Raw genomic sequence first — 56,123 nt, forward strand, 5'->3', positions numbered from 1 at the left:
CTCCACGGGCACGTCCTCGAGGTCGGCGAAGTATGCGTCGCGCGGCAGCGAGGCCTGCTTCATCCGCAGCTCGTCGGGGTCGGGGACGTCGACCCCTGGTGCGTCGGTCAGGTCGGCGGCGTGCCGGGAGAGGTCGCGCAGCGCGTCCAGGAGGCGCGCGACGGAGGACGCGTCATCGGCGTAGGTCAGCTGGGCGCTGATCCTGCGGTGGTCGAAGAGGTGCATGTCGATGTGGTGCCGGGTGCGCAGCCAGTCGGCGGCGCGGTAACCGGTGGTCCCCAGCGCGGAGAGGTCGATCACGATGGGCAGGGGGTCGAGATCGGCCGCCCGACCGGGACCGCAGTAGTCCTGGGCTCCGTCGACGTGCAGACCGTCGATGTCACTGATCGCCGCACGAGTGTCGGCGGCCAGGCGCAGGGCGTCGTCGAGGAGCTGCTTGCCCTGCTGGACCATCTGGCGGCGCCAGCCGTCGAGCCCCGCGTAGAGCAGGACGGAGGGGCTGGTGGTGCCCAGCAGGTCGGCCCGGGAGGCGAGGACGGCGGGGTCGATGAGGTCGCCCTGGAGGTGGAAGACCGAGCCCTGTTCCAGGCCGCTGCCCATCTTGTGGACGCTGGTGACGCAGATGTCCGCGCCCGCGTCCATCGCCCAGGTCGGCAGTTCGTCGTGGAAGGGCAGGTGGGCGCCCCAGGCCTCGTCGACGATGAGGGGCTTGCCGCGCCGGTGGCACACCTCGGCGATGCCGTTCAGGTCGGCGGTCGAGCCGTAGGGCGTGGGGCTGGTGACCAGGGCGCCGTCGGCGTCGGGGTGGGCCTCGAAGGCTTCCTCGAACGACTCGGCCGTCGGCGGGTGGGCGAGGTGCCGCTCCGGGTCCCAGGCGGGGCTCACCCAGACGGGCTCGACGCCCGACAGGATCAGGCCCGCGATGACGGACTTGTGGGCGTCACGGCCGACCAGGAGACGGCGGTGCGGAGCAGTCACCGTCAGCATGGCCGCCTTGACCGACAGGGAGCTGCCGCACGTGGAGAAGTAGGTGTGCTCGGCGTGCACGGCGTCGGCCATCAACCGTTGGGCGCGTTCCAGGATCTGCTGGCGGGTCAGTCGGTCGTCGAGCCCGCCACTGGCGAGCACGTCGCCGAGGAACACCGCTTCTCCGAGCACCTTGGTGACCCGTGGGTCCGCGCCGCGGGCCTGCTTGTGGCCGGGCGGCGTGAAGGCGAGCTCGTCGGCTTCGTGGTACCGCTCCAGGGCCTCCAGTACGGGGGCCTCGTCGTGGTTCAAGCTTTCGTTCGCAGCCATGCCAGGTGCAGTTCCCGTTTCGGCGGGCACCAACCCGCGTCTGCGCGGGTGGCGCGGGGCGGAGTGGGCCGGAGTGCGGCCCCGGGGCGTTGTTTCACGTGAAACACCGGCGGGGCGGGAGACCGGACGGCCCCCGCCCCACGGCGTCCTACCGCGTACGGGACCGCGGCGTCAGCTCCGCTTGTCCCCGTCCGTGCTGTCGGCCTCCGCCTCGGCCTGCTTGGCCTGCACCTCCGGGTCCAGGGCCGCCTGACCGCTGCCGTCGACGGAGGTCAGCGGCGTGCTGTCAGGGACCTCGGTGGCCGCGGGCGGCTCGACCAGCCAGTCCGGGTTGGCCTGCTTGTCCCACCACTTCCAGGCGGCCACCGCGCCGCCCGCGAGGATGCCGACCACGGCGAGCCTCTTGGCGAGACGGCCCGCCTTGGCGCGGCGCTGGTGCTTGCGGGCCAGGCGCTGGATCTCCTTCGCCGAGACCTGCCCGCGCAGCGCGGCGAGTGCCGCCGTGCCACGGGACGCGGCCTCTTCGCGCACGGGCTGTGCGACGGCGACCGCCTGCTCGATGCGGGGCCTGGAGTAGTCGGCGGCCTGACGGGCAGCCTTGCGGGTGCGGACGGCGGCTTCGTGCGCTGCGTGGTCGACCTTCGGCGGCACATGCGTGCGGGCCTGCTCGACACGGGGTGCGACGTGGGCGCTGTACTGGACACGGGCTTGCTCGGCGGCCACACGGGCTTGCTCAGCGGCCTGCTGGGCGGCGAGCGACACCTTGGGTGCGAGCCGTACGCGCGCTTCGTGGGCGTAGTGGGTGGCCCGGTCCTTGGCCGTGTCGGCGTAAGGCGCCACCGCGTCCGCGGCGTGACGCACGCTGTCCTTGGCAGAGCCGGTGGCGGCGCGCACGCTGTCGATGCGGGTCACGGGATCCTCCTCCTCGGTGGCGTATAGGTATGTCACCTTTCCACCCTTTCAGCGATCATGCCTTCCGGATCGTTCCAAGGCATGCGAGGGCGGGCATCCGGGTCACGGGAGCTGACGCCGGCCAATCTCTGAAGCGGTTCCCATCCGGCTCCGATCCAGTCTCTGCACAGGGAAAGGATCTCTGTTCAGGTGATCAGTCGGCCCGTTCCGTTCAATTCGATCCAATTGGTGCAAGAAGAGCTCCCGGCCGACAATGCCATGGATCGCTTCGGCGCGCGCCCAGTCGGTGGCTACTCGTCCCAATCCGGTCCGTGCGAGGATCGGGGTGTCACAGAAGACAACGGAAGGCAGATCGTGGCTGAGCAGCTTTACGCCACCCTGAAGACCAACCAGGGCGACATCGAGGTCCGGCTTCTGCCGAATCACGCGCCCAAGACGGTCAAGAACTTTGTTGAGCTCGCTCAGGGCGAGCGCGAGTGGGTTCACCCGCAGACCGGCAAGAAGACGAAGGACCGTCTGTACGACGGCACGGTCTTCCACCGCGTGATCAGCGGCTTCATGATCCAGGGCGGTGACCCGCTGGGCAACGGCACGGGCGGCCCGGGCTACGAGTTCGAGGACGAGTTCCACCCCGACCTCGCCTTCGACAAGCCCTACCTGCTGGCGATGGCCAACGCCGGTCCGGGCACCAACGGCTCGCAGTTCTTCGTGACTGTCGCGCCGACGGCGTGGCTGACCCGCAAGCACACCATCTTCGGCGAGGTCGCCAACGACGCTGGCAAGAAGGTCGTGGACGCCATCGCGGCCACCCAGACCAACCCGCGCACCGACCGCCCGGTCAACGACGTGGTCATCGAGTCCGTGGTCATCGAGACCCGCGACGCCTGACCCACGACGCCTGACCCGCGCGTACGCGTATACGCGAGGGAACCAAACCGCCCCGCCCATCCGTAAGGAAGGGCGGGGCGGCGCGTTGCCACGTGTGCCGTCACAGTGCCTTCGTACGGAGATTGAGGGGACCCCATGGACCAGGCGCCAGGCAGCCCGCAGGAGCCACAGGGCGCGTCGGGCCTCCCCGGCTGCTACCGGCATCCGGACCGTGAGACCGGTATCACCTGCACGCGCTGCGAGCGCCCCATCTGCCCCGAGTGCATGATCAGTGCCTCGGTCGGCTTCCAGTGCCCCGAATGCGTCCGCACCGGCTCCGGCACCGGTCACGCGCCCACGGCCACCCAGCCGCGTACGGTCGCGGGCGGCGCCGTCACCGCCGACCCGCGCCTGGTCACCAAGATCCTGGTCGGGCTGAATCTCGCCCTGTTCCTGGTGCAGTTCGTGGTCGGGGATCGCTTCACCGACCGGTTCGATCTGCTGGGACGGGCCTTCGTGCCGGAGTTCGGCACGGTCGAGGGTGTCGCCGAAGGGCAGTGGTACCGCCTGGTGACGGCGATGTTCCTGCACAGCAGCGTCATGCACATCGCCTTCAACATGCTCAGCCTGTGGTGGATCGGGGGCCCGCTCGAAGCCGCCCTCGGCCGCGTTCGCTACCTCGCGCTCTACGTGGTCTCGGGCCTCGCGGGCAGCGCGCTGACGTATCTCCTGGAAGAGCCGTTCCGCCCCTCGGTGGGGGCCTCCGGAGCGATCTTCGGCCTGTTCGGCGCGACCGCCATCCTGATGCGGCGCCTGAACTACGACATGCGGCCGGTCCTCGCCCTCCTTGCGATCAACATGGTGATCACCTTCTGGTGGCCCAACATCGCCTGGCAGGCCCACGTCGGCGGGCTCGTCGGCGGCGTCATCGTCGGGTACGCGATGGTCCACGCGCCCCGCGAGCGGCGGAACCTCATCCAGTACGGCAGCTGTGCGCTGGTGCTCGTCGCGACGGTGGTCATGGTCCTCGTTCGGACCGCGGAGCTCACCTGACGTACCGGGTTGTCCACAGCGTGTGCCGGATCTTGTGCATGCTGTGGGGAACAACCGTGCCCCTTGTCGCTGACCTGGGTTTTCCCAGGAAGGACAAGGGGCGGGCGAGGAGAGAGACCCGGTGGGTCAGTCACACCGGCGTCAACCGGCTGAGGGTTATCCACAGATCTTCAGCCTTTTTCCACTCATGTGGATAGCGCTGTGGATAACTCAGGGCAGGGCTTGCTTCTGGCGAGCTGCTTCCGCCGTCCGGCGGGCTGCTTCCACCGACCGGCGGGCCGCTTCCACCGACCGGCGAGCTACTTCCACTGAGTGGAGACGCCGAATCCGGCCGCGATGAAGCCGAAGCCGACCACGATGTTCCAGTTGCCCAGCGGGTCGATCGGCAGCTTGCCGTCCGTGACGTAGAAGACGACGATCCAGGCGAGCCCGATGAGGAACATCGCCAGCATCACCGGAGCCACCCAGCTGCGATTCGTCAGCTTGATGTTCGTCGCCTTCTTGGCGGGCGGCGGAGTGTAGTCGTCTGCCTTCTTGCGGATACGTGACTTCGGCACGAGGGTCTCTCCTGTCGATGCGCTGCGTGGCCGCGCAGGTAACTGTGGTCTGGCGCCTGGCGGGGCACTACTAAGGAGCTGAAGCCTCCCCCGGGCGTCCGTTAGCGTAGTGCTTCCAAGGCGCTGAAGGAGATAAGGGTACGTTGAGCAATTCTGCCGACCCTCACAAAGGTGCCGGTCGTCGCCCCCGATGGCGTCCGGTTCGGGTGCTTACGGGTGCTGTTTTCGCACTCGCCGGGCTGATCTTCTTCACCAGTTTCAACACGGCCAAGGGCACCAACATCCGTACCGACGCGTCCCTGCTGAAACTCTCCGACCTCATTCAGGAGCGCAGCCACAAGAACGGCAAGCTCGACGAGTCCAACGGCGCCCTCCGCGACGACGTCGAATCGCTCGCCGAGCGCGACGGTGGCGGCACCAAGGCGGACGGCGCCCGGCTCAAGGCGCTCGAGAAGAACGCCGGCACCAAGAAGCTCAGCGGCAAGGCGATCACCGTCACCCTCGCCGACGCCCCGCCCGACGCCACCGCCAAGCTCCCCGGCTACCCCGAGCCCCAGCCCAACGACCTGGTCATCCACCAGCAGGACCTCCAGGCCGTGGTCAACGCGCTCTGGCAGGGCGGCGCCGAGGGCATCAAGGTCATGGACCAGCGCCTGATCTCCACGAGCGCCGTGCGCTGCGTCGGCAACACCCTGATCCTCCAGGGCCGCGTCTACTCCCCGCCGTACAAGGTGACGGCTGTCGGCGACCCCGACAAGCTCAGGACCGCCCTCTCGGCGTCCCCCGAGATCCAGAACTACATGCTGTACGTCAACGCGTACGGACTCGGCTGGAAAGTGGACGACGACGGGGCGGTGACTCTTCCCGGCTATTCGGGCACAGTGGATCTCCACCACGCGAAGCCGGTGGAATGACCGCGGGATGACCGCGGGACAACTGCGGATCGACTGTGGAGTAGCCGCCTCTGGGGGGTCCTGTGTCCGTGCGTGTGCTGGTCAGGACGTTCAGCGAACTGTGCATCACCGTCGGCACGTTGATCGTGCTCTTCGTCGCGTACGTCCTGTTCTGGACCGGCGTGAAGGCCGACAACGCGATGGACAGCCAGATCGACGAGCTGCAGGACCGATGGGCCCAGGGCGCGGTCTCGGCGGGGACGGACTCGGCGGGAACGGACGAGAAGCCGACCGAGACATCGCCGCAGCCGCCCGGCCCCTACAAGAACGGCAAAGCCTTCGCCGTCATGTACATCCCGCGCTTCGGTTTCACGTGGAACAAGCCCGTGCTCCACGGCACCGGCACCGACGTCCTCAAGAAGGGCCTCGGCCACTACGCCTCCACCGCCCGGCTCGGCCAGAAGGGCAACTTCGCCGTCGCGGGCCACCGCCGCACCTACGGCGACCCCTTCAAGGACTTCCCGAAACTGCGCCCCGGTGACGCCGTCGTCCTGACCGACGGCGCGACGTGGTTCACGTACCGCATCGACAAGAAGCCCTACAAGACGCTCCCCGGCGACATCGACGTGATCGACCCCGTGCCGCGCAAGTCCGGCTACGACGGCCCGGGCCGTTACCTCACGCTTACGACCTGTGAACCAGAGTGGGGCCACAGCCACCGGCTGATCGCCTGGGCGCATCTGGACGCGACCCAGCCCGTGGAGGCAGGGAAACCGGAGGCACTGCGCCGTTAGTCTGGTGCGGTACGACGCGGGAGGCCGGGTCGTACGCGACGGAAGGGACGGCATGTACGGCTGGATCTGGCGGCATCTGCCGGGAAACGCATGGGTGAGAGCACTGATTTCCCTGGTGCTCGTCCTCGCGGTGGTCTATGTCCTGTTCCAGTACGTCTTCCCGTGGGCGGAGCCGCTGCTGCCCTTCAACGACGTCACCGTGGACGGCCAGTGAGCACCGCCGGCGGCGCCCGCAGCCGCAGCCGCATCCTCGTGGTCGACAACTACGACAGCTTCGTCTTCAACCTCGTCCAGTACCTCTACCAGCTGGGTGCCGAGTGCGAGGTGCTGCGCAACGACGAGGTCGAGCTGCGGCACGCGCAGGACGGTTTCGACGGCGTGCTGCTGTCGCCGGGCCCCGGCACCCCGGAACAGGCGGGCGTCTGCGTCGAGATGGTGCGGCACTGCGCCGCCACAGGCGTGCCCGTCTTCGGGGTCTGCCTCGGCATGCAGTCCATGGCGGTGGCGTACGGCGGCGTGGTGGACCGCGCCCCGGAGCTCCTGCACGGCAAGACCTCGTCCGTCCGTCACGAGGGCAAGGGAGTCTTCGCGGGCCTGCCGTCCCCGTTCACGGCGACCCGCTACCACTCGCTGGCCGCCGAGCCCGCCACCGTACCGGCGGAGCTCGAGGTCACCGCGCGTACGGAGGACGGCATCATCATGGGGCTGCGCCACCGTGAACACGCCGTCGAAGGCGTGCAGTTCCATCCCGAGTCGGTCCTCACCGAGCACGGCCACCTCATGCTCGCCAACTGGCTGGCGGAGTGCGGCGACACCGGCGCCGTCGCCCGATCGAGCGGGCTCGCCCCGGTGGTGGGCAGGGCCACGGCGTGACGGCGCCGGGCCCCGAGCGCGGCTCCTCCGGAGGCTCGTATCAGCCCCCGGGGGAGCACCCGTCTCCGTGGTTCCGCAGCGCGCCGCCGGAGCCCACGCCGCCCCCGTACGAGCCGGTCCGGGACGACGAGACGATCGGGCTGCGGACCGCCGACACGCGGCGAATAGCGGAACCACCGGGCCCCGGCCTCCCCACAGAGGGCAGGGCCGCGCGCCGCAAGGCCGCCAAGAAGGGGGCCACGCGCCCCGTGGAGCCCCGCCCGGGCGTACCCCTCACGCGGGTCGAGGCCCGGCGCGCGGAGCGTGCCCGCAGGCCGTCGCCGGGAGCGGTGATCAGCCGGGGGCTCGGCGAGGTCTTCATCACCGTCGGCGTCCTGATGCTCCTGTTCGTCACGTACCAGCTGTGGTGGACGAACATCCGTGCCCAACAGCAGGCGGACGGCGCCAAGCACGACCTCCAGGAGAGCTGGGCCAAGGGCGAGGGCAAGCCCGGGACCTTCGAGCCGGGGCAGGGCTTCGCGCTGCTGCACATTCCGCGTCTCGACGTCGTCGTGCCGGTCGCCGAGGGCATCGACAAGCAGAAGGTCCTCGACCGCGGCATGGTCGGGCACTACAACGAGGGCGCGACCAAGACCGCGATGCCGGACGCCAAGACGGGCAACTTCGCGGTGGCGGGCCACCGCAACACGCACGGTGAGCCGTTCCGCTACATCAACCGGCTGGAGCCGGGCGACCCCATCGTCGTGGAGACGCAGGACAAGTACTTCGTCTACAAGATGGCGAGCATCCTGCCGCAGACCATGCCCAGCAACACGAGCGTGATCGGGCCCGTTCCGCCGGGTTCGGGCTTCACCAAACCCGGTCGGTACATCACACTGACCACCTGTACCCCGGAATTCACGAGTAAGTATCGAATGATCGTCTGGGGCAAGATGGTCGAGGAACGACCGCGCGACAAGGGAAAACCGAGCGCGCTCGTGAACTAGAACGGTGAGAACGGGGCAGATCCAGTGGCAGCCACGACCGACGACGAGAAGCAGGCCGAGGCGCCGGCCTCCTCTCCCGCTCCCGCACCCCGGCGGCGCGGCCGCGGCCCGATCGCCACGGCGGTCAGCATCTTCGGCGAACTCCTCATCACCGCGGGCCTCGTACTCGGCCTGTTCGTCGCCTACTCGCTCTGGTGGACGAACGTCATAGCGGACCGCGAGGCGCACCGGCAGGGCGATCAGGTACGCGACCACTGGGCGGAGGGCCGCGGCCCTGGCGGCCTCGACACCAAGGACGGCATCGGCTTCCTCCACGTACCCGCGATGGGCGACGGCGAGATCCTCGTCAAGGCGGGCACCAGCAGCGAGCTCCTCAACGACGGCATCGCGGGCTACTACAAGAAGCCGGTCAAGTCGGCCCTCCCCCAGGACAAGAAGGGCAACTTCTCGCTGGCCGCGCACCGCGACGGCCACGGCGCGAAGTTCCACAAGATCGACAAGATCAAGAAGGGCGACGCGATCGTCTTCGAGTCCCGGGACAAGTGGTACGTCTACAAGGTGTACGCGACGCTGCCCGAGACCTCGAAGTACAACGTGAAGGTCCTCGACCCGATCCCGAAGGAGTCGGGCGCGAAGAAGGCGGGCCGCTACATCACGCTGACGACCTGCACGCCGGTGTACACGTCGCGCCACCGGTACGTCGTGTGGGGCGAGTTGGAGCGGGTCGAGAAGGTCGACAGCAAGCGGACGCCGCCGGCGGAGCTGAAGTAGTCCCGCCCCGCGCACACAAAAGAGCCCCGGTACCGCTGAACGGTACCGGGGCTCCTGCGTGTTGCTGCTCAGCCGGGGTCAGTCCCTGAAGGGGTCGCCCCAGTCGTCCCGGTGGCCGCGGTGATCGCGGTTGTCCCGGTCCGACATGCCGCCGATGATGTCGCCGAATCCACCGTCCCCGCCGCCGTTGTCGCCGTTTCCGTTGCCTCCGCCGCCGCCCGCGGTGGTCAGGTTGACCGCGGTGCCCGGCTCCGCCTTCTCACCGGCGTTCGGCGTGGAGAGGACCACGAGGGCGTCGTCGTCCTGCGGCCCCGAGATGGAGCCGACCGTCAGCCCCGCGTCCTCGATGGCCTTGCGGGCGTCCTTCAGCTTCTGGCCGGTCAGAGGCGGCACGGTGGCCTCCTCGGCCTCCTTGGCGACCTGGACGTTGACCGTGGAGCCGGGCTCGGCCTGCGTGCCGGCGGCGGGCGTGGTCTTGATGACCTTGCCCGCGTCGACGTCCTCGCTGGCGACGTCCTGGCGGGCGGCCGTGAAGCCGTTCGCCTTGATCTGCTTCTCGGCGGCCGCGTAGTCGAGGCCGGTCACGTCGGGGACGCTGACCAGCTTCTTCTCCTGGGCGACGGTGAGCGTGATGGTCTCGCTCTTCTCCGCCTTGCTGTCGCCCTTCGGGTCCTGGCCGATGACCGTGCCGGCGGACCGCTCGGACTCCTGCAGTTCCTTCTTGATGTTCGTGAAGCCCTTGCCCTCGAGCTGGCTCTTGGCTTCTTCGAAGCTCAGGCCCTGGACGTCCGGAACGGCGATCTTCGGCGTGCCCGTCGAGACGGTCACCGTGATGGTGTCGCCCTTCTTGACGTCGGCGTTCACCCCCGGGTCCTGCGAGCAGACCTCACCCTTCGGGTACTTCGCGCACGCCTTGCGGTCGCCGACCTCCAACTCGAGGCCGACGTTCTTCGCGGACCGCTTCGCCTCGGCCTCGGTCTCGCCGATGAGCTTCGGGGCCTTGATGGTCCCGTCGCCCCCGCCGTCCCCGCCGAACGTGTACTTGCCGATGAGGATCGCGCCGACCAGGACCAGGATGCCGGCGATGACGAGCAGCCACGTCGACGTGTTGCTCTTCTTCTGGCGGCGGCCGCGGCCCTCGTCGTAGCCGTAGCCCCCGTCGTCCGGGTTGACCGGCGGCATCATCGACGTCTGGCCGCCGCCGTTCTGCGGGCGGAGCATCGCGGTCTGCTGGTCGGCCCCATAGCCGTCGGCCCCGCCGTAGCCGACCGCGCCCATGGCGGCGGTGGCCGCGACGGGCTGGCCGTCGAGGCAGGCCTCGATGTCGGCGCGCATCTCGTCGGCCGACTGGTAGCGGTAGTCCGGGTCCTTCGTGAGCGCCTTGAGGACGATCGCGTCCATCTCGGGCGTGATCTCGTTGTCGAAGACGCTCGGGGCCTGCGGCTCTTCCCGCACGTGCTGATAGGCCACGGCGACCGGGGAGTCGCCCACGAAGGGCGGCCGGACCGTGAGCAGCTCGTAGAGGAGACAGCCGGTGGAGTAGAGGTCCGAGCGGGCGTCGACCTGCTCGCCCTTGGCCTGCTCCGGCGAGAGATACTGCGCCGTGCCGATGACCGCGGCGGTCTGCGTCATCGTCATGCCGGACTCGCCCATGGCGCGGGCGATGCCGAAGTCCATGACCTTGACCTGGCCGTTGCGCGTCAGCATGACGTTCGCCGGCTTGATGTCGCGGTGCACGATGCCGTTGCGGTGCGAGTACTCCAGGGCCTGGAGGATGCCGATCGTCATCTCCATGGCACGCTCGGGCAGCAGCTTGCGGCCGGAGTGCAGGAGCTCGCGCAGGGTGGAACCGTCGACGTACTCCATCACGATGTACGGGATGGAGACCCCGTCGACGTAGTCCTCGCCGGTGTCGTAGACCGCGACGATCGCCGGGTGGTTGAGCGAGGCGGCAGACTGGGCCTCACGGCGGAACCGGGCCTGGAACGACGGGTCGCGGGCGAGGTCGACTCGCAGCGTCTTCACCGCCACGGTGCGACCGAGGCGGGTGTCGTGCGCGAGGTAGACCTCCGCCATCCCACCACGGCCGAGCACCTGGCCCAGCTCGTACCGGCCGCCGAGGCGACGCGGCTCTTCCATAGCTATTCCAGCCCTCTCCGTCGGTCCCGACCGCACCGTTGTGTGGTCCGGCGGTGTGCTGTCCGGGCATACGGTACCCGGCTCCACTTGCGTGACCCGGCCGCGACCGTCACCCGATACCGGACCGGTACCGCAACGTGCACCGATGTGGAGGGGCCGTGACGGGGGTCACTTCTTGCTTTCGATGACTGCCTTCATCACGTCCTTGGCGATGGGCGCCGCGAGGCCACCACCGGAGATGTCTCCGCGGTCGGCGTCGCTGTCCTCGACCACCACGGCGACGGCGACCGGCGAACCGGAGTCCGTCTTCGCGTACGAGATGAACCAGGCGTACGGGTTCTCGCTGTTCGCGACGCCGTGCTGCGCCGTACCCGTCTTGCCTCCGACGGTGACGCCGGGGATCTGCGCCTTGGTTCCGGTGCCCGTCTTGACGACCGTCTCCATCATTTCCTGGAGCTTCTGGGCGTTCTCCTTCGAGAGGGGCTCGCTCATCTCCTTGGGCGAGTGCTTCTCGATGACGTCGAGGTTGCGCGCCTGCAGCTCGCTGACCATGTACGGCTCCATGAGCGTGCCGTCGTTGGCGATCGCCGCGGTGACCATGGCCATCTGCAGGGGCGTCGTGGCGGTCTCGAACTGGCCGATGGAGGACAGCGCGGTCTGCGGCTTGTCCATCTCCTCGGGGAAGTTGGAGGCGTTCGACCGGACGGGGACGAACTGCTGGGAGTTGAAGCCGAACTTCTTGGCCGTCTCCAGCATCTTGTCCTTGCCGAGATCGGAACCGATCTTGCCGAAGACGGTGTTGCAGGAGATGCGCAGCGCCTCACGCAGCGAGACGTTCTTGCAGGGGATGTTGTTCTCGTTCTTCAGCGGGGTCGTGGTGTTCGGCATGGTCCACGGCAGCGGCGAGTCCGTCTTCTCGTCGATGCTGTTGTACAGGCCGTGCTCCAGGGCTGCCGCCGCCGTGACCACCTTGAAGGTGGAGCCGGGCGGGTAGGTCTCGCGCAGCGCGCGGTTGACCAGCGGCTTGTCCTTGTCCTTGTCGAGGTCGATGAACTTCTGGGCCTCTTCGTTGGTGTTGCCCGCGAAGTCACCCGGGTCGTACGACGGCGTGGAGGCGAGGGCCAGGATCGCGCCCGTCGACGGGTCGATCGCGGCGACGGCGCCCTTGCCGCGGCCCTTCAGGCCGTCGTACGCGGCCTTCTGCGCGGCGGAGTTGAGGGTCGTGACGACATTGCCGCCCTCCTTCTTCTCGCCGGTCAGCATGTCGAGCGTGCGGCGGAAGAAGAGCCGGTCGTCGTTGCCGGTGAGGATGCCGTCGTCGATGCTCTCCAGCTGGCTGGCGCCGATGCGCTGCGAGGAGTAACCGGTGACGGGCGCCCACATGGGCCCGTCCTTCCAGGTGCGCTTGTACTTCAGGTCACTGTCGGGAGTGGCCTTGGAGCCGGTGATGGGCTTGCCGTCGACGATGATGTCGCCGCGCGGCTGGGAGTAGCGCTCGATGGTGACGCGGCGGTTCTTCTCATGCTTGGCCAGCGAATCGGCCTGGACGTACTGGAGCCAGTTGTCCCGGGCGAGCAGGGCGAGGATGAGCAGCCCGCAGAAGATCGCGATCCGGCGCAGGGGCTTGTTCACGGTCGGACCACCTGGGTCATCTCGGCGTCGGGGTTCGGGGCGGGGGACGGGGCCGGGCGGCGCGCGGTGTCGCTGATCCGGATGAGGATGCCGATCAGGGCCCAGTTGGCGATCACGGACGAACCGCCGTTCGCGAGGAACGGCATGGTCATACCGGTCAGCGGGATGAGACCCATGACACCGCCGGAGACGACGAAGACCTGGATGGCGAAGGCTCCGGAGAGGCCGATCGCGAGGAGCTTGCCGAACGGGTCGCGGGCGGCGAGCGCCGTGCGGACGCCGCGCTCCACGATCAGGCCGTAGATCAGCAGGATGGCCATGACGCCGGCCAGACCGAGCTCCTCGCCGAAGGTGGCGAGGATGAAGTCGGAGTTGGCGGCGAAGCCGATGAGGTCGGAGTTGCCCTGGCCGAGGCCGGTGCCGAGGACCCCACCGGAGCCGAACGCCATCAGGGACTGGGCGATCTGATCGGTCTGCGCCAGGGTCTCGGGGGCGAACGGGTTCAGCCAGGCGTCCACACGCTGCTGCACGTGCGGCTCGAAGGTGGCCACACCGACCGCGCCGACCGCGGACATCAGCAGACCGAACACGATCCAGCTGGTGCGCTCCGTGGCGACGTAGAGCATCACGACGAACATGCCGAAGAACAGCAGCGACGTACCGAGGTCGGTCTCGAAGACCAGGATCAGGATGGACATCGCCCAGACGACGACGATCGGGCCAAGGTCGCGTCCGCGCGGCAGGTACAGGCCCATGAAGCGGCGGCTGGCCAGGGCGAGCGCGTCGCGCTTCACCATGAGATAGCCGGCGAAGAAGATGGCGATGACGATCTTCGCGAACTCACCGGGCTGAATGGAGAAGCCGGCGACGCTGATCCAGATCTTGGCGCCGAACACGTTCCGGCCGAGGCCGGGGACGAGCGGCAGGAGCAGCAGGAAGAGCGCGGCGACCATGGAGATGTACGTGTACCGCTGCAGGACGCGGTGGTCCTTGAGCAGCATCAGCACGGCCACGAAGAGCGCGATGCCGATGGCCGAGTACATCAGCTGCCTCGGCGCCGACGGGCTGAACGAACCCGTGGCGAGCTTGCCGAGGCGCTGCAGCTTCTCGGACTGGTCCAGGCGCCAGATGACGACCAGGCCGAGGCCGTTGAGCAGCGTGCCGAGCGGCAGCAGCAGCGGGTCGGCGTAGGCCGCGAAACGGCGGACCACGATGTGGCCCACCGCGGCGAGGAGCCCGAGCCCGAGGCCGTAGCCGAGCATGCCGGACGGCAGCTTGCCGTCGAGCGCCAGGCCTACGTTGATGTAGGCGAACAGCGGGATGACGACCGCGAACGCGAGCAGCGCGAGCTCGGTGTTGCGCCTGCTCGGCGCTCCGATCGCGCCGATCGTCGACGTGTGTGTAGTACTGCTCATGGCGTGCAGAGGCCCCCAACGGCTGCTTACTGCTTACCGCACAGCGGGACCAGCTTCTGCTCATCCTCGGAGAGGCTGGGGCCGGGTGTGGGAGTCGGTGCGGTCTTGGACTTGTTCTTTTCGGTGGTGCTGTTCTGGTCGTTCCGGTCGGTCTCGGTGGGCTGGCCGGGCGTGGTCGGGTCCGGGGTCGGCGCCTTGCGCAGCCCGGTCGTGCCACCGGCTTCACCTTCGCCGGTCTTGGCGTTGTTCTCGCGCTCGACCTCGCGGCGCTCGGCGTCCTTCTTGCAGGCGGAGGCCTGCACGCCGAGCTCCTCGATCTTGCTCTTGGCGGCGTCGAGGTTGTCCTCGGGGATCGTCCCCTCGACCTGCTTGCGCTGGTACGGCGGCAGGTACTTGAGTTCGATCTCGGGGTGGTCCTTCTCGACCTTCGACAGGCTGACCCAGGCCAGGTCCTGGTCGATGCCGCGGTACAGGGCGATGTGCTCGTCCTTCGTGCCCACGTAGTACTGGGTCTGCGTCCAGCGGTAGCCGCCGTAGAGACCGCCGCCGATGACGGCGAGCGCAAGCACTCCGTAGAGGGATCTCTTGAGCCACTTGCGGCCGCCGCCGGGCTTCACGAAGTCATCGTCGTCGTACGCCCCGAAGCTGCCCTCGGGGACGTACCCCGTGGTGTCGCCGCTGCCGGGCGGGCCGAAGCCGCCACCCTGCCCGTGGGGGGCCTGCGGCGGGACGGGGCGGCCGAGCCCGGAGGCCCGGCCCGCGGGGGTCTGCATGGCGCCGTCGTCCTGCGCCTGGAGCTGGTTCTCGGCGACCGCGCCGACGACCACGGGGGTGTCGGACAGCTGGCCCGCGAGGGTGTCACCGCTGTCGATGTCCAGGACGTCGGCGATGATCACGGTGATGTTGTCGGGGCCGCCGCCGCGCAGCGCGAGCTGGATGAGCTCCTGCACGGTCTCCTGCGGGCCCTGGTAGGACGCGAGGGTGTCCTCCATGGTCTGGTGCGAGACGACTCCGGAGAGGCCGTCCGAGCAGATCAGATACCGGTCACCGGCGCGGACTTCCCGGATCGACAGGTCGGGCTCGACGTGGTCGCCGCTGCCCAGCGCGCGCATGAGGAGGGACCTCTGCGGGTGGGTGGTGGCCTCTTCCTCGGTGATGCGGCCCTCGTCGACGAGGCGCTGCACCCAGGTGTGGTCCTGGGTGATCTGCGTGAGGACGCCGTCCCGGAGGAGGTACGCGCGCGAGTCGCCGACGTGGACGAGGCCGAGGCGCTGGCCCGTCCACAGGAGGGCGGTCAGGGTGGTCCCCATGCCCTCGAGCTGGGGGTCCTCCTCGACCATCAGGCGCAGCTGGTCGTTGGCCCGCTGCACGGCGGTGCCCAGGGACGTCAGGATGTCCGAGCCCGGCACGTCGTCGTCGAGGGTGACGAGCGTCGAGATGACCTCGGAGCTCGCCACCTCGCCCGCGGCCTGGCCCCCCATGCCGTCGGCGATCGCGAGGAGACGCGGGCCGGCGTAACCGGAGTCCTCGTTCCCCTCCCGGATCATGCCCTTGTGCGATCCGGCGGCGAAGCGCAAAGACAGACTCATGCGCACCTCGCCCGTCGGCTCCGGGTACATCCGCACGGTGCCCACCCTCCGGTCGGGAGCGCGCCGGCGTCCAGTGCCTGGACAGCCGTTCCGGCTCGCTCGCTCCGCTCGCGCTCTGTCATGACGTAGTACTACTTCCGCAGCTCGATGACGGTCTTGCCGATGCGGATCGGCGCGCCCAGCGGAACGGGCGTCGGGGTGGTGAGTCGGGTCCGGTCGAGATACGTGCCGTTGGTGGACCCGAGATCCTCGACGATCCACTGGCCGTCACGGTCCGGGTAGATCCTGGCATGCCTGCTGGAGGCGTAGTCGTCGTCCAGGACGATGGTGGAGTCGTGCGCCCGGCCGAGCGTGATGGTCTGCCCCTGCAGCGCGACCGTCGTCCCGGCGAGGATGCCCTCGGAGACGACGAGCTTGCTGGGGGCGCCGCGCCGCTGGCGGCCTCCACCGCTCTGCTGCTGGCGCTGCTGAGGAGGTGCGGCCTGTTGCTGGCGGGCGGCCTGCTGGGGCCGCTCCCGCCGCGAACCGCGCTGTGTGACGCGCGTTCCGAACAGGTCGCTGCGGATGACCTGGACGGCCACGATCACGAACAGCCACAGAACAGCTAGAAAACCTAGCCGCATGACCGTCAGGGTCAGCTCTGACATTGCCCCCGCTTCACCCTTCGGCTTGCCGGTAAACGATGGTGGTTTGACCCACGACGATCCGCGAGCCGTCGCGGAGCGTAGCGCGGGTGGTGTGCTGCCCGTCTACCACGATGCCGTTGGTAGACCCGAGATCCTGGATCGTCGAGGGCGTTCCGGTCCGGATCTCACAGTGCCGACGGGATACGCCGGGGTCGTCGATCCGCACATCGGCGTCGGTGCTGCGTCCCAGCACCAGCGTCGGGCGGGAGATCTGATGGCGATTGCCGTTGATCTCGATCCAGCGCCGCACCTGGGCGCCCGGAAGTGGTCCGGCACCGGGGCCCGGAGGCCTGCTCGGAGCCGGGGACTGCCCACCGGGGCGACCCGCGCCCGGCGGTGGGGCGGCAGGCATGGGAGGTGCGCCGCCGGGAGCTCCGGAGGGGGGCTGCGGGTAGCCGTAACCGCCTGCGCCGCCCGCGCCCACACCGCGGCCGGGAGCCGTCGGGCCACCGGGGCCCGCCGAGGCGGGCTCGGGCGCCTGGGAGCTGCTGGAGGCGAGGGTGCGGCTGCGCACGCGGTAGAGGCCGGTGTCGAGGTCCTCGGCCTTCTCCAGGTGGACCTTGATGGGGCCCATGAAGCTGTAGCGCTGCTGCTTCGCGTAGTCGCGCACCATGCCGGAGAGCTCGTCGCCGAGCTGGCCCGAGTACGGACTCAGCCGCTCGAAGTCGGGGGCGCTGAGCTCCACGATGAAGTCATTGGGGACGACGGTCCGCTCGCGGTTCCAGATCGTCGCGTTGTTGTCGCACTCCCGCTGGAGTGCGCCGGCGATCTCGACAGGCTGGACCTCGGACTTGAACACCTTGGCGAAGGTGCCGTTGACCAGACCTTCGAGTCGCTGCTCGAACTTCTTCAGGACTCCCATGGGGCACCTCCTCCGTCGTAGTCATCCTGGTACTGCTTACTGATCGTATCCACGCGCCGGGAAATCGGCTGGTTCCCCCTGTCCGCCCAGTCGACGAGTGTCGCCTCTCACAAGACATGCCCGCGCCGGCGTCCAAGGATCCTCGCAGGGCCCCTGACGGGACCCTGATCTGTGGCCCCGGGAACCCCGTACGGGCAGCTGCTCGGGACGTCTGCTCGAGCCTCCTTTTACAACGGATCGTAGAGGGGGCCCAAAGCCAGTGTCCCGCACCTGGCTGTGGACCTCGGCGAGCGCGGCCGGGGCGGGTGAAGACGTGGCCTGGGTGCGGGGCGCGACTGATGCGGCCCGAGGGACGGGTGGGACCCGGCCGGGGCCGGGGGCGAAGCTTCTGAGGCCAGGTGCCCGCCCCGAACGGATGTGAATCCACCCGCTGCAGCGTGCTAATCTTCTGGATGTCGGCAGGCGCTCGCACCACACAGTGAGAGACCCAAAGACAACACCCATGCGCGGGTGGCGGAATAGGCAGACGCGCTGGATTCAGGTTCCAGTGCCCGCAAGGGCGTGGGGGTTCAACTCCCCCCTCGCGCACCACGAGGAAGCGGTCCTCCTCCGGACGAAAGTCCGGAAGGGGCCGCTTCTTTTTTGTGCCTTTGAGGCGCATGTCGCCGGCGGGGCGTGGTGCGGTGATGTATGTCACCGAAGTTATCCACAGGTCCTCACGGCGTTCGGCGAGCGGCGGTACGGTCGAGGCCGGATCTGGGACGGGCCGACAGCCGGCGGGGGCGATGGGCATGGTGGAGCTCGACGGGAAGGTTCCCGGGCAGCGGGAGCGACAGGGGCAGGGGCCTTCGGGGAAGCGCGGGCGGTCGGGGCAGGGGAGCGAGCGGCTGCCGCGGGTGCCGGGGTTCGCCGAGTGGCCCGCGCAGGGGTCGCCGAAGAGGGAAGGCAAGGCGCTCCGCCGGCAGGTGCCGCGCTCCGCGCACGCGGAGTTCGTGGTGGACGGCGGGCGGCCGGATCCCGTGGCGGCCGTGGAGGAGTCCAGCCGCAGCAGGCTCCCCGAGCTCATGCCGATCCGGGTCGGCAGGATGGCCGCCTCACCCTTCGCGTTCCTGCGGGGCTCCGCGGGACTCATGGCGTACGACCTCGCGCGTACCCCGCTGTCCGGTATCGGCGCGCAGATATGCGGCGACGCGCACGCGGCGAACTTCGGGCTCTACGGGGACGCGCGGGGCGGCCTCGTCATCGACCTGAACGACTTCGACGAGACGGTGCACGGCCCCTGGGAGTGGGACCTCAAGCGGCTGGCCGCCTCCCTGGTGCTCGCGGGGCGCGAAGCAGGCGCGGGCGAGGACGTCTGTGAGGAGGCGGCGCTGGACGCCGTCGGGGCCTACCGCCGCACGATGCGGCTCCTCGCCAAGCTCCCCGTCCTCGACGCGTGGAACGCCATCGCGGACGAGGAGCTGGTCTCGCACACGGACGCGCGTGATCTCCTCGGCACCCTGGACCGGGTCTCCGAGAAGGCACGGCAGAACACGAGCGCCCGCTTCGCGGCGAAGGCGACGGAGCCCGTCGAGGGCAGTGACGGTTCCGAGGGACGGCGCTTCGTCGACGCTCCGCCCGTACTGCGGCGCGTGCCGGACGCGGAGGCCGCCTCAGTGGCGGCCTCACTCGAGGAGTATCTGGGCACGCTGACCGAGGACAGGCTGCCGCTGCTCGCGCGGTATGCGATCCAGGACGTGGCGTTCCGCGTCGTCGGCACGGGCAGCGTCGGGCTCCGCTCGTACGTGGTGCTGCTGCTCGACCACCGGGGCGAGCCGCTGGTGCTGCAGGTCAAGGAGGCGAGGCCGTCCGCGCTGCTGCCGCATCTGCCGGTGGCCGGTTTCAAGACCCCGGAGACCCTGCACGAAGGACACCGGGTGGTGCTCGGACAGAAGCGGATGCAAGTGGTCAGCGACTTCCTGCTCGGGTGGACGACGATCGGCGGACGGCCTTTCCAGGTACGGCAGTTCAGGAATCGCAAGGGCAGCGTGGACCCGGCCGCGCTGGCCGCCGACCAGCTGGACGACTACGGCCGCATGACCGGCGCCCTGCTGGCCCGCGCGCACGCGCACAGCGCGGACCCGCGCCTCATAGCGGGGTACTGCGGCAAGAACGACGAGCTGGACGAGGCGATGGCGCGGTTCGCGACGGCGTACGCGGACCGCACGGAGGCGGATCACGCACTGCTGGTGCAGGCGGTCAAGGAGGGGCGGCTGGCGGCGGAGGCGGGGGTGTGAGGCGGGCGCGCTCAGGGCTGGGCGGTGCGGGCTTCATGGGCGGGGCGCGCCGTGGCCTACGCTGGACGAGTGACGATCCCGGAAGCCGAGCCGACGCAGCCCGAGACTCCTGATGCTCCCCGAGAGGGAGTGCGGCAGGCGGGCCCTGAAGGGCGGCTCAAGGACCAGCTGAAGGCGCGGCTCAAGGAGCGGGCCGACGCGGCTTCCCGGGAGGGGTCCGCCGGGGAGCAGTCCGCCGCCGGGGCGGAGCCTGCCGCTGAGGAGCGTCCTTCTGTGGAGCGTCCCGAGGAGCGGCTCGAAAGGGCCGTGCGCGCTGCCGAGCAGGCGTTGATCGAGTACGAGATCGCGCTGGAGACCTTCCGCGTGGAGGTGGAGAACTTCTCCCGCCTGCACCATCAGAAGCTCGGCCCGATGTACGCCCGCCTCGACGAGCTCGACGCGCAGATCGCCGAGGCCACCGCTGCCCGCACCGGCGACCCCGAGGACCGGCGCAAGGCGGAGGAGGCGCGGGCCCGGGTGATGCCGATGCCCGGCGTCGAGGAGCTGTTCCACGGCTGGATGGACGGCGAGGGGCTCTATCCCGAGGCCGCTGCGATGCTCACCGATCAGTCGGTGCGGCCGCCGCAGCGGGTGCGTCCCGGCGAGGAGGCCCGCAAGCTCTACCGCGAGCTGGCCCGCAAGGCGCATCCGGACCTGGCGCAGGAGGAGGGCGAGCGGCAGCGGCGCGAGGAGTTCATCACGCGCGTCAACGCTGCCTATGCCCGCGGTGACGAGGCGATGCTGCGGGAGCTGTCCGAGGAGTGGGCCGCGGGGCCTGTGCCCGAGGAGCAGCGGCTCACCCGCAGCGAGGAGCTGTACGCCAGGCTCGAATGGCTGGCCCAGCGCAAGGAACTCCTCTCGGTCCTCGCCAAGGAGCTGGAGGAGAGCGCGATCGGTGGGATGCTGCGGCTCGCTCCCGACGACCCGGACACCCTGCTCGACGAGATCGCCGAGCAGCTGCTCGCCCAGGTCGCCGAGCGTGAGGCGGAGCTGGCGCGACTGCGCGACTGACGGCGCTGCCCGTCGGGTAGCGTCGGGGCATGGTTTTCGGATCTCAGGTGCCCACGGTCGGCGTCGACGACCTCGCGAGTGATGACTTTCTGCTGGACGTCCGGGAGGACGAGGAATGGCAGGCAGGTCACGCCGCGGGCGCGCTGCACATTCCGATGAGTGAATTCGTGTCCCGGTACGGCGAGTTGACCGAGGCGGCCCCGCAGGACGGCAGGGTCAACGTCATCTGCCGGTCGGGCGGGCGCTCCGCCCAGGTCACCATGTACCTCGGGCAGCAGGGCATCGACGCGGTGAACGTCGCGGGCGGCATGGAGGCGTGGCAGGCCGCCGGGCGGCCCGTCGTCGACGACAAGGGCCAGCCGGGCACCGTGATCTGAGGTACTTCGAGGTACTTCGGAGGTACTTCGGCGAGCTGAGCCGAGTGGGCACGAGATTGGCCCGAGTGGCAGCTCAACCGAGTGGTAGGCGGTCAGCCCAGTGCGTGGGTGGCCAGTAGGTCGCCGAGTGCCTCCTCGTGTGCCGCTGCCGGGCCGAGGGAGAGCTCCAGCTGCTTGGCCCAGGCGTGATAGCGGTGCAGGGGGTAGTCCGTGTCGGCGCCGAAGCCGCCGTGCAGGTGCTGGGCCGTCTGCACGACCCTTCGTACGCCTTCCGACGCCCAGATCTTGGCGACGGCCACGTCTCCCGCCGTGGGTAGTGCGCTGTCCGCGCCTGTGCTGACGCGCCAGGCGGCCTGCCAGAGGGTGACCTCCATCGCGCGCAGGTCGATGTAGCGGTCGGCGGCCTGCACGGCCACCGCCTGGAACGTGGCCACGGGGTGGCCGAACTGCTCACGCTTGCTGGTGTATTCGCTGGTCATACGGAGGACGGCCTCGCCGAGGCCGAGAGCGAGCGCGCAGGTCCCGGTGGCGAGCAGGTCGCGCAGCCGGTCCCAGGCGCCGTCGGCCTCGATGACGTCGGAGGCGGTGACGCGGACGGCTTCCAGGTGGAGTTCACCGAGGTGCTCGCCGCTGGTGGAGATCTGCTCCGCGACGGTCAGACCCTCGTGGCCGCGGGGGACGAGCGCGAGGACGGTGTGGCCCTCGGCTGTGTGGGCGGGGACGACGACGAGGTCGGCGTTGTGCATCCAGGGCACGCCTGTCTGGAGTCCGTCCAGGACCCAGCTGTCGCCGTCGCGCTGTGCGGTGACGGCCGACTCGGCCGGGTCGTGCCCGGTGCGGCCGTTGGCGGCGACCGTCAGGACGAGGTCACCACGGGCGGCCGCCGGGAGGACCTTTTTCCTCAACTCCGCTCCGCCATGGGCCTGTACGGCGGACGCGGCGGCGCTGCTCTCCAGGAGCGGGACCCGCGCGAGTACCTTCGCGGACTCGCGCAGGCCCAGGCACAGGGTGATGGGGTCCAGGCCCACGCCGCCGTACTCGGAGTCGATGAGCACGCCCAGGAGGTCGGCATCGGCGAGCCGGGACCACAGGGCGCGGTCGAAGTCCTCCGCGACGGCGCCGGGCGTCAGGGCGGGGCTCGGCACTCCGTCCGGCACGACGTCGGCGAAGAGGGCCTTCGCCGCCTCGACCACGGCCTGCTGTTCCTCGGTGAAGGTGAAGTCCACTGTCCGTCCTCCCGTGCCCGGCTGACCATGATGTAGCTGACGGCCCGTCAAGATAGAACAGGTTCTAGTGGAAGGGAACAGGCGCGGCATGGCGCTGCGCGGCATGGCGCTGCGCGGTACGGCACGGCGGTGTGCGGCACCGGGGGGCGGGCCGGGGCGGGTCGGCCCGGGCAGGGCAGGGCGGGACGGGTGCGGGGTCAGGTCAGCGGTCGAAGTCCAGCTCCACGGTGTCCGTCGCCGGACGGGACTGGCAGGCCAGCACATATCCGGCCTCCGTCTCTTCCGGCTCCAACGCGAAGTTGCGGTCCATCCGCACCTCGCCGGAGACGCAGAACGCCCGGCACGTGCCGCAGACCCCGCCCTTGCAGGCGTAGGGAGCGTCGGCGCGGTTGCGCAGCACCGTTTCGAGGAGGGTTTCGCCTTCCAGCACGGGCCAGGTGCCCGAGCGGCCGTCGAGGGTCGCCGTCACCGTGCTGTGCGCGGGCGCCGGAGCCGAGGGCGTGGTGGGCACGCCCGCGTCGTCCACGTGGAAGATCTCTTCGTGTATGCGGCTGCGGGGGACGCCGAGGCCGCGCAGTGTCCGCCCCGCCCCCTGCACCAGTCCGAACGGCCCGCACAGGAACCAGCCCTCGATGTCCGCCACCGGCAACAGCGCGGGAAGGAGCGTCGAGAGCCGCTCCTCGTCGAGCCGTCCGGAACCGAGACCTGCCTGCTGCTCCTCCCGGGAGAGCACGGTCACCAGCTGGAACCGGTCGGGCCAGCGGTCCTTCAGGTCGGCTACCTCTTCGAGGAACATCGTCGAGGCGGCGGTGCGGTCGCTGCGTATCAGGCAGAAGTCGGCCTTCGGCTCGCGCTCCAGGAGCGTCGTGACGATCGAGAGCACCGGGGTGATCCCGCTGCCGCCGACGACCGCCGCATAGCGTCCGGGGGCGGGGTCCAGCGTGAAGCGGCCGGCCGGAGTCATGACCTCCAACTCGTCACCTATGGCGACTTCTTTGAAGGCATACGTGGAGAAGGCGCCGTCCTCGACGAGACGCACTCCGACGCGCAGGGCAGCGGGGCCCTCCGGGGACTCGGGGGGCGGGGCGGCGGAGCAGATCGAGTACGTGCGCCGGATCTCCGTGCCGTCGACGAAGCGGCGGATGGCGAGGTGCTGGCCCGGGGCGAAGCGGTACTCCTCGCGGAGCGGCGGCGGCACGTCGAACGTCAGCGTCACGGAGTCGTCGGTGAGCCGGTCGACCGCCGCAACCCGGAGCGGGTGGAAGCGGGCCATCACAACTCCTTGAAGTGGTCGAAGGGTTCGCGGCAGGAGGCGCAGCGGCGCAGTGCCTTGCAGGCCGTGGAGGAGAAGCGGCTGAGCAGTTCGGTGTCGGTCGAGCCGCAGTGCGGGCAGCGGATCGACAGGCTCAGGGGGACGGGGCCGTCCGCCGCGTGGGAGCGCGGGGGCGCTATGCCGAACTCGGCGAGCTTGCGGCGGCCTTCGGCGCTGATGTCGTCCGTCGACCAGGCGGGGGAGAGAACCGTCCGCACCGCGACCTCGACCATGCCCCGGTCGCGCAACACCTGCTCGATGTCGGCGGACATGGCCTCTATCGCCGGGCAGCCCGTGTACGTCGGGGTCAGCTCGACGTCGACCTTGCCGGGGGCGAGGATCCGGACGCCGCGCACCACACCGAGCTCGCCCAGCGTCAGCACGGGCAGCTCGGGGTCGGGCACCGAGCCCGCGAGGGCCAGGAGCTCCGCCTCCAGCGCGGTGGGCGCGGTCGTCACCATGACGCCCCCGGGTGGCTGCGGTGCAGGTGCTGCATCTCGGCGAGCATCCGGCCGAACGGCTCGGTGTGCAGACCCTGACGGCCGGCGCCCGCCGTCCACGCGCCGGACTGCGGTCCCTCGGGCACGGTCAGGGTCGCCCGCTCGATGACCGCCGTCACCGAGGAGGTCCAGCGCTCCCGCATGGCCTGCCAGTCGGCGTCCAGGCCGGGGACCGGCTGGAACATCTCGCCGGTGAACCGCCACAGCGCGTCGAGACCACGCTGCATGCGCTCGTGGCTCTCCTGCGTGCCGTCGCCGAGCCGCAGGGTCCACTGCTCGGCGTGGTCCTGGTGGTAGGCCACCTCCTTGACGGCCTTCGCGGCCAAGGGGGCGAACTCGCCGCCCCCTGCCGCCAACTGGCCGTACAGGAGGGTTTGGTAGGTGGAGAAGAAGAGCTGGCGGGCGATGGTGTGCGCGAAGTCGCCGTTCGGCTGCTCGACCAGCTGGAGGTTGCGGAAGGCGCGCTCCTCGCGGAGGTACGCCAACTCGTCCTCGTCGCCGACCGTGGAGAGCAGGATGCGGGCCTGGCCGAGCAGGTCGAGGGCGATGTTCGCCAGGGCGACCTCCTCTTCGAGGACCGGGGCGTGGCCCGCCCACTCCCCCAGACGGTGGGAGAGCACCAGCGCGTCGTCGCCGAGGGCCAGGGCGGGGAGGGCCGAGGCGTCGGCGTCGGCTGCGGTGGGGGCCGTGGCCGGGGCCGGGGTGGCGGTCACAGGTGCTTCACCCCTTCCGGGATCTCGTAGAACGTCGGGTGGCGGTAGGGCTTGTCGCCGGCCGGCTCGAAGAAGGAGTCCTTCTCGTCCGGCGAGGAGGCGGTGATCTCGGTGGACGGCACGACCCAGATGGAGACGCCTTCGCTCCTGCGCGTGTACAGGTCGCGGGCGTTGCGCAGGGCCATCTCGGCGTCCGGCGCGTGCAGGCTGCCCGCGTGGGTGTGGGAGAGACCGCGACGGGAGCGGACGAACACCTCCCACAGCGGCCAGTCGGTCGAGCTGCTCATGCTGTCGCCTCTCCGTGCTGTGCGGGGTCGCCGGGGGTGCCGGGAGTGGGGTGGGGGCCCTGTGCGTCGGTCGCGGTGTGCGGCCGGGGCTTTCCGGCCGCTTGCTTGTCGGCCGTCTGCTTTCCGGCTGCCTGCTTTTCGGCGTACGCCGCGGCGGCTTCCCTGACCCAGGCGCCTTCTTCATGCGCGCGGCGGCGCTGGGTGATGCGCTGGTCGTTGCAGGGGCCGTTGCCCTTGAGGACGTCCCAGAACTCGGTCCAGTCGATGGGGCCGAAGTCGTAGTGCCCCCGGGATTCGTTCCACATGAGGTCCGGGTCGGGGAGGGTCAGGCCGAGCGATGCGGCCTGGGGGACGCAGATGTCCACGAAGCGCTGGCGCAGCTCGTCGTTCGAGTGGCGCTTGATCTTCCACGTCATGGACTGCTCGGAGTGCGAGGACTCGTCGTCGGGCGGGCCGAACATCATCAGGGAGGGCCACCACCAGCGGTTCACCGCGTCCTGCGCCATGTCGTGCTGGGCCTGGGTGCCGCGGCTGAGGGCGAGCAACGACTCGTAACCCTGGCGCTGGTGGAAGGACTCCTCCTTGCATACGCGGACCATCGCGCGTGCATACGGGCCGTACGAACAGCGGCACAGGGGGACCTGGTTGGTGATCGCGGCGCCGTCCACGAGCCAGCCGATCGCGCCGACGTCCGCCCAGGTCAGCGTGGGGTAGTTGAAGATCGACGAGTACTTCTGGCGGCCGGAGTGCAGTTTGTCGAGCAGCTCGTCGCGGCTGGTGCCGAGGGTCTCGGCCGCGCTGTACAGATACAGGCCGTGGCCGGCCTCGTCCTGCACCTTGGCCATGAGGATCGCCTTGCGCCGCAGGGAGGGGGCGCGCGTGATCCAGTTGGCCTCCGGCTGCATACCGATGATCTCGGAGTGCGCGTGCTGGGCGATCTGGCGGACCAGGGACGCGCGATAGGCGTCCGGCATCCAGTCGCGTGGCTCGATGCGCTCGTCGGCGGCGACCGCCGCGTCGAAGACGGCCTGGTGCTCTGCCGTGCGCGCGGCGTCCGCGGCGGGCGCGGTCTCGTGCGGCTCCGTCCCCGCCGCCTGGTGTGCGGCTGCTGTCACCATCTCTCGGCCCCCTCGACCCTGTGCGAACCGCCCGACCGATCGTTCGGTTCGTTGGATTCAATGGTGCGGTCCTCCGCCATAAGGTGTCAACCCTGTGGATAACTTCACGGACGCTGTGCGTGACGGTCGGGCCTGAGTACCGTTCCGGCGGCAGGGTTCGGTGCGGGAACGGGGAACGGGGCGGAATGGACGGGTACGACAAGGGTCCGGGCGGCGGGGCCGCCGGGCCTGGCGAGCCCGGGCCGATGGAACCGACGGAGCCGACTGAACCGGTGGGGCCAGTGGGGCCAGTGGAGCCGGTGGGGCCGGAGGAAGTAGCGGGGCCGGAGAAAGCGGCGGGGCCAGCGGGGGCGGTGGAGTCGGCCGGGGCCGGGGCAGCGCCGGAAACGGCCGAACCCGGGATCGCCGGACTCCGGCTCGGGTATCAGATCGCCGCCGCGTGTGCTCTGGTGATCGTCGCGGTGGCCGCCTGCGTCCACATAGGGATGCTCTTCCTCCACGTCGCACCGTCGAACACGCTGACCAAGCAGCACGGGGACGTGATCGACGAGTGGATCTACCCCGAGTTCGAGCAGAACTGGAAGCTGTTCGCGCCCAACCCGTTGCAGCAGAACGTCGCGGTGCAGGCCCGCGCGGAGCTTCGTACGGCCGAAGGGGGCGTACGGACCACGGACTGGTACGGACTCTCCGCCGAGGACGGCGCCGGCATCGACGGAAGCCTGCTGCCCAGTCACACGCAGCAGAACGAACTCCGCCGCGCCTGGGACTTCTACGTGGGCTCGCACGACTCGCAGAATCGTCCCGTCGGCCTGCGCGGCCAGCTCTCCGAGCGCTACATCCGCCGCATCGCGTACATGCGGCTCGACCGGGAAGAGTCGGGCGGCAAGGGCGACGAGATAGCGCGCGTGCAACTGCGCTCGAAGACCACCAACGTGCGACCGCCGAAGTGGAGCGACGAGAAGGTCTCCCTCAAACCGGCCTACCGGGTGCTTCCCTGGTGGTCGGTGAAGCCCGACGATCTGCCGCTCGCCGACGACCCGCCGCTCGCCGGTGAGCCGGACCGCGCGCGTGCGCATGCGGAGGGGATGAACCGGTGATCCGCTTCGAACGCCCGCCGACGCTGGGCCGCGGCAGGACGCAGGGCCACGTCAAGACGCTGGGCATCGACAAGGTGACAGGGTTCGCCCTCGGCCCGTACCAGACCGCGGTGATCCGCATCGGGTTCGCCGCCACCTGGCTGTTCTTCCTGCTGCGCGAACTCCCCCACCGTCACGAGCTGTACGGGCCCGACGGCCCATGGAACTGGGACATGGCGCAGCAGCTCATCGCGAGCAACGGCGCCTTCACCGCTCTGATGTGGTCGGACGGGCAGATCTGGTTCGAGATCGTCTACGCGCTGGCGATCGTCAGCAGCGCCCTGCTGCTGCTCGGCTGGCACACGCGCGCGATGTCCGTGCTCTTCATGGTCGGTGTCCTGTCGCTGCAGAACCGCAGCATCTTCATGGGGGACGGCGGCGACAACGTCATCCACCTGATGGCGACCTACTTGGTCTTCACCCGATGTGGCCAGGTCTGGTCGCTGGACGCGCGGCGTGCGGCACGCGTACGTGCACGCGCGTGCGTGGCGGCTGCGGAGGACGCGACCGACGCGAAAGCCGAGGAGGCCGGGGAGGCCGGGGAGGGCGTGCAGGCCGGGGAGGGCGTGGAAGCCCGGGAGGCCGTGGAAGCGACCGTGCCGGTCGACCGGGTGGGGGCCGCTCTGTGGTGGGTCCTCGGGCTCGGTCTGTCGACCGTGACGTTCATGGGGGAGCTCAGCGGCGGGTGGCTGCTGTTCTTCTGGGGACTGTGGCTGGTGCACGGCCTGTGGTGGGCCGTGGGGCGGCGGGCTCCGCGGAGAGAGCTGCACAAGCTCCTCGACGTCGTGGCGAATCTGGCCCACAACGCGGGGCTGCTGGTGATCATGGTCGAGGCCTGTCTGATCTACGCGACGGCCGGCTGGTACAAGATCCAGGGCAGCCGCTGGCAGGACGGCACGGCCGTCTACTACCCGCTCAACCTCGACTACTTCTCCCCGTGGCCCGCCCTCTCCGAACTGCTCTCCTCCAGCGGCACCATGGTGCTGCTGGTGACGTACGGAACGGTCGCCGTGCAGGTGGCCTTCCCCTTCACCCTCTTCAACCGCCGGGTCAAGAACGTCCTGCTGGCGGTCATGATCGTCGAGCACGCCGTGATCGCGGTCGTCCTGGGGCTGCCGTTCTTCTCGCTCGCGATGATCGCGGCCGACGCGGTGTTCCTGCCGACGTCGTTCCTGCGACGGCTGGGCGGTTGGGCGGCACGCGCGCGTGGAGGGGTGGTTTCCCGTCTGCGGTCTGTCAGGTCAGTCGGATCTGTCAGCTCAGTCGGATCTGCAAGATCTGCAAAATCTGGCATGGGTGCCGTGCCGGATCCGCGCCTCCGGGGTGGGAAGCGGGGCGAGGAGCCCACCGAGCACGCGCGCGTAGGCTTCACTCCATGAACAGGACGGATGAGGCGGACCCCGACGGCGCCGTACGCGCCTGGCGCGGGCTTGCCGACACCTCCGTGCTGCTCGACGGTTTCCACGCGATCAAGCATGCGCTGCGCTTCGGCGCGCGAGTACCGGTCGCGCTGACCAGTGACCGGGCCGCTGTCCTGGCGCTCGCCGACGAGCTGGCGCCGGACGTGAAGGACGCGCTCGACGCACTGCTTGCGCAGGTCCCGGACGAGCGGCTGCGCGCCCTCGTGCCGCGGCTGCATCCCACGGCGGTGGCCGCCCTGGCGGTGCGCCCCTCCCGGGCCGACAACCTCGAAGCACTGGGGCACATGCCCAGGCCGGCGCCGGTCGTCGTGCTCGACGACCCTCGCAATCTGGGCAACGCGGGCGCCGTGATCCGGCTCGCCGCGGGGTTCGGGGCGACCGGTGTCGTCACGACCGGCACGCTCGACCCCTGGCACCCCACGGTCGTGCGGGGTGGTGCGGGGCTGCACTTCGCGACCGCCGTGGAGCGCGTGGACGTGGCCGAGCTGCCGCCGGGCCCGGTGTTCGCGCTCGACGCGGAGGGCGAGGACATCAGGGGGCTGAAGCTCCCGGACGACGCCGTGCTCGCCTTCGGATCCGAGCGCAGTGGCCTGTCGGCCGCGCTGCGGGAGCGGGCGGATCACCTGGTGTCCCTGCCGATGCGCCCCCAGGTCTCCAGCTACAACCTGGCGACGAGCGTCGGCATGGCGCTCTTCCACTGGTCGGCGGGCAGGCCTCCTGGGCCGGAGGCCTGAACCCGCCGCGCGTCAGAGCTCACGCGTCACACACAGCACGCGTCGCACGCGTCACGCGTCCTTGCGGATCTCCACCACCCGGAAGCGGTTGGCCACGAACGCGCCGTCGCACAGCGCGGCGTTCGCAGCGGGGTTGCCGCCTGAGCCGTGGAAGTCCGAGAACGCCGCTGTCTGGTTCACATAGACGCCGCCCGTGAGGTTCAGGGACAGCTGGGCGCACTCTTCGAGGCAGGTCTCTTCCACTGCGGCGGAGAACTCCTCCGACGTCGTGTACGCCCCGACGGTCATCGCTCCCTTGTCGCGCACCGTGCGGCGCAGCAGCTCCACCGCGTCCGTCGCGGAGTCGACGGCGACCGCAAAGGAGACCGGCCCGAAGCACTCGCTCAGGTAGGCCGCCTCGGCGTCCGGCTTGGCGCCGTCCAGCTTGACGATCACCGGGGTGCGGACCACGGCGTCCGGGAATTCGGGGTTGGCGATCTCCCGTGAGGGGAGGGCGACCTCGCCGAGACCTGCGGCTGCTTCCAGGCGCGCCTTCACGTCGGGGTTGACCAGCGCGCCGAGGATGCCGTTCGCCCGGGCGTCGTCGCCGAGGAGGCCGCTCACCGAGGAGGCGAGGTCCGCCACCACGTCGTCATACGACTTGGGGCCGGCGTCCGTCTCGATGCCGTCGCGCGGGATGAGCAGGTTCTGCGGGGTGGTGCACATCTGGCCGCTGTACAGGGACAGGGAGAAGGCGAGGTTGGCCAGCATTCCCTTGTAGTTGTCGGTCGACTCGACGACGACCGTGTTGACCCCGGCCTTTTCCGTGTAGACCTGCGCCTGGCGGGCGTTGGTCTCCAGCCAGTCGCCGAACGACGTCGATCCCGTGTAGTCGATGATCTTGATTTCGGGGCGCACGGCGAGCGTCTTGGCGATGCCCTCGTCGGGCCGCTCGGCGGCCAGGCAGACGAGGTTCGGGTCGAAGCCCGTCTCGGCGAGGACCTCGCGGGCGATCCGCACGGTGAGCGCCAGGGGCAGCACCGCGCGCGGGTGGGGCTTGACCAGGACGGGGTTGCCGGTGGCGAGCGAGGCGAAGAGGCCCGGATAGCCGTTCCACGTCGGGAAGGTGTTGCAGCCGATCAGGAGCGAGATGCCGCGGGCGACGGGTGTGAACCGCTTGTTCAGCGCGATCGGGTCGCGCTTGCCCTGGGGCTTGGTCCACTCGGCGGCGTCGGGGGTGCGGGCCTGCTCCACGTACGCATAAGCGACTGCTTCCAGGCCGCGGTCCTGGGCGTGCGGGCCGCCCGCCTGGAAGGCCATCATGAAGGCCTGGCCGCTGGTGTGCATGACCGCGTGCGCGAACTCGTGCGTACGGGCGCTGATCCGCGACAGGATCTCCAGGCAGACCATCGCGCGCACTTCCGCGCCCGCGTCGCGCCAGGCGCGCATTCCGGCGCGCATGGCGGGGAGCAGGGTGTCGATGTCCGGGTGGGGATACGTGATCCCCAACTCCGGGCCGTACGGCGAGACTTCGCCGCCCACCCAATCGTCCGTGCCGGGCTGGTCGAGGTCGAAGCGGGTGCCCTGGAGGGCGTCGAAGGCGGCCTTTCCTTCGGGGAGGCTCAGGCTTCCGTCCCCGTACGCCTTCGGGTGCTCGGGGTGGGGGGACCAGTACGCGCGCGTGCGGATGGTCTCCAGCGCCTGGTCGAGGGTGGGCCGGTGCTTGGCGATCAGCTGGTGCGCGGTGAGTTCGGCGGCCATGACGGGACCAACTCCTCCTCGGGCAGCTCTTCATCGAGCTGGCGAGCTGGGCAGGGACGGTGGGCAGGAACGCTCTGACAGAGCTAGAGTAACCGAACGATCGGTCGGGACAAGGGGGTCCGCCGAACCTGTGGACAACTTCTTCGCGGCCACCCCCGAACCCTGCGGCCGACGGGCCGTGCGGGAGGATCGCGAGCATGACAGCACTCGAGCTCAGCAGCGCCGTTGCCGTGGTCGGTACCGGAACCATGGGGCAGGGCATCGCCCAGGTCGCCCTGGTCGCGGGCCACCCCGTGCGGCTGTACGACGCCGTGCCCGACCGCGCACAGGCGGCCGCCGACGCGATCGGTGCGCGCCTGGACCGGCTCGTCGAGAAGGGCCGGCTCACGGCCGAGAGCCGCGCCGCGGCCGGCGCCAGGCTCACCCCCGCCGAGAGCCTCGCGGAGCTCGCCGACTGCGGCCTCGTCGTCGAGGCGGTCCTGGAACAACTGGACGTCAAGCAGCGGCTGTTCCAGGACCTCGAAGATGTCGTCGCCGAGGACTGTCTGCTGGCCACCAACACCTCGTCCCTCTCCGTGACCGCCATCGCGGGCGCCCTGCGCGCACCGGGCCGCTTCGTCGGCCTGCACTTCTTCAACCCGGCGCCCCTGCTCCCCCTCGTCGAGGTCGTCAGCGGCTTCGCGACGGACGACTCGGCGGCCACGCGCGCGTACGAGACCGCGAAGGCCTGGGGCAAGACCCCGGTGCGCTGCGCGGACACCCCCGGCTTCATCGTCAACCGCATCGCGCGGCCCTTCTACGCCGAGGCGCTGCGCCTGTACGAGGAGCGGGTCGCCGACCCGGCCACGATCGACGCCGTCCTGCGTGAGTCCGGCGGCTTCAAGATGGGGCCCTTCGAGCTCACCGACCTCATCGGCCAGGACGTCAACGAAGCCGTCACGCGCTCCGTGTGGGAGGCCTTCTACCAGGACCCCAAGTTCACGCCCTCGCTGGCGCAGCGCCGCCTCGTCGAGTCGGGCCGTCTCGGGCGGAAGTCGGGACAGGGCTGGTACGCGTACGGAGACGACGCCCCGCGCGCGGAACCGCACACCGCGCCACCCGAGAAGGCCCCGGCGTCCGTCACCGTGCACGGTGATCTGTTCCCGGCGGACGCGCTGATCGACCTGATGGGGACGGCAGGCGTACGGGTCGACCGCGGGAAGGGGGTGCCGAGCTACCCAGGCTCCATTGAGCTCCCTGGTGGCGCGCGGCTCGCCCTCGCCGACGGTACGGCCGCCGGCGCCGCGGCGGAGCCCACGATCCACTTCGACCTCGCACTGGACTACCGCACCGCGACGAGGATCGCCCTCGCCCCGTCGAGCAGGGTGAGCGAGCGGTCCCTGAAGGAGGCGATCGGCCTCTTTCAGGCGCTCGGCAAGAAGGTCAGCGTCATCGGGCACACCCCGGGGATGATCGTGGCCCGCACGGTGTGGATGCTCGTCGACTTCGCCCTCGACGCCGTCGGGCGCGAGGTGGCGGACGCCGAGGACATCGACACCGCCATACGCCTCGGCGTCAACTACCCGCTCGGGCCCGTCGAATGGGGCCGCCGTCTCACCACGTACCGCGTGGCCGAGGCGCTCGACGTCCTGCACGACGAGTACCCCACCGGGCGTTACGCGCCCTCCCAGGCACTGCGGCGCCAGGCCGTGCGAGAGGAGTACTCATGACCACCGCCCGGCGGGACACGTACACCCCGGAGACGCTGCTGAGCGTGGCCGTCCGGGTCTTCAACGAACGCGGCTACGACGGCACGTCCATGGAGCACCTCTCCAAGGCGGCCGGCATCTCCAAGTCGTCGATCTACCACCACGTGGCGGGCAAGGAGGAGCTGCTGCGCCGTGCGGTGAGCCGAGCCCTCGACGGGCTCTTCGGCATCCTCGCCGAGGAGCACGCGCGCGTGGGCAGTGCGGTGGAGCGCCTGGAGTACGTCACGCGCCGCACCGTGGAGGTGCTGGTCGCCGAGCTGCCCTATGTGACGCTGCTGCTGCGGGTGCGCGGCAACACGGACACCGAGCGGTGGGCCATGGAGCGGCGCAGGGAGTTCGACCAGCAGGTGGCCGAGCTGCTCAAGGAGGCCGCCGCGGACGGTGACCTGCGCTCCGACGGTGACCTGCGGCTGGCCACCAGGCTGCTCTTCGGAATGATCAACTCCATTGTGGAGTGGTACCGGCCGGAGAGCCGGGGCGCCGCCAACGGCGAGCAGATCGCCGACGCGGTGGTGCAGTTGGCGTTCGCGGGACTGCGCACCGACCGCTGAGCCCCGGCCGCTCCCGGGGTCAGCTGTCCGGCTCCATGTCGTCCTCCTCGAAGACCAGCAACGTACGGGTGCTGAGCACTTCGGGGATGGACTGCAGCCGGGTGAGCACCAGCTCCCGCAGCGCACGGTTGTCCGGCGTGTGCACCAGGAGCAGGACGTCGAAGTCGCCGCTGACGAGCGCGATGTGGGAGGCGCCGGGGAGCGCGCGCAGATGTTCGCGCACCGTGCGCCAGGTGTTCTGCACGATCTTGAGTGTGATGTACGCGGACGCGCCCTGTCCGGCGCGCTCGTGGTTGATCCGCGCGCCGAAGCCCCGGATGACGCCGTCGTCGATGAGGCGGTTGATGCGCGCGTAGGCGTTGGCCCGGGACACGTGGACGCGCTCGGCCACGGAACGTATCGACGCGCGACCGTCCGTGTGCAGGATCTGCAAAATGTCGCGGTCTATGGCGTCCAGAGGGCGGGGGTCCGGGACCGCGGGCTCGGGGACGCGGGGCTCGGGGACGCGCGTCCCGGAGGGGCGCTCGGAGGGGCGCGGTTCAGGAATCCGGGGCTCCGGGAGGTCGCCGTCGTGCCCGTCGGCCATTCGTTCAGATGCCATGTCCCCCCGCCTCCCTACCATGGACGTACTGCGTCCATCCCAGGCTGTGGAGAACCGTTTGTCCACAGCCTGGAGGTGCCTGTAGCCAAAATGTGCCGTCGACCGAACAATCGGTAGGTGAGGCGCATCACGTCGGCGCGCCTCGTTTGCCCACTCCCACGAGGAGACCGCTTCCCCAGGAGGTGCCGTCATGACGGTCATGGAGCAGCGGGGTGCCTACCGGCCCGCCCCGCCCCCCGCTTGGCAGCCCAGGACCGACCCCGCGCCGCTGCTGCCGGACGCGGAGCCGTACCGCGCCCTCGGCACCCAGGCCGCCGAGAAGGCCGACCCGGGGCTGCTGCGCCGTCTCTACGCGGAACTGGTGCGCGGTCGTCGCTACAACACCCAGGCGACCGCCCTGACGAAGCAGGGCAGGCTGGCGGTCTACCCCTCAAGCACCGGTCAGGAGGCGTGCGAGGTCGCCGCGGCGCTCGTCCTGGAAGAGCGGGACTGGCTCTTCCCCAGTTACCGGGACACGCTCGCCGTCGTCGCCCGCGGCCTCGACCCCGCGGACGCGCTGACGCTGTTGCGCGGCGACTGGCACACCGGGTACGACCCGCGCGAGCACCGCATAGCGCCCCTGAGCACGCCTCTCGCGACGCAGCTCCCGCACGCCGTGGGTCTCGCGCACGCCGCCCGGCTCAAGGGCGACGACGTGGTGGCGCTCGCCATGGTCGGCGACGGCGGCACCAGCGAGGGCGACTTCCACGAGGCGCTGAACTTCGCGGCGGTGTGGCAGGCCCCCGTGGTCTTCCTCGTGCAGAACAACGGCTTCGCGATCTCCGTGCCGCTCGCCAAGCAGACCGCCGCCCCCTCTCTCGCCCACAAGGCCGTGGGGTACGGCATGCCGGGACGCCTGGTGGACGGCAACGACGCGGCGGCGATGCACGAAGTCCTGAGCGAAGCGGTCTCCCGCGCGCGGCGGGGCGGTGGTCCGACGCTCGTCGAGGCCGTCACGTACCGCATGGAAGCCCATACGAACGCCGACGACGCCACGCGATACCGCCAGGACACCGACGTCGACGCCTGGCGCGACCACGATCCGATCCTGCTCCTGGAGCGGGAGTTGACGGAGCGCGGACTCCTGGACGACGAGACGAAGCGGCAGACGAGCGACGAGGCCGAGGCCATGGCGGCCGACCTGCGCGACCGCATGAACCAGGACCCCACGCTCGACCCGATGGACCTCTTCACGCACGTCTACGCCGAGCAGACCACCCAACTGCGGGAGCAGGCGGCACAGTTGCGGGCCGAGCTGGAAGTGGCCTCGGAAGACGCCGAGGAGGAGACGCGATGACCACGGTCGCGGCGAAGCCCGCCGCCAAACCGGCCACCATGGCGCAGGCGCTCGGGCGCGCGCTGCGGGACTCCATGGCCGAGGACCCGTCCGTGCACGTCCTCGGAGAGGACGTGGGAGCGCTCGGCGGTGTCTTCAGGGTCACCGACGGGCTCGCCAAGGAGTTCGGCGAGGACCGCTGCACGGACACGCCGCTGGCCGAGGCGGGCATTCTCGGCACGGCGGTCGGCATGGCGATGTACGGCCTGCGGCCCGTCGTCGAGATGCAGTTCGACGCCTTCGCCTATCCCGCCTTCGAGCAGTTGATCTCGCACGTGGCGCGGATGCGGAACCGCACGCGCGGCGCGATGCCGCTGCCCATCACCGTCCGCGTGCCCTACGGAGGCGGCATCGGCGGCGTCGAGCACCACAGCGACTCCTCCGAGGCGTACTACATCGCGACGCCGGGCCTCCATGTCGTCACGCCCGCCACGGTCTCCGACGCCTACGGCCTGCTGCGCGCCTCCATCGCCTCCGACGACCCCGTCGTCTTCCTGGAGCCGAAGCGCCTGTACTGGTCCAAGGCCGACTGGAACCCGGAGGCACCGCAGAGCGTTGAACCGATAGGCCGCGCGGTCGTGCGGCGCACCGGGCGCAGCGCCACGCTCATCACGTACGGCCCGTCCGTGCCCGTCTGCCTGGAGGCGGCCGAGGCGGCCCGCGCCGAGGGCTGGGACCTCGAAGTGGTCGACCTGCGTTCCCTCGTGCCCTTTGACGACGAGACGGTCGCCGCGTCCGTGCGGCGTACGGGGCGGGCGGTCGTCGTGCACGAGTCCGGGGGCTTCGGCGGCCCCGGCGGTGAGATCGCCGCGCGGGTCACCGAGCGGTGCTTCCACCACCTGGAGGCGCCGGTCCTGCGGGTCGCGGGCTTCGACATCCCGTATCCGCCGCCCATGCTGGAGAAGCACCATCTGCCCGGTGTCGACCGGATCCTGGACGCGGTCGCGCGGCTCCAGTGGGAGGCGGAGAGCTGATGGCCCCTGCTCTTGATGTGAACAGTATGGAATTCAAACTGCCCGACCTCGGGGAGGGGCTGACCGAGGCGGAAATCGTCCGTTGGCTCGTCGAGGTCGGTGACGTCGTCGCCGTGGACCAGCCGGTCGTCGAGGTCGAGACGGCCAAGGCGATGGTCGAGGTGCCGTGTCCCTACGGAGGCGTGGTCACGGCCCGCTTCGGCGAGGAGGGCACGGAACTGCCGGTGGGAGCACCTCTGTTGACGGTGGCGGTGGGTGCCCCGGCGGAGACGGCCGGGTCCCGGGCCCCTGAGGAGCCCGCCGAGCGGGCACTGCAGACGGCCGCCGAGGAGTCCTCGGGGAACGTGCTGGTCGGGTACGGCACGGGGGCGGCGCCGGCGCGCCGCAGGAGGGTGCGGCCGGTACAGCCCGTACAGCCGGTGCAGTCGGTGCACTCCGCTTCGCCGGAGCCGTCCCCTGTTTCCTCGGACGGGCCCGTTCCGGTGATCTCCCCTCTCGTACGGAAGTTGGCGCGGGAGAACGGAGTCGAGCTGCGGAGCCTGGTGGGTTCGGGGCCGGACGGGCTGATCACGCGGGCCGATGTCGAGTCGGCCATCGCCGCCGGCAGGAACCCGATGATCAAGGCGGCGGTCCGCGCGGACGACGAGCAGATCCGCGCGGGGCGGGCCGAGGCGCGCCACCAGGTGGCGGCGGGCGAGGAGCCGCGGAAGGCGGGCCTCGAATCCCGGCACCCGCTGACCGGCATCCGGGGCCTGGTCGCGGACAAGATGGCCCGCAGCCGACGCGAGATACCGGAGGCGACCTGCTGGGTCGACGCCGACGCGACGGAGCTGCTGGCGGCCCGCAAGGCGATGAACGCGGCGATGACGGAGCGCGACGGCAGCCAGAAGGTGTCGCTGCTCGCGCTGCTCGCCCGTATCAGCGTCGCCGCGCTGACCCGGTTCCCCCAGCTCAACTCCTCCGTCGACATGGAGGCGCGGGAGGTGCGGCAGTTCGCCGACATCCACCTCGGCTTCGCCGCGCAGACCCAGCGGGGGCTGGTCGTCCCCGTGGTGCGGCACTCACAGTCACGGTCGACGGAATCGATCAACGCGGAGCTGATCCGGCTCACGGAGTGCGCGCGGGCGGGCACGCTGACCCCGGGCGAGCTCACCGGAGGGACCTTCACGCTCAACAACTACGGGGTGTTCGGGGTCGACGGTTCCACGCCGATCATCAACCACCCCGAGGCGGCCATGCTCGGTGTCGGCCGCATCGTGCCCAAGCCGTGGGTGCACCAAGGGGAGTTGGCGGTGCGGCACGTGGTGCAGCTGTCGCTCACCTTCGACCACCGGGTGTGCGACGGCGGTACGGCGGGAGGGTTCCTGCGCTATGTGGCGGACTGCGTCGAGCAGCCGGCGGTGTTGTTGCGGTCGGTGTGAGCAGGCCGCGCGCCTGAGTGACGCAAGAGCCTTTCCCCTAGGGCATTTTTCAGGGGTGTCAATGATCCTTCGGGCGCCCATACTCGGAGGGTGACCAGAAACGAGGCCGTACCGTACGCCGAGTCCGGGCCGTACGCCCAGGCCCGGCCGTACGCCGAGGCCCGGCCGTACGACGCCGTCGTGCTCGCCGGGGGCGGCGCCGCGCGGCTCGGCGGTGCGGACAAGCCGGGGGTGCGGGTCGGGGGCCGGACGTTGATCGACCGTGTCCTGGCAGCCTGTTCCGGTGCCGGGACCACCGTCGTCGTCGCCGCGCCGAGGCCGACCGCGCGCCCCGTGGTGTGGGCGCGCGAGGAGCCCGCGGGCGGTGGCCCCTTGGCCGCGCTCGACGCGGGGCTCCGGCACGCCGTGGCGGAGCGCGTGGTGGTGCTCTCCGCCGACCTGCCGTTCCTGGGCGCGGAGACCGTACGAAGCCTCCTCGCCGCCCTCGACGAGAGTGGCGCGGACGGGGCGGTCCTCACCGACCCCGACGGCCGTGACCAGCCGCTCGTCGCGGCCTATCGGCGGGACGCCCTGCGGCGGGAGATCGCGGCGATCGCTCATGATGCCGCTGACGCCCGGGACGTCGCTGACCCTCACAGGGTGAGCGGTGGGCTCGCCGGGATGCCGTTGCGGCGGCTCACCGCGCGGCTCGACCTCACGTGGGTCGCCGACCCCGTCGCCGCTTTCGACTGCGACACCTGGGACGACATTGCCACCGCCCGGGCGCGTATCAGGGAGCATGGCAACGTGTTGGATGAATGGATTTCCGCAGTCAAGGACGAGCTGGGCATCGAACTGGACGTCGACACCGGCGCCCTCCTCGACCTCGCTCGCGACGCCGCGCACGGCGTGGCCAGGCCGGCGGCACCGCTGACCACGTTCCTCGTCGGGTACGCGGCGGCGCAGGCGGCCGCGCGCGCCTCCGCCACGGGTGGCACGGCCGGCGGTGCGGAGGCGGTGGCCGAGGCGACGCGCAAGGCCGCGGCGCTCGCGGCCCGCTGGGCGGACGAGGACCGGCAGGACGCGGAGCCCGACGCCTCCCGTACGCCTCCGGACGCCGGATGACCGGGCAGCCCGCGCCGGACGCCGAGCTCGAAGAGGCGCTTGCCCTCGTGAACGGGGCTCGCGCCGACCACGCCGACGCCGCCCAACCGGCCCACGCTTCCCGGCCGACCTCCGCATCGGCATCCGCCTCGGCATCAGCATCGGCCTCCGCATCGGCATCAGCAGCCTCGCCCTCGGGGCCGGGACCGGGCCCGGGCTCCGAGCCCGCGTCAGGGCCACGGGCGGCGGCACCCACCCCCGCCGCCGCCACCAACCGGCCCGCCGCCACCAACCGGCCCGCCCCCGCCACCCGGCCCGCCGTCCCCGCCACCCAGTCCGTCGCCCCCGCCGCCCCCGGCGACGACAAACACCGCGACATCACCCCGTGGCCCGCCGCACGCGCCCGTGCCGAGCGGGCCGCACCGCGCCCCGGGAGCGATCCCGTCACGGCCCCCCTGCACCGGGCCCTCGGCCTGATCCTCGCCGCGCCGCTCACCGCCCTGACGGACCTGCCGTCCTTCGACACCTCCGCCATGGACGGCTGGGTCGTCGCGGGCCCTGGCCCCTGGCACGTACGGGCCGACGGGCGCGCCGACGGCATCCTCGCCGGACATGGCCGCCCCGAGGCGCTCACCGACGGAGAGGCCGTACGCATCGCCACGGGCGCCCACATCCCGCAGGACGCCACCGCGGTGCTGCGCAGCGAGCACGGCCGGATCGACGACAAGGGCAGGCTCCACGCCCTGCGCGAGGTCGTCCCCGGCCAGGACATCCGTCCGCGCGGCCAGGAGTGCCGCTCCGGAGACCGCCTTCTGCCGGCCGGCGCCCTGGTGACGCCCGCCGTGCTCGGTCTGGCCGCCGCCGCCGGGTACGACACGCTGCCGGTGGTCCGCAGGCCCCGCGCCGAAGTCCTCATCCTCGGCGACGAGTTGTTGACGGAGGGCCTCCCGCACGGCGGCCTCATCCGTGACGCGCTCGGCCCCATGCTGCCGCCCTGGCTGCTCTCTCTCGGTGCCGAAGTGACCGCTGTCCGGCGCCTCGGGGACGACGCCGAGGCGCTCCACCGGGCGATCACCGAGTCCACCGCCGACCTGATCGTCACGACGGGCGGCACCGCGTCGGGACCCGTCGACCACGTGCACCCGACCCTGCGCCGGATCGGCGCAGACCTGCTGGTGGACGGGGTCGCGGTGCGGCCCGGGCACCCCATGCTGCTGGCCCGCACCCGGCAGGGACAGCACCTCGTCGGTCTGCCCGGCAACCCGCTCGCCGCCGTGTCCGGGCTGCTGACCCTCGCCGAGCCCCTGCTCCGCACGCTCTCCGGACGCCCGGCCGGCTGCGGCGGCCCCTCGACGTACACCGCGCCCGTGCGCGACGACGTTCAAGGGCACCCGTACGACACCCGCCTCGTCCCCGTCGCCCTGCGCGGTGACCTGGCCGTGCCGCTGCACTTCAACGGCCCGGCGATGCTGCGCGGCATCGCGGCGGCCGACGGACTCGCGGTCGTGCCGCCCGGCGGGGCGCGCAGGGGACAGGAGTTGGAGGTCCTGGACCTGCCGTGGGCGGTACCGGACGTGGGCACGGGCGGGGACACCGATTTGTACGGTGGGCTGTTCGAAGTGGGCGGGCCCGGCACCACAACAGGCACCACCACCGGACCCGAAGCAGCCGTAGACGATGGCAAGGAGCGTTTCACGTGAAACTGCCCGGGCATGACGCCATCGCGCGTCACCCCGACGAGCACCACGCGACATACCGGATCAAGCTGCCCCAGCGCGCGGTCGTGCGGCCGCTGCGGCAGGTCACCCGGCGTCTCGCGATGGCGCTGTTGGTGCTCGCCCTGACGACGTGTCTCGTCTGGATGGACCGCAGCGGGTACCACGACAACTCGGACCAGCACGTCGACTTCCTCGACTCGGCGTACTACGCGACGGTCACGCTCTCCACCACCGGTTACGGCGACATCGTCCCGTACAGCGACAGCGCCCGGCTCACCAACATCCTCCTGGTCACGCCGCTGCGCGTGCTCTTCCTGATCATCCTGGTCGGCACCACCCTCGAAGTGCTCACGGAACGGACGCGCGAGGAATGGCGTCTGTCCCGCTGGAGGTCCAACTTGCGTGAACACACTGTTGTCGTCGGCTTCGGTACGAAGGGTCGTTCCGCGATCCAGACCGTCTGCGCCACCGGCCTGAAGCCGGACCAGATCGTGGTCGTCGACCCCAGCGCGAAGGTCGTCGACGCGGCCACGGCGGAGGGGTACGCGGGCGTCATCGGCGACGCGACGCGCAGCGACGTGCTGCTCCGCGCCGAGGTGCAGCGGGCCCGCCAGATCATCATCGCGACACAGCGCGACGACACGGCGGTGCTGGTCGCCCTCACCGCCCGCCAGCTGAACCGCGGGGCGAAGATCGTGGCGGCGGTCCGCGAGGAGGAGAACGCGCCGCTGCTCCGCCAGTCCGGCGCGGACGCCGTGATCACCAGCGCCAGTGCGGCGGGCCGGCTCCTCGGGCTCTCCGTGCTCAGCCCGAGCGCGGGCATGGTCATGGAGGACCTGATCCAGCAGGGCAGCGGGCTCGATCTCGTCGAGCGGCCGGTGATAAAGGCCGAGGTGGGGCGCAGCGTGCGGGAGACGGACGACCTGGTGGTGAGCGTCGTACGCGGGCATCGTGTCCTCGGATACGACGATCCGGCGGTCGGCAAGCTGCAGTTGACGGACCGTCTGATCACCATCGTCCGTGCCTCCCCCGGCACGACGGTCGCCCCGGACCTCAAGCCCCTGCCACCGAACTGACATGGCCTGAACCGGCGTGACCCGGCGTGACCCGGCGTGACCCGGCGTGACCCGGCCTGACCCGGCGTGACACGTGCCTGACGCGACCACGCCGGTCGCCCCGAACCTGAAGCGCCTGCCAGGGCCTGCCAGAACCCGCCACGACCTGCCACCGCCTGCGCGCACCGGCGCAGGCGGGTGCGTGCCGGATGCGGGGTGGGACGACGCGAGTAGCCTCGGCCGTATGTATGCGATCACGATTCCCGAACCCGGTGGTCCTGAAGCGCTCGTGTGGGCCGAGGTGTCCGACCCCGTGCCCGGTGAGGGCGAGGTGCTCGTCGACGTCGTGGCGAGCGCCGTGAACCGCGCCGATCTGCTGCAGCGGCAGGGGTTCTACAACCCGCCGCCCGGCGCCTCCCCGTATCCCGGCCTGGAGTGCTCGGGCCGGATCGCCGCGCTCGGCCCCGGTGTCTCCGGCTGGGCGGTCGGCGACGAGGTGTGCGCGCTGCTCTCGGGCGGCGGATACGCGGAGCGGGTCGTCGTGCCGGCCGGTCAGCTGATGCCCGTGCCCGACGGCGTCGACCTCGTCACGGCGGCCGCGCTGCCCGAGGTGACCTCGACGGTCTGGTCCAACGTCTTCATGATCGCCCACCTGCGGCCGGGCGAGACGCTGCTCGCGCACGGCGGTTCCAGCGGCATCGGCACCATGGCGATCCAGCTGGCCAAGGCCGTCGGTGCGAAGGTCGCCGTGACGGCGGGCAGCAAGGAGAAGCTCGCGTTCTGCGGTGACCTCGGGGCGGACGTCCTGATCAACTACCGCGAGCAGGACTTCGTCGAGGAGATCGAGCGGGCCACGGGCGGCGCGGGCGCGGACGTCATCCTCGACAACATGGGCGCGAAGTACCTGGACCGGAACGTCAAGGCCCTCGCCGTCAACGGCAGGCTCGCCATCATCGGCATGCAGGGCGGCGCCAAGGGCGAGCTGAACATCGGCGCGCTCCTCAACAAGCGGGGCGCCGTCACCGCGACCTCCCTGCGCGGTCGTCCGGCCGCCGAGAAGGCCTCCATCGTCGCGGCGGTGCGGGAGCACGTGTGGCCGCTGATCGGCGGGGGACACGTGCGGCCCATCGTCGACCGGACGGTGCCGATGAGCGACGCGGCGGCGGCACACCGGGTCCTGGAGGAGAGCAGCCACATCGGCAAGGTGCTCCTCACCCGGTAGCCCCTCGGCCGCAAGGCCAAGTGCCCCAGGCCGCCTGGCCGAGATGCCGGGTCGCCGGGCCGAGATACCGGACTCGTAGCGCCCAGATACCGGACTCGTAGCGCCGAGATGCCGGATTCGTAGCGCCATGTGACGCTTGATGCTGGTGCAGTGATCCTTCTTGATCTCGGCGGCCCGGCCTTGATCTCGGCGACCCGGCAGCGGGAGGGGGTCAGCTCGGTGCAGGCTTCCTGGGCGATCCGTCGCCCCGTCCTCCTCGTCGTGGCGCTGTGCGCGGTCCTGGCGGCGGCGTTTCCCGGCCTCGTCTCGTACGCGGCCGACGCCCCGCCCAGGCATCCCGTCACCAGCGTCGACGAGACGTCCCGCGCCGGTAGCCGTCCCGGCGAGGGCCGCGAGCGGCCCGGGCGGGCCCAGCCGCTGCCCCCCGACCTGCCGCCCCGGCCCTACAGCCCGCCCCGGATCCCCCCGCCCCCGCAGCAGCCGATGCCGACTCCGGCGGCGCACCGGGACTCCGCGTTCGAGCCCGCGGGGCAGCCGCCCGTCGGGCCCGTCCTGCCGAACCTCCGCGTCCTGCCCCTCGGCGCGGGCCTGGTCCTCATCGGCCTCGGCCTCGGCTTCCTCGGTCTGCGGCTGCGCCGCGGCTGAGGGTGGATCAGTCCCGTACGGGGGCACCACCGATGTGTGATGTACGCGTGCGAGAGAATGGCGGCATGGAGATGCCGAGGAACGAACGGTCGCCGGAGAGCCCCCAGGTCCTGGTCGTGGGCCAGGACGGAATGGCTCTCGGTGGTGGCGGAGACGACGAATCCCGCGAGGTCCCGGTGACGGAGATGGTCGAACAGCCGGCCAAGGTGATGCGCATCGGCAGCATGATCAAGCAGCTGCTCGAGGAGGTGCGGGCGGCTCCTCTCGACGAGGCGAGCCGGGTCCGCCTCAAGGAGATCCACGCGAGCTCGGTCAAGGAGCTCGAGGACGGCCTCGCCCCCGAGCTGGTCGAGGAGCTGGAGCGGCTGTCCCTGCCCTTCACCGAGGAGGCGACGCCGAGCGACGCGGAGCTGCGGATCGCGCAGGCGCAGCTGGTCGGCTGGCTGGAAGGCCTCTTCCACGGGATCCAGACGACGCTGTTCGCGCAGCAGATGGCGGCGCGGGCGCAGCTGGAGTCGATGCGCAGGGCGCTGCCGCCCGGCATGGGCGGTGGCGACGAGGAGGACGAGAGCGGCGGCATCGCGGGTCGTACGGGAGGCCCGTACCTGTAGTCGGCCCACACGCCACACGGCACACGCCACACGCCCGCACCACGCCTGCCCGCACGCCCGGACAGTTACGCCGAGGGGCTCGGTACGCATCCCGCGTACCGAGCCCCTCGGCGTAGAAGAGTGAGCGGAACCCGTTACGCGGGGTTGCCCGTCGAGACGTCGAACTGGATCTCCAGGCCCTTCGGGTCGACCTCCGTGCCTTCCTTCGGGGTCTGCCGCATGACCGTGTCCTCGCCGTAGGCGTTCTCATTGACCTTGCGCTTGTCGAAGCTCCAGCCGGCCGCCTGGAGGCAGGAGAGGACGGACTTCCAGTCCCTGAACGTGAAGTCCGGGACCTTGATCTTGTCCTCGTCGTTGTAGCCCACGTCGGGCTCGGTGCACTCGTCGGTGTCAATCGTCATGTTCCGGTTGGGGCCCTTGTGCCCCGCAACCGGCTGCTTCGACTTGTCGTCGGAGGCTTCCTTGCCGCCGTCGTCACCGCCGCTGAGCGAGACGGCGGTGATCAGGCCGCCGATGGCGAGGAGCGCGACGACGATCGAGCCGACGATCACCGGCATGTTCTTGCGCTTGCCGCCGCCCCGGCCGCCCGAGGACGGGGACGTCGCCGTGGCCGGCTGCGGCGAGAGGTTGTACGGGGGCGGGGTGTGCGCGGCCTGCTGCGGGGCGTACGCGTTGGCGGGAGTCGGCGTCTGGTAGCCGCCCTGCTGCGGGTAGCCGTAACCGGGCGTCGGGGTCGGCGCCGGCGTCGACGGACCGTACTGCCCCGACTGCCCCTGCTGTCCCAGCTGACCCGGCTGACCCGGCTGGTACGGCGTCTGGACGCCGCCACTCTGCTGCGGCATCGAGGTGTCGACCGGCGGGAAGACCGCGGAACCGACGCCCGCGCCGCTCGACGTCTGCACGCCCGGCACGATGCTGGGGGCCGCCGCCTGGAGGGACTGGGCGACGCGCAGGCACTCGTCGCGCATGGCCTCGGCGGTCGGGAAACGCTCATTCGGGTTCTTCTTGAGCGCGCGGGCGACGATCGCGTCCACCGCGGGCGGCAGGGCACGGTTGATCGAGGAGGGGGCGACCGGCTCCTCCTGGACGTGCGCGTACGCGATGGCCAGCGGCGAGTCCGCCTCGAACGGCAGCCGGCCGGTGGTCAGCTGGAACAGCATGATGCCGACGGAGTACAGGTCGGAGCGGGCGTCGACGCCGCGGCCGAGGGCCTGCTCCGGGGAGAGGTACTGCGGGGTGCCGACGACCATGCCGGTCTGCGTCATGGAGGTGACGCCGGACTGCATGGCGCGGGCGATGCCGAAGTCCATGACCTTCACGACGTTGCGCTTGGTCATCATGACGTTGCCCGGCTTGATGTCGCGGTGGACCAGGCCCATCTCGTGGCTGATCTCCAGCGCGGCGAGCACATCGGCGGTGATCTTCAGCGCCTGGTCGGTGGGCATCGCGCCGAACTGCGTGACGGACGCGTCGAGCACGGAGCCGAGCGGCTTGCCCTCGACGTACTCCATGACGATGTACGGCATGGTCGTGCCGTCGAGGTCGTCCTCGCCGGTGTCGAAGACCGACACGATGTTCGTGTGAGTGAGCTTCGCCACCGACTGGGCCTCGCGGCGGAAGCGCTCGCGGAAGGACTGTTCACGACCGAGCTCGGTGTGCAGCGTCTTGATCGCGACCTGGCGGTCGAGCACGGTGTCGTAGGCGAGGTGCACCGACGCCATGCCGCCCTCGCCGAGCAGATCGCGCAGTTGGTAGCGGCCACCGGCCAGCGAACGCCCCGCGTACCGCCCCTGTGCGCCGTCCTGGCTGCTCATCTCGTGCGTCCCCCATTGGCGCGGCCGCCGGACGGCTCCGCGGCTGGTGATCGATAACCGCTATTCCAGGCCAAGTCTGCCCGAGGACGATGACGCGTCAAGCTCGGTGCCCGTTCCGTGACCGTACGCGCAAGAAGCGTCTCGGAAGCGTTACAAGTTTGCGCGCGGGACCCCCGGACGGCTTTGATGTCCGGTCCACCTCGAACCGGCGGGTGGCGCGAAGGCTGTAGCGTGGCCCGTCGGAGTACCCCGTACCGCGACGTACTCAGTACCAAGTACCACGACCAGAAACGACGGCGAGGACTGATGGCACAGACGCAGCGCGCTCAGGGCCCGTCCGACCCCGAGGCGACTGGCGGCGGTATGTCAGACGCGCCTGAATTGTGGGGCAACGGCGGGCTTGTGGGTGACGGCCGGTACCGGCTGACGCACAGACTCGGCCGGGGCGGCATGGCCGAGGTCTTCGCTGCCGAGGACGTACGTCTCGGGCGTACGGTCGCGGTCAAGCTGCTCCGCTCCGACCTCGCCGAGGACCCGGTCTCCAAGGCCCGTTTCACGCGTGAGGCGCAGTCCGTCGCCGGTCTGAACCACCACGCCGTGGTCGCGGTGTACGACTCCGGTGAAGACGTCGTCGGGCCGAGCGTCGTCCCGTACATCGTCATGGAGATCGTCGAGGGCCGGACGATCCGCGATCTGCTGCTGAATGCGGAGGCGCCGGGTCCGGAACAGGCCCTGATCATCGTGTCGGGTGTGCTCGAAGCGCTGGCGTATTCGCACCAGCACGGCATCGTGCACCGCGACATCAAGCCCGCGAACGTGATCATCACCAACACCGGCGCGGTGAAGGTGATGGACTTCGGTATCGCGCGCGCCCTGCACGGCGCGCAGTCGACGATGACGCAGACCGGCATGGTCATGGGCACGCCCCAGTACCTGTCGCCCGAGCAGGCGCTCGGCAAGGCCGTCGACCACCGGTCCGACCTGTACGCGACCGGCTGTCTCCTCTACGAGCTGCTCGCGCTGCGGCCCCCGTTCACCGGTGAGACGCCGCTCTCCGTGGTCTACCAGCACGTCCAGGACCAGGCCGTGCCGCCGTCCCAGGTCTCGGACGCGGCGCCTCCGGAGCTGGACGGGCTCGTCATGCGCTCCCTCGCGAAGGACCCGGACGACCGGTTCCAGACCGCCGAGGAGATGCGCGGCCTCGTCCAGTACGGGCTGCAGATGCTGAACGAGCAGGGCAGCCACACGGGCACCTGGAACACCGGACCCGTCGAGATGCACGAGGGCGGCCACACCTCCGCCATGGGCGTCGCGGGCACCACCGCGATGGCGCACCCGGACTCCGGGACCGCGCAGATCCCGAGCCCCATGCTGCGTCCGCCGGGCGACGACGGCGGCTTCGACGGCGGGCCGCGCGGCGGCAAGGGCGGCCGCGGCAAGATGTTGCTCTTCGCCGTGCTCGCGATCATCGCGATCGCGGTGGGTGTCGCCTTCGCGCTGAACGCGAGCGACAACAAGGAGAAGAAGGACCCGCCGAAGACTCCCGCGACGAAGCAGTCGCAGTCGAAGGAGCCGAGCAAGAGCACGGACGAGAAGACGTCGGACGAGACGGAGGACCCGGGCACCGGCACCGGCGGCGAGACGGACTACGACCCGCCGACGAACCAGCCGACCAATCCGACAGGACCGACGGGCAACCCGTCCCGGCCGACCGACGACCCGACGACGCCCACTCAGGACCCGACGCAGCCCACCGAGGACCCGACGACGCCCACCCAGGACCCGACGCAGCCCTCCCAGGACCCGACGCCGCCGGAGGGTGACGACGAGGGTGCCGAGAACGGCGGGGGCGACAACGGGGGCGGCGGTCTCTGACCCCCTGAGGGGCAGACGATCCTGCGGCGGCCCGGGGTCTACAGCACGTGCTGAAGGTGCCGGTCCTCGCCCGCCCGCAGGGTGTGGACCGTGCAGAACTGCGGCTCGATGCGCAGGTACACCGGGTCGAAGAGTTCGCCGTCCACGAAGCGCGGCCCGGGGCCGAAGAGGTCCAGTTCCGCCGTGGTCGGCTCGACCGCCTCGCAGAGGCCGACGAGCTGCACGGTCCAGCGGAGGTCGCGCACGCTGGTCACGTTGAGGTTGTCCGCGCCGTACGCGACGACGCTGCCGGCGCAGGCCTGGTGGTAGCCGTATCCCCGGTGCATGCGGAGCAGCACCTTCCGGTCCGCCACGATGTGCCGGGCGACCGCGAGGAAGGGCAGCGCGCGCATGCTGGTCGCCACTCGGCCGTAGTCGGTGCGGCCGAGCAGTTCGAGGGCCAGCTCGTCATCGGTGGGCATTTCCCCACCATGGTTCATGGACGGGGCGTCGGAAAAGGGGACCTCGCCCCCATGAACCGAGGACGTAAGTCCCTCGTCAAGCCCATCGAGCCCATCGAGCCCATCGAGCCCATCGAGTCAGTGCTGCTTCTCCGCCTGCATGCGCGCCACATAGGCGGCCGCCTGGGAGCGTCGCTCCATGCCCAGCTTGGACAGCAGGCTGGAGACGTAATTCTTGATCGTCTTCTCGGCCAGGTGCAGCCGCTCGCCGATCACGCGGTTGGTCAGGCCCTCGCCGATCAGGTCGAGGATCTTCCGCTCCTGGTCGGTGAGGTTGGCGAGCCGGTCGTCGCCCTTGGCGTTGTTGCCGTCGCGCAGCCGCTCCAGGACCCGGGCCGTGGCGACGGGGTCGAGCAGGGACTTGCCCGCGGCGACGTCCCGCACGGCGGTGAGCAGCTCATTGCCGCGGATGGCCTTGAGGACATAGCCGGAGGCGCCGGCCATGATCGCGTCGAAGAGGGCCTCGTCGTCGGCGAACGAGGTGAGCATCAGGCACTTGATGTCCTCGTTCTGCGAACGGATCTCGCGGCACACCTCCACGCCGCTGCCGTCCGGCAGGCGCACGTCGAGCACGGCCACGTCGGGCCGGGTCGCGGGGATCCTGACCAGGGCGTCTGCCGCGGTGCCGGCCTCGCCGACGACCTCGATGTCGGACTCCACGGAGAGCAGCTCATGGACTCCACGCCGGACCACTTCATGGTCGTCGAGGAGAAAAACCGTAATTTTTCCGTCTTCGCGCACGGAGCCAGTCTCACACACGATCTCTTCGGGTGCCCGGGCGGAACCCTTCCAATGGCCGGGGTGGCCGGGATAACGTGCCGGTGTTCCGGCCCCCTGCCAGGCTGTGATCAGTGCTGTGACCAGTAAGTGTTACCCCTTTTCTCGATGTACTGGGAAATCCAAGCATTCAGATACTTGGATTTCCGAGTAAATTCGCAGGTCAGATGGGGTTTCACAGAAATGGGAAGCACTGGGTAACGTGCTTCGTGCAGGGCGTTCGCCGGGACACCTGTCACGCCTGTTTCCCGGCTGAGTCGCACCCACCCCGTGCGCGGGCACGGACCAGGCGAGCCGTACTGGCTTTCCCGGTAACCCCGGGGGCCGGACCGACGGAGGAGCACACGTGACCGTGGAGAGCACCGCCGCGCGCAAACCGCGCCGCAGCAGTACCAGCGGCGGCAAGCGCGCAAGCGCCAAGAAGCCCGCGCCGCAGAAAAGCACGGAGCCCGAGCTCGTACAACTGCTGACGCCCGAGGGCAAGCGGGTCCAGAACGCGAAGAACGCGGTGTACGACGCGTACGTCGCGGACATCACCGCCGAGGAGCTGCGCGGCCTCTACCGCGACATGGTCCTCACCCGCCGCTTCGACGCCGAGGCCACGGCCCTGCAGCGCCAGGGCGAGCTGGGCCTGTGGGCCTCGCTGCTCGGCCAGGAGGCCGCCCAGATCGGCTCGGGACGCGCCACCCGTGACGACGACTACGTGTTCCCCACGTACCGCGAGCACGGGGTCGCCTGGTGCCGCGGCGTCGACCCGACGAATCTGCTCGGCATGTTCCGCGGCGTGAACAACGGCGGCTGGGACCCGAACAGCAACAATTTCCACCTGTACACGATCGTCATCGGCTCGCAGACCCTGCACGCCACCGGATACGCGATGGGCGTGGCCAAGGACGGCGCGGACTCGGCCGTGATCGCGTACTTCGGAGACGGCGCTTCCAGCCAGGGCGACGTGGCCGAATCGTTCACCTTCTCCGCGGTCTACAACGCCCCGGTCGTGTTCTTCTGCCAGAACAACCAGTGGGCGATCTCCGAGCCCACCGAGAAGCAGACCCGGGTGCCGCTCTACCAGCGCGCGCAGGGCTACGGCTTCCCCGGTGTGCGGGTCGACGGCAACGACGTGCTGGCCTGTCTCGCGGTCACCAAGTGGGCGCTGGAGCGGGCGCGCACGGGCGAGGGCCCAGCGCTGATCGAGGCGTTCACGTACCGCATGGGCGCGCACACCACGTCCGACGACCCGAGCAAGTACCGCAGCGACGACGAGCGGGTGGCCTGGGAGGCCAAGGACCCGATCCTGCGGCTGCGGGCCTACCTGGAGTCCGAAGGTCACGCGGATGAGGGATTTTTCGCGGAACTCGACGACGAGAGCGAAGCGTTGGGCAAGCGAGTGCGAGAGGTGGTGCGGGCGATGCCGGATCCGGATCTGATGGCGATCTTCGAGAATGTCTACGCGGACGGGCACGCGCTCGTCGACGAGGAGCGCGCCCAGTTCGCCGCCTATCAGGCGTCGTTCGCGGACGCCCCCGCGGGCGGGGAGGGCAAGTGACCATGGCTGTCCAGAAGCTTCCCATCGCCAAGGCGATCAACGAATCCCTGCGCACCGCGCTGGAGAACGACCCCAAGGTCCTCATCATGGGTGAGGACGTCGGCAAGCTCGGCGGCGTCTTCCGCGTCACCGACGGGCTGCAGAAGGACTTCGGCGAGGAGCGGGTCATCGACACCCCGCTCGCCGAGTCCGGCATCGTCGGCACGGCCATCGGCCTCGCCCTGCGCGGGTACCGCCCGGTGGTGGAGATCCAGTTCGACGGCTTCGTCTTCCCGGCGTACGACCAGATCGTCACGCAGCTCGCGAAGATGCACGCCCGCGCGCTCGGCAAGATCAAGATGCCGGTCGTCATCCGCATTCCGTACGGCGGCGGAATCGGCGCGGTCGAGCACCACAGCGAGTCCCCCGAGACGCTCTTCGCGCACGTGGCGGGCCTGAAGGTGGTCTCTCCGTCGAACTCGGCGGATGCCTACTGGATGATGCAGCAGGCCATCCAGAGCGACGACCCGGTGATCTTCTTCGAGCCGAAGCGGCGGTACTGGGACAAGGGCGAGGTCGACAAGGACGCCTTCCCCGGCCCCCTGCACAAGGCCGTCGTCGCCCGCGAGGGCAGCGACCTCACGCTCGCCGCGTACGGCCCGATGGTCAAGGTCTGCCTGGAGGCGGCCGCGGCCGCCGAGGAGGAGGGCAAGTCCCTGGAGGTCCTGGACCTGCGCTCCATGTCGCCGATCGACTTCGACGCCGTGCAGGCCTCGGTCGAGAAGACGCGGCGGCTCGTCGTCGTGCACGAGGCCCCGGTCTTCCTGGGCACGGGCGCGGAGATCGCGGCGCGCATCACCGAGCGGTGCTTCTATCACCTGGAGGCGCCCGTGCTGCGGGTCGGCGGCTATCACGCGCCGTATCCGCCGGCGCGGCTCGAGGAGGAGTACCTGCCGGGCCTCGACCGGGTGCTCGACGCCGTCGACCGCTCGCTGGCGTACTGAGGGGGAGAGGGTCGTGACGACGATGACAGACACAGCTCTTGCCGAGTTCAAGATGCCCGACGTGGGCGAGGGACTCACCGAGGCAGAGATCCTCAAGTGGTACGTGGCGGTGGGCGACACCGTCACCGACGGCCAGGTGGTGTGCGAGGTCGAGACGGCCAAGGCCGCGGTCGAGCTCCCCATTCCGTTCAACGGTGTCGTACGCGAGCTCCGCTTCCCGGAGGGCACCACGGTCGACGTCGGCCAGGTGATCATCGCGGTGGACGTGTCGGGCGGAGCGGATGCCTCGGCGGCGCCCGAGCAGGTGGCGGTGCCCGAGCCGGTGCAGGAGACGGTGCAGGCCGCCGAGCCCGAGGCCGCCGCCCCGGAGGGCCGCAAGCCCGTCCTGGTCGGTTACGGGGTCGCCGAGGCCTCCACCAAGCGACGCGCCCGCAAGCCCGCCGCGAGGGAGGCGCCCGCCGCGAAGGAGGCGCCTGCCGCACCTGCGGCCGATTCGGCACCAGCCGTCCCGGCACCGCAGTCCCCGTCCCTGAACGGGCACGACGGCGACCGGCCGCTCGCCAAGCCCCCTGTCCGCAAGCTCGCCAAGGACCTCGGCGTGGACCTCGCGACGGTCACGCCGTCCGGGCCCGACGGGATCATCACCCGCGAGGACGTGCACGCGGCGGTGGCGCCGGCCCCGCAGCCGGTGGTGACGGAGGCTCCTGCGCCGACGTCCGCGCCGACGCCGGTGACCGCTCCCGCTCCCGTGGTGAGCGGCGACGCCGCCCGCGAGACCCGTATCCCGGTCAAGGGCGTCCGCAAGGTCACCGCGCAGGCGATGGTCGAATCGGCGTTCACGGCGCCGCACGTCACGGAGTTCGTGACGGTCGACGTGACCCGGACGATGAAGCTGGTCGAGGAGTTGAAGCAGGACAAGGCCTTCGAGGGCCTGCGGGTCAATCCGCTGCTGCTCATCTCCAAGGCCCTGCTGGTCGCGATCAGGCGGAACCCGGACATCAACGCCGCCTGGGACGAGGCCAACCAGGAGATCGTCCAGAAGCACTATGTGAACCTCGGCATCGCCGCGGCCACCCCGCGCGGTCTGATCGTGCCGAACATCAAGGACGCGCACGCGAAGACTCTGCCCGAACTGGCCGAGGCGCTCGGCGACTTGGTCGGCACGGCGCGGACGGGCAAGACCTCGCCCGCGGCCATGCAGGGCGGCACGGTGACGATCACGAACGTCGGCGTCTTCGGCGTCGACACGGGCACCCCGATCCTGAACCCGGGCGAGTCCGCGATCCTCGCGGTCGGCGCGATCAAGCTCCAGCCGTGGGTCCACAAGGGCAAGGTCAAGCCCCGCCAGGTGACGACGCTCGCGCTGTCCTTCGACCACCGTCTGGTGGACGGGGAGTTGGGCTCCAAGGTGCTCGCCGACGTGGCGGCGATCCTGGAGCAGCCGAAGCGGCTCATGACCTGGGCGTAAGACAGGCTCTGAGTGCGAAGCGGGAAGGGCCCTGCCGCGACATCGCGGCAGGGCCCTTCCGTGTGTCTGCGGGGTGTCACGCCACCTTGAAGCCGTAGTCCAGGAGCTTCTTCGCGTCCGCGGTGCGGTTGTTCAGCGAGGAAGAGGTCAGGACCGTGCCGACGACCGTCTTGCCGTTGCGGGTCGCCGCGAAGACGAGGCAGTACTTCGCCTCCGGGCCGGAGCCCGTCTTCACGCCGATGGTGCCGCGGTAGGAGCCGAGGAGGTTGTTCGTGTTCGACCACGACATGTTGCGGTAGCCACCGGACTTCGTGGTGACCTTCTGCGTGGTCGACTTCGTCTTCACGACCGTGCGGAACGTGGAGTACTTCATCGCGTTGCTCGCGAGCTTCGTCAGGTCGCGCGGCGTCGAGTAGTTCGCGCCGTGCCCGATGCCGTCGAACGAGTCGAAGTGCGTGTTGGACAGGCCGAGGGACCTGGCCGTCGAGTTCATCTGGCCGATGAAGTTCTTCACGCGCTTGGCACGGGTGGTGCCCTTGCCGAACTTGTCCGCCAGCGCGTACGCGGCGTCGCAGCCGGACGGCAGCATCAGCCCGTACAGGAGTTGGCGGACGGTGACCTTGTCGCCGACGATCAGGCGGGCCGACGAGGCGTAGTTGTTGCGGACGATGTAGTCGCTGTATTCCTTCTGGACCTTGACCTTGGAATCCAGGTTGAGGTTCCGCTGGCCGAGCACCACACGCGCCGTCATGATCTTCGTCGTCGATCCGGTGGAACGACGGGTGTCGGCGGCCTTGGTGTAGAGGGTCTTTCCGTTGCCGTTGTTCATCACATAGCCGCCCTTGGCGACGATGGACGGCTTCGGGGGTGCGGCCGCGTGGGCCGCCGGGGTGGTGAGGGCGCCGCCGGCCAGTACCGCGCTCGCGGTGACGAGGACGGCTGATGCGCGACGTACGCCCGTAATGCCGGTATTCAAGTTAAATACTCCAAATGCCCCTGGGCTGCGGCTGCATGAGGGTGCCGCTCACTCAGTAGACGAGTGAGAGGGCCGGATGGATGTGCCGAAACGCCCGCGAATTCCGTGACGGGTGCCCGCCATATGGACGGGGGATTCCGGCGTATACCTGTTGTATCTATGCTGTGCGCATGCCGGCCGCCGCGATCACCCCTCTGACCTCCGTCACCTCCATCAAGCCGCCGCCCGCCGCCGAGCGGGTCTACACGCACGTCAAGCAAGCCGTCCTCGAACGCCGTTACGAGGGCGGCACGCTCCTCACCGAGGGCGAGCTCGCCGAGGCCGTCGGGGTCTCCCGCACCCCGGTGCGCGAGGCGCTCCTGAAGCTGGAGGTGGAGGGGCTGCTGCGGCTCTACCCGAAGAAGGGCGCACTCGTCCTGCCCGTCTCCGCCCAGGAGATCGCGGACGTCGTCGAGACGCGGCTGCTCGTCGAGACCCACTCGGTGCGCAAGGCGGTGCCCGCGCCCGCCGGACTGATCGACCGTCTTGAGGCACTCCTGGCCAAGCAGCGGAAGCAGGCCGCCGCCGGAGAGCTCGCGGAGGCCGCCGTCACCGACCGCTGCTTCCACGCGGAGATCGTCCGCAGCGGCGGCAACGACATCCTGTCGCGCCTCTACGACCAGCTGCGGGACCGGCAGCTGCGGATGGGCGTCGCCGTGATGCACTCGCATCCCGACCGGATCGCCAAGACGCTCGCCGAGCACGAGGAGATCCTCGACGCGCTGCGCCGCGGCGACGCGGACGCGGCGGTCGCCGTGGTCACCCGGCACGTCGGCTGGTTCCAGAACCTGGCGCGGGGTGAGGTCCGATGAGCTCCGCCGCCCACCCCGAGCGCCTTCCCGGCGACCCTCCCCCCAGCCCTGAAGGAGCCGGGGGAGACCCTGTTGGCGGCAGGAAAGCCGTCCTCGTCTGGTCCATCGGCGTCGCCGTCTACTTCGTCGCCGTCATCTTCCGGACCTCGCTCGGCGTCGCCGGGCTGGATGCCGCCGACCGGTTCCACGTCAACGCGTCGGCGCTGTCGACCTTCTCCATACTCCAGCTGCTGGTCTACGCGGGCATGCAGATACCCGTCGGCCTCATGGTCGACCGGCTCGGCACCAAGAAGGTGCTGACCATCGGCGTGGTCCTCTTCACGATCGGCCAGCTCGGCTTCGCGTTCTCCCCCTCGTACGCGATGGCGCTCGCGTCCCGCGCCCTGCTCGGCTGCGGCGACGCGCTGACCTTCATCAGCGTCCTGCGGCTCGGCACGCGCTGGTTCCCGGCCCGGCGCGGCCCGATGGTCGCCCAGCTCGCGGGCCTCGTCGGCATGGCGGGCAACCTCGTGTCGACCCTCGTCCTGGCCCGGCTGCTGCACTCCGTCGGCTGGACCGCGGCCTTCGCGGGCAGCGCGCTCTGCGGTGTCGTCGTCCTCGTCCTGCTGACGCTGTTCCTGAAGGACCACCCGGAGGGGCACGAACCGGAGCCGGCGCGGCACAGCGGCGCGGCCTTCGTGCGCAAGCAGATCGCCCTGTCCTGGCGGGAGCCCGGCACCCGGCTCGGCCTGTGGGTGCACTTCACCACGCAGTTCCCCGCGATGGTCTTCCTGCTGCTGTGGGGGCTGCCTTTCCTCGTCGAGGCACAGGGCCTGTCCCGGGCGGCGGCCGGTGAACTGCTCACGCTCGTCGTGCTGTCCAACATGGTCATCGGCCTCGTCTACGGCCAGATCGTGGCCCGGCACCACGCCGCGCGCCTCCCGCTGGCGCTCGGCACCATCGGCACGACGGCCACGGCCTGGGCGGCCACCCTCGCCTACCCCGGGGGCCATGCCCCGATGTGGCTGCTGATCGTGCTCTGCGCGGTCCTCGGCGCCTGCGGCCCCGCCTCCATGATCGGCTTCGACTTCGCGCGGCCCGCCAACCCGCCGGAGCGGCAGGGCACGGCGTCGGG

The 56,123-nt window shown here is 70.4% G+C and carries 51 protein-coding genes and 1 tRNA gene (2 of these 52 cut by a window edge); 31 read left to right on the forward strand and 21 right to left on the reverse strand.

Translation table 11 applies throughout. The features are described 5' to 3' along the window. Together ACZ7LU_RS23675 and ACZ7LU_RS23680 are read right to left on the reverse strand one after the other, a co-directional pair. Positions 1-1,296 carry the 5' portion of an aminotransferase class I/II-fold pyridoxal phosphate-dependent enzyme gene (locus tag ACZ7LU_RS23675; RefSeq protein ID WP_468301645.1) on the reverse strand. The gene continues 183 nt to the left of window position 1, outside the view, so 1,296 of the gene's 1,479 nt are visible here — the first part of the coding sequence; it begins with the start codon at positions 1,294-1,296; its stop codon lies off the left edge, out of view. Between the two features lie 171 nt (positions 1,297-1,467). After that, the gene (locus tag ACZ7LU_RS23680) at positions 1,468-2,208 is read right to left on the reverse strand and encodes a DUF5324 family protein (protein WP_398302606.1); all 741 of its coding nucleotides are present in this window, start codon (positions 2,206-2,208) and stop codon (positions 1,468-1,470) included. 354 nt (positions 2,209-2,562) lie between these two features. Between ACZ7LU_RS23680 and ACZ7LU_RS23685 the strand changes: the two genes are divergently transcribed. After that, entirely contained in the window at positions 2,563-3,096 is a 534-nt protein-coding gene (locus ACZ7LU_RS23685; RefSeq protein WP_398301881.1) for a peptidylprolyl isomerase, read from the forward strand. 135 nt (positions 3,097-3,231) lie between these two features. After that, positions 3,232-4,128, forward strand: a complete 897-nt coding sequence (locus ACZ7LU_RS23690) for a rhomboid family intramembrane serine protease (protein ID WP_471917928.1) — start codon at positions 3,232-3,234, stop codon at positions 4,126-4,128. A gap of 299 nt (positions 4,129-4,427) precedes the next feature. Here the strand turns inward: ACZ7LU_RS23690 and crgA are convergent, their stop codons facing one another. After that, on the reverse strand, positions 4,428-4,685 hold the full coding sequence (gene crgA / locus ACZ7LU_RS23695) for a cell division protein CrgA (protein ID WP_055563960.1): 258 nt from the start codon (positions 4,683-4,685) through the stop codon (positions 4,428-4,430). Between the two features lie 143 nt (positions 4,686-4,828). Between crgA and ACZ7LU_RS23700 the strand changes: the two genes are divergently transcribed. The 5 genes from ACZ7LU_RS23700 to ACZ7LU_RS23720 all read left to right on the forward strand — a co-directional run bounded on the left by ACZ7LU_RS23700 (position 4,829) and on the right by ACZ7LU_RS23720 (position 9,002). Further along, positions 4,829-5,599, forward strand: coding sequence for a DUF881 domain-containing protein (locus ACZ7LU_RS23700; protein ID WP_468092694.1), 771 nt, complete (start codon positions 4,829-4,831; stop codon positions 5,597-5,599). Between the two features lie 68 nt (positions 5,600-5,667). Further along, positions 5,668-6,372: a class E sortase gene (locus ACZ7LU_RS23705; RefSeq protein WP_471918134.1), complete on the forward strand. Its 705-nt coding sequence runs from the start codon at positions 5,668-5,670 to the stop codon at positions 6,370-6,372. 210 nt (positions 6,373-6,582) lie between these two features. Continuing rightward, the gene (locus tag ACZ7LU_RS23710) at positions 6,583-7,245 is read left to right on the forward strand and encodes an aminodeoxychorismate/anthranilate synthase component II (protein WP_398301887.1); all 663 of its coding nucleotides are present in this window, start codon (positions 6,583-6,585) and stop codon (positions 7,243-7,245) included. Further along, positions 7,176-8,231: a class E sortase gene (locus ACZ7LU_RS23715; protein WP_471917929.1), complete on the forward strand. Its 1,056-nt coding sequence runs from the start codon at positions 7,176-7,178 to the stop codon at positions 8,229-8,231. The genes ACZ7LU_RS23710 and ACZ7LU_RS23715 overlap by 70 nt, the downstream gene beginning before the upstream one ends. A 24-nt stretch (positions 8,232-8,255) precedes the next feature. Beyond that, positions 8,256-9,002 (forward strand): class E sortase, encoded by a 747-nt coding sequence (locus tag ACZ7LU_RS23720; RefSeq protein ID WP_471917930.1) that lies wholly within the window; start codon positions 8,256-8,258, stop codon positions 9,000-9,002. A gap of 78 nt (positions 9,003-9,080) precedes the next feature. Here ACZ7LU_RS23720 and pknB read toward each other — a convergent pair whose 3' ends face one another. The 6 genes from pknB to ACZ7LU_RS23750 form a co-directional block, all read right to left on the reverse strand. Next, positions 9,081-11,141, reverse strand: coding sequence for a Stk1 family PASTA domain-containing Ser/Thr kinase (gene pknB / locus ACZ7LU_RS23725; RefSeq protein WP_471917931.1), 2,061 nt, complete (start codon positions 11,139-11,141; stop codon positions 9,081-9,083). A 168-nt stretch (positions 11,142-11,309) separates the two neighbouring features. Next, positions 11,310-12,773, reverse strand: a complete 1,464-nt coding sequence (locus ACZ7LU_RS23730; RefSeq protein ID WP_398301893.1) for a peptidoglycan D,D-transpeptidase FtsI family protein — start codon at positions 12,771-12,773, stop codon at positions 11,310-11,312. Continuing rightward, complete coding sequence (locus ACZ7LU_RS23735) at positions 12,770-14,188, reverse strand: FtsW/RodA/SpoVE family cell cycle protein (RefSeq protein ID WP_468562038.1); 1,419 nt, start codon at positions 14,186-14,188, stop codon at positions 12,770-12,772. Before ACZ7LU_RS23735 ends, ACZ7LU_RS23730 begins: the two co-directional genes overlap by 4 nt. A gap of 26 nt (positions 14,189-14,214) precedes the next feature. Further along, positions 14,215-15,777, reverse strand: coding sequence for a Stp1/IreP family PP2C-type Ser/Thr phosphatase (locus tag ACZ7LU_RS23740; RefSeq protein WP_398301897.1), 1,563 nt, complete (start codon positions 15,775-15,777; stop codon positions 14,215-14,217). A 131-nt stretch (positions 15,778-15,908) separates the two neighbouring features. Continuing rightward, the gene (locus ACZ7LU_RS23745) at positions 15,909-16,424 is read right to left on the reverse strand and encodes an FHA domain-containing protein FhaB/FipA (RefSeq protein WP_362988186.1); all 516 of its coding nucleotides are present in this window, start codon (positions 16,422-16,424) and stop codon (positions 15,909-15,911) included. Positions 16,425-16,434: 10 nt separating this feature from the next. Further along, positions 16,435-17,325: an FhaA domain-containing protein gene (locus ACZ7LU_RS23750; RefSeq protein ID WP_468092683.1), complete on the reverse strand. Its 891-nt coding sequence runs from the start codon at positions 17,323-17,325 to the stop codon at positions 16,435-16,437. Between the two features lie 504 nt (positions 17,326-17,829). On the opposite strand from ACZ7LU_RS23750, the gene ACZ7LU_RS23755 reads away from it, so the two are divergent. From ACZ7LU_RS23755 to ACZ7LU_RS23770, 4 genes are all read left to right on the forward strand, one after another. Next, a tRNA-Leu gene (locus ACZ7LU_RS23755) sits at positions 17,830-17,916 on the forward strand. Positions 17,917-18,116: 200 nt separating this feature from the next. Then, entirely contained in the window at positions 18,117-19,601 is a 1,485-nt protein-coding gene (locus tag ACZ7LU_RS23760) for a DUF2252 domain-containing protein (protein ID WP_471917932.1), read from the forward strand. 69 nt (positions 19,602-19,670) lie between these two features. Beyond that, a complete protein-coding gene (locus tag ACZ7LU_RS23765; RefSeq protein ID WP_471917933.1) occupies positions 19,671-20,651 on the forward strand; it encodes a hypothetical protein in 981 nt (326 codons plus the stop codon). Positions 20,652-20,680: 29 nt separating this feature from the next. Continuing rightward, a complete protein-coding gene (locus ACZ7LU_RS23770; RefSeq protein ID WP_471917934.1) occupies positions 20,681-21,028 on the forward strand; it encodes a rhodanese-like domain-containing protein in 348 nt (115 codons plus the stop codon). Positions 21,029-21,120: 92 nt separating this feature from the next. On the opposite strand, the gene ACZ7LU_RS23775 is transcribed toward ACZ7LU_RS23770, so the two are convergent. From ACZ7LU_RS23775 to paaA, 6 genes are all read right to left on the reverse strand, one after another. After that, a complete protein-coding gene (locus ACZ7LU_RS23775; RefSeq protein WP_471917935.1) occupies positions 21,121-22,254 on the reverse strand; it encodes an acyl-CoA dehydrogenase family protein in 1,134 nt (377 codons plus the stop codon). A gap of 202 nt (positions 22,255-22,456) precedes the next feature. Next, complete coding sequence (locus ACZ7LU_RS23780; RefSeq protein ID WP_468562050.1) at positions 22,457-23,527, reverse strand: 2Fe-2S iron-sulfur cluster-binding protein; 1,071 nt, start codon at positions 23,525-23,527, stop codon at positions 22,457-22,459. Further along, the gene (gene paaD / locus ACZ7LU_RS23785) at positions 23,527-24,027 is read right to left on the reverse strand and encodes a 1,2-phenylacetyl-CoA epoxidase subunit PaaD (protein ID WP_398301912.1); all 501 of its coding nucleotides are present in this window, start codon (positions 24,025-24,027) and stop codon (positions 23,527-23,529) included. The genes ACZ7LU_RS23780 and paaD overlap by 1 nt, the downstream gene beginning before the upstream one ends. Beyond that, entirely contained in the window at positions 24,021-24,779 is a 759-nt protein-coding gene (paaC, locus tag ACZ7LU_RS23790) for a 1,2-phenylacetyl-CoA epoxidase subunit PaaC (RefSeq protein ID WP_471917936.1), read from the reverse strand. Before paaC ends, paaD begins: the two co-directional genes overlap by 7 nt. After that, entirely contained in the window at positions 24,776-25,066 is a 291-nt protein-coding gene (paaB, locus tag ACZ7LU_RS23795) for a 1,2-phenylacetyl-CoA epoxidase subunit PaaB (protein ID WP_030972485.1), read from the reverse strand. Before paaB ends, paaC begins: the two co-directional genes overlap by 4 nt. Then, positions 25,063-26,184: a 1,2-phenylacetyl-CoA epoxidase subunit PaaA gene (gene paaA / locus ACZ7LU_RS23800; protein WP_471917937.1), complete on the reverse strand. Its 1,122-nt coding sequence runs from the start codon at positions 26,182-26,184 to the stop codon at positions 25,063-25,065. Before paaA ends, paaB begins: the two co-directional genes overlap by 4 nt. A gap of 353 nt (positions 26,185-26,537) precedes the next feature. Between paaA and ACZ7LU_RS23805 the strand changes: the two genes are divergently transcribed. From ACZ7LU_RS23805 to ACZ7LU_RS23815, 3 genes are read left to right on the forward strand one after another with little or no spacing between them, the layout of a single operon-like run. Beyond that, positions 26,538-27,281, forward strand: coding sequence for a DUF5819 family protein (locus ACZ7LU_RS23805; RefSeq protein ID WP_471917938.1), 744 nt, complete (start codon positions 26,538-26,540; stop codon positions 27,279-27,281). Positions 27,282-27,304: 23 nt separating this feature from the next. Continuing rightward, the gene (locus ACZ7LU_RS23810) at positions 27,305-28,699 is read left to right on the forward strand and encodes an HTTM domain-containing protein (RefSeq protein WP_471918135.1); all 1,395 of its coding nucleotides are present in this window, start codon (positions 27,305-27,307) and stop codon (positions 28,697-28,699) included. After that, positions 28,696-29,475, forward strand: a complete 780-nt coding sequence (locus ACZ7LU_RS23815) for a TrmH family RNA methyltransferase (protein ID WP_471917939.1) — start codon at positions 28,696-28,698, stop codon at positions 29,473-29,475. Before ACZ7LU_RS23810 ends, ACZ7LU_RS23815 begins: the two co-directional genes overlap by 4 nt. A gap of 51 nt (positions 29,476-29,526) precedes the next feature. On the opposite strand, the gene paaN is transcribed toward ACZ7LU_RS23815, so the two are convergent. Beyond that, positions 29,527-31,215: a phenylacetic acid degradation protein PaaN gene (gene paaN / locus ACZ7LU_RS23820; protein WP_471917940.1), complete on the reverse strand. Its 1,689-nt coding sequence runs from the start codon at positions 31,213-31,215 to the stop codon at positions 29,527-29,529. Positions 31,216-31,412: 197 nt separating this feature from the next. On the opposite strand from paaN, the gene ACZ7LU_RS23825 reads away from it, so the two are divergent. Then, complete coding sequence (locus ACZ7LU_RS23825; protein ID WP_471917941.1) at positions 31,413-32,924, forward strand: 3-hydroxyacyl-CoA dehydrogenase; 1,512 nt, start codon at positions 31,413-31,415, stop codon at positions 32,922-32,924. Next, positions 32,921-33,514 carry a TetR/AcrR family transcriptional regulator gene (locus tag ACZ7LU_RS23830; protein ID WP_404754918.1) on the forward strand — a complete coding sequence of 198 codons (594 nt, stop codon included), beginning with the start codon at positions 32,921-32,923 and terminating at the stop codon, positions 33,512-33,514. The genes ACZ7LU_RS23825 and ACZ7LU_RS23830 overlap by 4 nt, the downstream gene beginning before the upstream one ends. Before the next feature lie 19 nt (positions 33,515-33,533). On the opposite strand, the gene ACZ7LU_RS23835 is transcribed toward ACZ7LU_RS23830, so the two are convergent. Beyond that, complete coding sequence (locus ACZ7LU_RS23835; protein ID WP_471115853.1) at positions 33,534-34,115, reverse strand: Lrp/AsnC family transcriptional regulator; 582 nt, start codon at positions 34,113-34,115, stop codon at positions 33,534-33,536. 190 nt (positions 34,116-34,305) lie between these two features. Between ACZ7LU_RS23835 and pdhA (ACZ7LU_RS23840) the strand changes: the two genes are divergently transcribed. From pdhA (ACZ7LU_RS23840) to ACZ7LU_RS23880, 9 genes are all read left to right on the forward strand, one after another. Continuing rightward, positions 34,306-35,451 carry a pyruvate dehydrogenase (acetyl-transferring) E1 component subunit alpha gene (gene pdhA, locus ACZ7LU_RS23840; RefSeq protein WP_471917942.1) on the forward strand — a complete coding sequence of 382 codons (1,146 nt, stop codon included), beginning with the start codon at positions 34,306-34,308 and terminating at the stop codon, positions 35,449-35,451. After that, positions 35,448-36,464: an alpha-ketoacid dehydrogenase subunit beta gene (locus ACZ7LU_RS23845; RefSeq protein ID WP_398301933.1), complete on the forward strand. Its 1,017-nt coding sequence runs from the start codon at positions 35,448-35,450 to the stop codon at positions 36,462-36,464. The genes pdhA (ACZ7LU_RS23840) and ACZ7LU_RS23845 overlap by 4 nt, the downstream gene beginning before the upstream one ends. Before the next feature lie 26 nt (positions 36,465-36,490). Then, the gene (locus ACZ7LU_RS23850; protein WP_471917943.1) at positions 36,491-37,885 is read left to right on the forward strand and encodes a dihydrolipoamide acetyltransferase family protein; all 1,395 of its coding nucleotides are present in this window, start codon (positions 36,491-36,493) and stop codon (positions 37,883-37,885) included. A gap of 180 nt (positions 37,886-38,065) precedes the next feature. Further along, positions 38,066-38,989, forward strand: coding sequence for an NTP transferase domain-containing protein (locus ACZ7LU_RS23855; protein WP_471918136.1), 924 nt, complete (start codon positions 38,066-38,068; stop codon positions 38,987-38,989). Then, positions 38,986-40,668 carry a molybdopterin molybdotransferase MoeA gene (locus ACZ7LU_RS23860; protein ID WP_471917944.1) on the forward strand — a complete coding sequence of 561 codons (1,683 nt, stop codon included), beginning with the start codon at positions 38,986-38,988 and terminating at the stop codon, positions 40,666-40,668. Before ACZ7LU_RS23855 ends, ACZ7LU_RS23860 begins: the two co-directional genes overlap by 4 nt. After that, entirely contained in the window at positions 40,665-41,762 is a 1,098-nt protein-coding gene (locus ACZ7LU_RS23865; protein ID WP_398301940.1) for a potassium channel family protein, read from the forward strand. Before ACZ7LU_RS23860 ends, ACZ7LU_RS23865 begins: the two co-directional genes overlap by 4 nt. A 223-nt stretch (positions 41,763-41,985) precedes the next feature. Beyond that, on the forward strand, positions 41,986-42,963 hold the full coding sequence (locus tag ACZ7LU_RS23870; RefSeq protein ID WP_468301584.1) for an NAD(P)H-quinone oxidoreductase: 978 nt from the start codon (positions 41,986-41,988) through the stop codon (positions 42,961-42,963). A 150-nt stretch (positions 42,964-43,113) separates the two neighbouring features. Next, positions 43,114-43,608 carry a hypothetical protein gene (locus ACZ7LU_RS23875; protein WP_398301943.1) on the forward strand — a complete coding sequence of 165 codons (495 nt, stop codon included), beginning with the start codon at positions 43,114-43,116 and terminating at the stop codon, positions 43,606-43,608. 65 nt (positions 43,609-43,673) lie between these two features. Next, entirely contained in the window at positions 43,674-44,219 is a 546-nt protein-coding gene (locus ACZ7LU_RS23880) for a bacterial proteasome activator family protein (RefSeq protein WP_398301945.1), read from the forward strand. 134 nt (positions 44,220-44,353) lie between these two features. Here the strand turns inward: ACZ7LU_RS23880 and ACZ7LU_RS23885 are convergent, their stop codons facing one another. Then, positions 44,354-46,033 carry a protein kinase domain-containing protein gene (locus tag ACZ7LU_RS23885; RefSeq protein WP_471917945.1) on the reverse strand — a complete coding sequence of 560 codons (1,680 nt, stop codon included), beginning with the start codon at positions 46,031-46,033 and terminating at the stop codon, positions 44,354-44,356. Between the two features lie 306 nt (positions 46,034-46,339). Here ACZ7LU_RS23885 and ACZ7LU_RS23890 point away from each other — a divergent pair, with 306 nt between their 5' ends. Then, positions 46,340-47,908, forward strand: coding sequence for a protein kinase domain-containing protein (locus ACZ7LU_RS23890; protein ID WP_471917946.1), 1,569 nt, complete (start codon positions 46,340-46,342; stop codon positions 47,906-47,908). Between the two features lie 38 nt (positions 47,909-47,946). Here the strand turns inward: ACZ7LU_RS23890 and ACZ7LU_RS23895 are convergent, their stop codons facing one another. Both ACZ7LU_RS23895 and ACZ7LU_RS23900 read right to left on the reverse strand, forming a co-directional pair. Next, complete coding sequence (locus ACZ7LU_RS23895; RefSeq protein ID WP_398301950.1) at positions 47,947-48,369, reverse strand: pyridoxamine 5'-phosphate oxidase family protein; 423 nt, start codon at positions 48,367-48,369, stop codon at positions 47,947-47,949. A gap of 117 nt (positions 48,370-48,486) precedes the next feature. Continuing rightward, positions 48,487-49,149: a response regulator gene (locus ACZ7LU_RS23900; RefSeq protein ID WP_398301952.1), complete on the reverse strand. Its 663-nt coding sequence runs from the start codon at positions 49,147-49,149 to the stop codon at positions 48,487-48,489. 382 nt (positions 49,150-49,531) lie between these two features. Here ACZ7LU_RS23900 and pdhA (ACZ7LU_RS23905) point away from each other — a divergent pair, with 382 nt between their 5' ends. From pdhA (ACZ7LU_RS23905) to ACZ7LU_RS23915, 3 genes are read left to right on the forward strand one after another with little or no spacing between them, the layout of a single operon-like run. Then, positions 49,532-50,731 (forward strand): pyruvate dehydrogenase (acetyl-transferring) E1 component subunit alpha, encoded by a 1,200-nt coding sequence (pdhA, locus tag ACZ7LU_RS23905; RefSeq protein WP_398301954.1) that lies wholly within the window; start codon positions 49,532-49,534, stop codon positions 50,729-50,731. 2 nt (positions 50,732-50,733) lie between these two features. Continuing rightward, on the forward strand, positions 50,734-51,714 hold the full coding sequence (locus ACZ7LU_RS23910; RefSeq protein ID WP_471917947.1) for an alpha-ketoacid dehydrogenase subunit beta: 981 nt from the start codon (positions 50,734-50,736) through the stop codon (positions 51,712-51,714). A gap of 13 nt (positions 51,715-51,727) precedes the next feature. Continuing rightward, positions 51,728-53,182, forward strand: coding sequence for a dihydrolipoamide acetyltransferase family protein (locus tag ACZ7LU_RS23915; protein WP_471917948.1), 1,455 nt, complete (start codon positions 51,728-51,730; stop codon positions 53,180-53,182). Between the two features lie 76 nt (positions 53,183-53,258). On the opposite strand, the gene ACZ7LU_RS23920 is transcribed toward ACZ7LU_RS23915, so the two are convergent. Then, positions 53,259-54,158 carry a D-alanyl-D-alanine carboxypeptidase family protein gene (locus ACZ7LU_RS23920; RefSeq protein WP_398301960.1) on the reverse strand — a complete coding sequence of 300 codons (900 nt, stop codon included), beginning with the start codon at positions 54,156-54,158 and terminating at the stop codon, positions 53,259-53,261. Between the two features lie 170 nt (positions 54,159-54,328). Between ACZ7LU_RS23920 and ACZ7LU_RS23925 the strand changes: the two genes are divergently transcribed. Further along, positions 54,329-55,009, forward strand: a complete 681-nt coding sequence (locus ACZ7LU_RS23925) for a GntR family transcriptional regulator (protein ID WP_398301962.1) — start codon at positions 54,329-54,331, stop codon at positions 55,007-55,009. After that, positions 55,006-56,123: the 5' portion of an MFS transporter gene (locus tag ACZ7LU_RS23930; RefSeq protein ID WP_471917949.1), read on the forward strand. The gene runs 223 nt beyond the window's last position; only the first 1,118 of its 1,341 coding nucleotides appear in the window; it begins with the start codon at positions 55,006-55,008; its stop codon lies beyond the right edge, outside the window. The genes ACZ7LU_RS23925 and ACZ7LU_RS23930 overlap by 4 nt, the downstream gene beginning before the upstream one ends.

The organism is Streptomyces sp. NPDC039462, assembly GCF_055639375.1.

What these genes read in the sequence shown, in the direction of transcription:
- ACZ7LU_RS23885 (WP_471917945.1), bottom strand. Translation starts at nt 46,033, where the DNA reads ATGAGCAGCCAGGACGGCGCACAGGGGCGGTACGCGGGGCGTTCGCTG.
- ACZ7LU_RS23925 (WP_398301962.1), top strand. Translation starts at nt 54,329, where the DNA reads ATGCCGGCCGCCGCGATCACCCCTCTGACCTCCGTCACCTCCATCAAG.
- ACZ7LU_RS23750 (WP_468092683.1), bottom strand. Translation starts at nt 17,325, where the DNA reads ATGGGAGTCCTGAAGAAGTTCGAGCAGCGACTCGAAGGTCTGGTCAAC.
- pknB (WP_471917931.1), bottom strand. Translation starts at nt 11,141, where the DNA reads ATGGAAGAGCCGCGTCGCCTCGGCGGCCGGTACGAGCTGGGCCAGGTG.
- ACZ7LU_RS23815 (WP_471917939.1), top strand. Translation starts at nt 28,696, where the DNA reads ATGAACAGGACGGATGAGGCGGACCCCGACGGCGCCGTACGCGCCTGG.
- paaN (WP_471917940.1), bottom strand. Translation starts at nt 31,215, where the DNA reads ATGGCCGCCGAACTCACCGCGCACCAGCTGATCGCCAAGCACCGGCCC.
- ACZ7LU_RS23860 (WP_471917944.1), top strand. Translation starts at nt 38,986, where the DNA reads ATGACCGGGCAGCCCGCGCCGGACGCCGAGCTCGAAGAGGCGCTTGCC.
- ACZ7LU_RS23895 (WP_398301950.1), bottom strand. Translation starts at nt 48,369, where the DNA reads ATGCCCACCGATGACGAGCTGGCCCTCGAACTGCTCGGCCGCACCGAC.
- paaB (WP_030972485.1), bottom strand. Translation starts at nt 25,066, where the DNA reads ATGAGCAGCTCGACCGACTGGCCGCTGTGGGAGGTGTTCGTCCGCTCC.
- ACZ7LU_RS23870 (WP_468301584.1), top strand. Translation starts at nt 41,986, where the DNA reads ATGTATGCGATCACGATTCCCGAACCCGGTGGTCCTGAAGCGCTCGTG.
- ACZ7LU_RS23770 (WP_471917934.1), top strand. Translation starts at nt 20,681, where the DNA reads ATGGTTTTCGGATCTCAGGTGCCCACGGTCGGCGTCGACGACCTCGCG.
- ACZ7LU_RS23890 (WP_471917946.1), top strand. Translation starts at nt 46,340, where the DNA reads ATGGCACAGACGCAGCGCGCTCAGGGCCCGTCCGACCCCGAGGCGACT.
- ACZ7LU_RS23835 (WP_471115853.1), bottom strand. Translation starts at nt 34,115, where the DNA reads ATGGCATCTGAACGAATGGCCGACGGGCACGACGGCGACCTCCCGGAG.
- ACZ7LU_RS23745 (WP_362988186.1), bottom strand. Translation starts at nt 16,424, where the DNA reads ATGTCAGAGCTGACCCTGACGGTCATGCGGCTAGGTTTTCTAGCTGTT.
- pdhA (WP_471917942.1), top strand. Translation starts at nt 34,306, where the DNA reads ATGACGGTCATGGAGCAGCGGGGTGCCTACCGGCCCGCCCCGCCCCCC.
- ACZ7LU_RS23760 (WP_471917932.1), top strand. Translation starts at nt 18,117, where the DNA reads ATGGTGGAGCTCGACGGGAAGGTTCCCGGGCAGCGGGAGCGACAGGGG.
- ACZ7LU_RS23690 (WP_471917928.1), top strand. Translation starts at nt 3,232, where the DNA reads ATGGACCAGGCGCCAGGCAGCCCGCAGGAGCCACAGGGCGCGTCGGGC.
- ACZ7LU_RS23740 (WP_398301897.1), bottom strand. Translation starts at nt 15,777, where the DNA reads ATGAGTCTGTCTTTGCGCTTCGCCGCCGGATCGCACAAGGGCATGATC.
- ACZ7LU_RS23845 (WP_398301933.1), top strand. Translation starts at nt 35,448, where the DNA reads ATGACCACGGTCGCGGCGAAGCCCGCCGCCAAACCGGCCACCATGGCG.
- ACZ7LU_RS23825 (WP_471917941.1), top strand. Translation starts at nt 31,413, where the DNA reads ATGACAGCACTCGAGCTCAGCAGCGCCGTTGCCGTGGTCGGTACCGGA.
- ACZ7LU_RS23910 (WP_471917947.1), top strand. Translation starts at nt 50,734, where the DNA reads ATGGCTGTCCAGAAGCTTCCCATCGCCAAGGCGATCAACGAATCCCTG.
- ACZ7LU_RS23850 (WP_471917943.1), top strand. Translation starts at nt 36,491, where the DNA reads ATGGAATTCAAACTGCCCGACCTCGGGGAGGGGCTGACCGAGGCGGAA.
- ACZ7LU_RS23780 (WP_468562050.1), bottom strand. Translation starts at nt 23,527, where the DNA reads ATGGCCCGCTTCCACCCGCTCCGGGTTGCGGCGGTCGACCGGCTCACC.
- paaD (WP_398301912.1), bottom strand. Translation starts at nt 24,027, where the DNA reads ATGGTGACGACCGCGCCCACCGCGCTGGAGGCGGAGCTCCTGGCCCTC.
- ACZ7LU_RS23830 (WP_404754918.1), top strand. Translation starts at nt 32,921, where the DNA reads ATGACCACCGCCCGGCGGGACACGTACACCCCGGAGACGCTGCTGAGC.
- ACZ7LU_RS23735 (WP_468562038.1), bottom strand. Translation starts at nt 14,188, where the DNA reads ATGAGCAGTACTACACACACGTCGACGATCGGCGCGATCGGAGCGCCG.
- ACZ7LU_RS23880 (WP_398301945.1), top strand. Translation starts at nt 43,674, where the DNA reads ATGGAGATGCCGAGGAACGAACGGTCGCCGGAGAGCCCCCAGGTCCTG.
- paaA (WP_471917937.1), bottom strand. Translation starts at nt 26,184, where the DNA reads ATGGTGACAGCAGCCGCACACCAGGCGGCGGGGACGGAGCCGCACGAG.